The organism is Paenibacillus sp. P3E (assembly GCF_001909045.1).
In the GTDB taxonomy this organism is placed as follows: Bacteria; Bacillota; Bacilli; order Paenibacillales; family Paenibacillaceae; genus Paenibacillus_AQ; species Paenibacillus_AQ helianthi.
The window spans coordinates 1-51072 of sequence record NZ_LVWH01000181.1 but is presented as its reverse complement, the minus strand read 5'-3'; the positions used below and the strand labels follow the sequence as shown (position 1 = coordinate 51072).

50 protein-coding genes and 1 riboswitch are annotated in these 51072 nt (G+C 52.5%); of the genes, 34 read left to right on the top strand and 16 right to left on the bottom strand.

The window, feature by feature from the left end:
• The coding region (locus A3842_RS20450) for an alpha-mannosidase (protein WP_178382382.1) at positions 1–1866 on the top strand (1866 nt) is incomplete at its 5' end.
• On the opposite strand, the gene A3842_RS20445 is transcribed toward A3842_RS20450, so the two are convergent.
• The 6 genes from A3842_RS20445 to A3842_RS20415 all read right to left on the bottom strand — a co-directional run bounded on the left by A3842_RS20445 (position 1863) and on the right by A3842_RS20415 (position 9694).
• Positions 1863–2705 (bottom strand): sugar phosphate isomerase/epimerase family protein, encoded by an 843-nt coding sequence (locus A3842_RS20445; RefSeq protein ID WP_074102564.1) that lies wholly within the window; start codon positions 2703–2705, stop codon positions 1863–1865. The genes A3842_RS20450 and A3842_RS20445 overlap by 4 nt on opposite strands.
• A gap of 131 nt (positions 2706–2836) precedes the next feature.
• Positions 2837–3559: a rhamnogalacturonan acetylesterase gene (locus A3842_RS20440; protein ID WP_074085418.1), complete on the bottom strand. Its 723-nt coding sequence runs from the start codon at positions 3557–3559 to the stop codon at positions 2837–2839.
• A gap of 20 nt (positions 3560–3579) precedes the next feature.
• Positions 3580–4995, bottom strand: coding sequence for a glucuronate isomerase (gene uxaC, locus A3842_RS20435; RefSeq protein ID WP_074102563.1), 1416 nt, complete (start codon positions 4993–4995; stop codon positions 3580–3582).
• Between the two features lie 33 nt (positions 4996–5028).
• Positions 5029–6516, bottom strand: a complete 1488-nt coding sequence (locus tag A3842_RS20430) for a UxaA family hydrolase (RefSeq protein ID WP_074102562.1) — start codon at positions 6514–6516, stop codon at positions 5029–5031.
• 28 nt (positions 6517–6544) lie between these two features.
• Complete coding sequence (locus A3842_RS20425; protein ID WP_074102561.1) at positions 6545–7966, bottom strand: tagaturonate reductase; 1422 nt, start codon at positions 7964–7966, stop codon at positions 6545–6547.
• A 726-nt stretch (positions 7967–8692) separates the two neighbouring features.
• Positions 8693–9694, bottom strand: a complete 1002-nt coding sequence (locus tag A3842_RS20415) for a LacI family DNA-binding transcriptional regulator (RefSeq protein WP_083609670.1) — start codon at positions 9692–9694, stop codon at positions 8693–8695.
• Between the two features lie 368 nt (positions 9695–10062).
• Between A3842_RS20415 and A3842_RS20410 the strand changes: the two genes are divergently transcribed.
• Positions 10063–11034: a pectinesterase family protein gene (locus A3842_RS20410; RefSeq protein ID WP_074102558.1), complete on the top strand. Its 972-nt coding sequence runs from the start codon at positions 10063–10065 to the stop codon at positions 11032–11034.
• 228 nt (positions 11035–11262) lie between these two features.
• On the opposite strand, the gene A3842_RS20405 is transcribed toward A3842_RS20410, so the two are convergent.
• Both A3842_RS20405 and A3842_RS20400 read right to left on the bottom strand, forming a co-directional pair.
• Complete coding sequence (locus A3842_RS20405; RefSeq protein WP_074102557.1) at positions 11263–11460, bottom strand: hypothetical protein; 198 nt, start codon at positions 11458–11460, stop codon at positions 11263–11265.
• 215 nt (positions 11461–11675) lie between these two features.
• A complete protein-coding gene (locus A3842_RS20400) occupies positions 11676–11915 on the bottom strand; it encodes a hypothetical protein (protein WP_256701782.1) in 240 nt (79 codons plus the stop codon).
• 132 nt (positions 11916–12047) lie between these two features.
• Between A3842_RS20400 and A3842_RS20395 the strand changes: the two genes are divergently transcribed.
• From A3842_RS20395 to A3842_RS20375, 5 genes are all read left to right on the top strand, one after another.
• The gene (locus A3842_RS20395) at positions 12048–12401 is read left to right on the top strand and encodes a DUF3139 domain-containing protein (protein WP_074085400.1); all 354 of its coding nucleotides are present in this window, start codon (positions 12048–12050) and stop codon (positions 12399–12401) included.
• Between the two features lie 25 nt (positions 12402–12426).
• On the top strand, positions 12427–12960 hold the full coding sequence (locus A3842_RS20390; protein ID WP_074102555.1) for a hypothetical protein: 534 nt from the start codon (positions 12427–12429) through the stop codon (positions 12958–12960).
• A 44-nt stretch (positions 12961–13004) separates the two neighbouring features.
• Complete coding sequence (locus tag A3842_RS20385) at positions 13005–13712, top strand: hypothetical protein (protein WP_074102554.1); 708 nt, start codon at positions 13005–13007, stop codon at positions 13710–13712.
• Between the two features lie 159 nt (positions 13713–13871).
• Complete coding sequence (locus A3842_RS20380; protein ID WP_074102553.1) at positions 13872–14999, top strand: DNA alkylation repair protein; 1128 nt, start codon at positions 13872–13874, stop codon at positions 14997–14999.
• A gap of 31 nt (positions 15000–15030) precedes the next feature.
• A complete protein-coding gene (locus A3842_RS20375; protein ID WP_074102552.1) occupies positions 15031–15582 on the top strand; it encodes a hypothetical protein in 552 nt (183 codons plus the stop codon).
• Positions 15583–15659: 77 nt separating this feature from the next.
• Here A3842_RS20375 and A3842_RS20370 read toward each other — a convergent pair whose 3' ends face one another.
• Complete coding sequence (locus tag A3842_RS20370) at positions 15660–17009, bottom strand: metallophosphoesterase (protein ID WP_074102565.1); 1350 nt, start codon at positions 17007–17009, stop codon at positions 15660–15662.
• A gap of 87 nt (positions 17010–17096) precedes the next feature.
• Positions 17097–17657 (bottom strand): hypothetical protein, encoded by a 561-nt coding sequence (locus A3842_RS20365; protein WP_083606942.1) that lies wholly within the window; start codon positions 17655–17657, stop codon positions 17097–17099.
• Positions 17658–17814: 157 nt separating this feature from the next.
• Here A3842_RS20365 and A3842_RS20360 point away from each other — a divergent pair, with 157 nt between their 5' ends.
• The 4 genes from A3842_RS20360 to A3842_RS20345 all read left to right on the top strand — a co-directional run bounded on the left by A3842_RS20360 (position 17815) and on the right by A3842_RS20345 (position 20393).
• On the top strand, positions 17815–18390 hold the full coding sequence (locus A3842_RS20360) for a TetR/AcrR family transcriptional regulator (RefSeq protein ID WP_074102551.1): 576 nt from the start codon (positions 17815–17817) through the stop codon (positions 18388–18390).
• A 148-nt stretch (positions 18391–18538) separates the two neighbouring features.
• Positions 18539–19204, top strand: coding sequence for a ribonuclease H (gene rnhA, locus A3842_RS20355; RefSeq protein ID WP_074102550.1), 666 nt, complete (start codon positions 18539–18541; stop codon positions 19202–19204).
• Positions 19205–19282: 78 nt separating this feature from the next.
• Positions 19283–19951 (top strand): uracil-DNA glycosylase, encoded by a 669-nt coding sequence (gene ung, locus A3842_RS20350; RefSeq protein WP_074085392.1) that lies wholly within the window; start codon positions 19283–19285, stop codon positions 19949–19951.
• A gap of 37 nt (positions 19952–19988) precedes the next feature.
• Complete coding sequence (locus A3842_RS20345; protein ID WP_074102549.1) at positions 19989–20393, top strand: hypothetical protein; 405 nt, start codon at positions 19989–19991, stop codon at positions 20391–20393.
• A gap of 84 nt (positions 20394–20477) precedes the next feature.
• Here A3842_RS20345 and A3842_RS20340 read toward each other — a convergent pair whose 3' ends face one another.
• Positions 20478–21578, bottom strand: coding sequence for an AI-2E family transporter (locus A3842_RS20340; protein WP_074102548.1), 1101 nt, complete (start codon positions 21576–21578; stop codon positions 20478–20480).
• Between the two features lie 166 nt (positions 21579–21744).
• Between A3842_RS20340 and A3842_RS20335 the strand changes: the two genes are divergently transcribed.
• The gene (locus A3842_RS20335) at positions 21745–22218 is read left to right on the top strand and encodes a hypothetical protein (RefSeq protein ID WP_143186326.1); all 474 of its coding nucleotides are present in this window, start codon (positions 21745–21747) and stop codon (positions 22216–22218) included.
• 20 nt (positions 22219–22238) lie between these two features.
• On the opposite strand, the gene A3842_RS20330 is transcribed toward A3842_RS20335, so the two are convergent.
• On the bottom strand, positions 22239–22538 hold the full coding sequence (locus A3842_RS20330; RefSeq protein ID WP_074102546.1) for a hypothetical protein: 300 nt from the start codon (positions 22536–22538) through the stop codon (positions 22239–22241).
• A gap of 388 nt (positions 22539–22926) precedes the next feature.
• Here A3842_RS20330 and A3842_RS20325 point away from each other — a divergent pair, with 388 nt between their 5' ends.
• The 14 genes from A3842_RS20325 to A3842_RS20260 all read left to right on the top strand — a co-directional run bounded on the left by A3842_RS20325 (position 22927) and on the right by A3842_RS20260 (position 37068).
• Entirely contained in the window at positions 22927–23688 is a 762-nt protein-coding gene (locus A3842_RS20325; RefSeq protein ID WP_074102545.1) for a DeoR/GlpR family DNA-binding transcription regulator, read from the top strand.
• Positions 23689–23720: 32 nt separating this feature from the next.
• Complete coding sequence (pfkB, locus tag A3842_RS20320) at positions 23721–24632, top strand: 1-phosphofructokinase (RefSeq protein WP_074102544.1); 912 nt, start codon at positions 23721–23723, stop codon at positions 24630–24632.
• A 37-nt stretch (positions 24633–24669) separates the two neighbouring features.
• Positions 24670–26613, top strand: coding sequence for a PTS fructose transporter subunit IIABC (locus tag A3842_RS20315; RefSeq protein WP_074102543.1), 1944 nt, complete (start codon positions 24670–24672; stop codon positions 26611–26613).
• Between the two features lie 232 nt (positions 26614–26845).
• Positions 26846–27691: an STM4015 family protein gene (locus A3842_RS20310; RefSeq protein WP_074102542.1), complete on the top strand. Its 846-nt coding sequence runs from the start codon at positions 26846–26848 to the stop codon at positions 27689–27691.
• Positions 27691–28935 (top strand): STM4014 family protein, encoded by a 1245-nt coding sequence (locus A3842_RS20305; RefSeq protein ID WP_074102541.1) that lies wholly within the window; start codon positions 27691–27693, stop codon positions 28933–28935. Before A3842_RS20310 ends, A3842_RS20305 begins: the two co-directional genes overlap by 1 nt.
• The gene (locus A3842_RS20300; RefSeq protein ID WP_074102540.1) at positions 28932–29717 is read left to right on the top strand and encodes an STM4013/SEN3800 family hydrolase; all 786 of its coding nucleotides are present in this window, start codon (positions 28932–28934) and stop codon (positions 29715–29717) included. Before A3842_RS20305 ends, A3842_RS20300 begins: the two co-directional genes overlap by 4 nt.
• Positions 29718–29753: 36 nt before the next feature.
• Positions 29754–31139 carry an STM4012 family radical SAM protein gene (locus A3842_RS20295; RefSeq protein ID WP_074102539.1) on the top strand — a complete coding sequence of 462 codons (1386 nt, stop codon included), beginning with the start codon at positions 29754–29756 and terminating at the stop codon, positions 31137–31139.
• Entirely contained in the window at positions 31136–32008 is an 873-nt protein-coding gene (locus tag A3842_RS20290) for an STM4011 family radical SAM protein (protein ID WP_074102538.1), read from the top strand. Before A3842_RS20295 ends, A3842_RS20290 begins: the two co-directional genes overlap by 4 nt.
• Entirely contained in the window at positions 32005–32529 is a 525-nt protein-coding gene (gene cysC / locus A3842_RS20285) for an adenylyl-sulfate kinase (protein WP_074102537.1), read from the top strand. Before A3842_RS20290 ends, cysC begins: the two co-directional genes overlap by 4 nt.
• A 152-nt stretch (positions 32530–32681) precedes the next feature.
• On the top strand, positions 32682–33182 hold the full coding sequence (locus A3842_RS20280; RefSeq protein WP_074085378.1) for a Crp/Fnr family transcriptional regulator: 501 nt from the start codon (positions 32682–32684) through the stop codon (positions 33180–33182).
• A gap of 338 nt (positions 33183–33520) precedes the next feature.
• Positions 33521–34192 carry a YitT family protein gene (locus A3842_RS20275; RefSeq protein WP_074085377.1) on the top strand — a complete coding sequence of 224 codons (672 nt, stop codon included), beginning with the start codon at positions 33521–33523 and terminating at the stop codon, positions 34190–34192.
• 176 nt (positions 34193–34368) lie between these two features.
• Entirely contained in the window at positions 34369–35160 is a 792-nt protein-coding gene (locus A3842_RS20270; protein ID WP_074085376.1) for a TIGR00266 family protein, read from the top strand.
• A 233-nt stretch (positions 35161–35393) separates the two neighbouring features.
• The gene (locus A3842_RS20265; protein WP_074085375.1) at positions 35394–36092 is read left to right on the top strand and encodes a response regulator transcription factor; all 699 of its coding nucleotides are present in this window, start codon (positions 35394–35396) and stop codon (positions 36090–36092) included.
• Position 36093: 1 nt separating this feature from the next.
• Complete coding sequence (locus tag A3842_RS20260) at positions 36094–37068, top strand: sensor histidine kinase (protein ID WP_074102536.1); 975 nt, start codon at positions 36094–36096, stop codon at positions 37066–37068.
• A gap of 115 nt (positions 37069–37183) precedes the next feature.
• Here the strand turns inward: A3842_RS20260 and A3842_RS20255 are convergent, their stop codons facing one another.
• Complete coding sequence (locus A3842_RS20255; protein ID WP_074102535.1) at positions 37184–37618, bottom strand: MarR family winged helix-turn-helix transcriptional regulator; 435 nt, start codon at positions 37616–37618, stop codon at positions 37184–37186.
• Between the two features lie 119 nt (positions 37619–37737).
• Entirely contained in the window at positions 37738–38775 is a 1038-nt protein-coding gene (locus A3842_RS20250; protein WP_074102534.1) for an NADH:flavin oxidoreductase/NADH oxidase, read from the bottom strand.
• A gap of 187 nt (positions 38776–38962) precedes the next feature.
• Here A3842_RS20250 and A3842_RS20245 point away from each other — a divergent pair, with 187 nt between their 5' ends.
• The 6 genes from A3842_RS20245 to A3842_RS20220 all read left to right on the top strand — a co-directional run bounded on the left by A3842_RS20245 (position 38963) and on the right by A3842_RS20220 (position 47745).
• A complete protein-coding gene (locus A3842_RS20245; protein ID WP_074102533.1) occupies positions 38963–39733 on the top strand; it encodes an ABC transporter ATP-binding protein in 771 nt (256 codons plus the stop codon).
• Positions 39708–41657, top strand: coding sequence for an FtsX-like permease family protein (locus tag A3842_RS20240; protein WP_074102532.1), 1950 nt, complete (start codon positions 39708–39710; stop codon positions 41655–41657). The genes A3842_RS20245 and A3842_RS20240 overlap by 26 nt, the downstream gene beginning before the upstream one ends.
• A 14-nt stretch (positions 41658–41671) precedes the next feature.
• Entirely contained in the window at positions 41672–42295 is a 624-nt protein-coding gene (locus A3842_RS20235; RefSeq protein WP_074102531.1) for a DedA family protein, read from the top strand.
• Positions 42296–42450: 155 nt separating this feature from the next.
• Positions 42451–43311, top strand: a complete 861-nt coding sequence (locus A3842_RS20230) for an undecaprenyl-diphosphate phosphatase (RefSeq protein WP_074102530.1) — start codon at positions 42451–42453, stop codon at positions 43309–43311.
• Positions 43312–43512: 201 nt separating this feature from the next.
• Positions 43513–43727, top strand: a riboswitch (cobalamin riboswitch).
• Positions 43728–43872: 145 nt separating this feature from the next.
• Positions 43873–46161: a 5-methyltetrahydropteroyltriglutamate--homocysteine S-methyltransferase gene (metE, locus tag A3842_RS20225; protein WP_074102529.1), complete on the top strand. Its 2289-nt coding sequence runs from the start codon at positions 43873–43875 to the stop codon at positions 46159–46161.
• A 435-nt stretch (positions 46162–46596) separates the two neighbouring features.
• Positions 46597–47745: a DUF4349 domain-containing protein gene (locus A3842_RS20220; RefSeq protein WP_074102528.1), complete on the top strand. Its 1149-nt coding sequence runs from the start codon at positions 46597–46599 to the stop codon at positions 47743–47745.
• Positions 47746–47842: 97 nt separating this feature from the next.
• Here the strand turns inward: A3842_RS20220 and msrB are convergent, their stop codons facing one another.
• Both msrB and A3842_RS20210 read right to left on the bottom strand, forming a co-directional pair.
• The gene (msrB, locus tag A3842_RS20215) at positions 47843–48829 is read right to left on the bottom strand and encodes a peptide-methionine (R)-S-oxide reductase MsrB (RefSeq protein WP_074102527.1); all 987 of its coding nucleotides are present in this window, start codon (positions 48827–48829) and stop codon (positions 47843–47845) included.
• 122 nt (positions 48830–48951) lie between these two features.
• Complete coding sequence (locus A3842_RS20210) at positions 48952–49569, bottom strand: TVP38/TMEM64 family protein (RefSeq protein WP_074102526.1); 618 nt, start codon at positions 49567–49569, stop codon at positions 48952–48954.
• Positions 49570–49717: 148 nt separating this feature from the next.
• On the opposite strand from A3842_RS20210, the gene A3842_RS20205 reads away from it, so the two are divergent.
• Together A3842_RS20205 and A3842_RS20200 are read left to right on the top strand one after the other, a co-directional pair.
• Entirely contained in the window at positions 49718–50653 is a 936-nt protein-coding gene (locus A3842_RS20205; RefSeq protein ID WP_074102525.1) for a Gfo/Idh/MocA family protein, read from the top strand.
• A gap of 27 nt (positions 50654–50680) precedes the next feature.
• Complete coding sequence (locus A3842_RS20200; protein WP_074102524.1) at positions 50681–51004, top strand: hypothetical protein; 324 nt, start codon at positions 50681–50683, stop codon at positions 51002–51004.
• The last annotated feature ends 68 nt before the right edge of the window (positions 51005–51072 follow it).

Here is a 51072-nt window from a genome sequence, read left to right as displayed (position 1 = left end):
GGATACGGCGATGGGGGCGGGGGGGTTAACCGGGAAATGCTTGAAATGCGCCGTCGGCTTGATAAAATGCCGGGGATTCCCGCAGTCCAGACGGGCCGGGCAGAGGAGTATTTTGAGCGCCTGAATGAAACGGTCCGCAGTACCGACCAGTATGTTCATACCTGGGACGGGGAGCTGTATCTGGAATATCACCGGGGAACATATACGAGCCAGGCCTATAACAAACGGATGAACCGGAAGCTGGAGCTGCTGTACCGCGAAGCGGAGTGGCTGCAGGTGCTGCTTGCTGCAGAAAAGGGCAGCTTCGGCAGCTATCCTGCGAAGCCGCTGCTGGAAGGCTGGCATACCATCCTTCGCAATCAGTTCCACGATATTATTCCCGGCTCCTCCATCCATGAGGTGTATGAGGACTCCCGGCTGGAATATGCAGAAGCGGAGCGGATTGGCCGCGCGGCGGCTGATGCTGCAGCAGAAGGGCTGACCGGGTTATCCGATTCACGGCAGGCAGTGCAGTACACGGTATTTAATGGAGCCTTCTTCGAGCGGACTGAGCTGGCAGCTATTCCTTATGAAGCAGCAGCAGGGGATTTGGAGTGGAGCACTGCGGACGGCCAAAAGCTAACTTCCCAGCGTGCAGGGGATGAATGGCTGGTGGAGGTTCCGTCCGTTCCGATGCTGGGCAGTACGGTTATCACTTCCCGGTCCGTGGCAGACCCCGCTCAACTGCCGTATGCAGCAGATTCTGCTGATACTGCTGATACTGCTGGCGGAAACATTGGCGCTCCTGAAGTTCCAGCCTTAATGCCAGACCGTCCGGTTCCGTTCGAATGGGAGGATTTGCGGCTTACAACGCCGTTTTATGTGTTGGAGTGGAACGAAGCCGGGCAGCTGAGCCGGATCTATGACCGGCGGGAACAGCGGGAGGTGCTGGCTCCAGGTGAGAACGGCAATGTGCTTCAGGTCTTTGAGGATAAGCCAAAGATGTTCGATGCCTGGGATATTGACCTGTTTTATCAGGAGAAAATGCGCGTAATCACCGACCTCCGCTCCGTTGAACGGATAGAATGCGGCTTGATTGCCGCGGTGCTGGAATTCACCTGGAAGTATATGGACTCCACCATCATTCAGAGGGTTAAAGTGTACAGCAGAAGCGCACGGATAGATTTCGAGACCTGGGTTGACTGGCATGAGCAGCATCAGCTGCTGAAGACTGCTTTTCCGGTTGCGGTGCGGGCTACGGAAGCCACCTACGATATTCAGTTCGGCAACGTAAAGCGGCCTACACACTGGAATACAAGCTGGGATTATGCACGTTTTGAAAGTGTGGGCCATCAGTGGGCTGATTTGTCGGAGCGGGGTTATGGAGTCAGCTTGCTGAACGACTGCAAATACGGCTACGACATCAAGGATCATGTGATGCGGCTGTCGCTGATTAAGTCGGCAACCGAGCCCGACTGGCAGGCGGATCAGGGGGAGCACCGCTTCACGTATGCTCTGCTGCCGCATAAGGGGGACTGGGCAGCGGCAACCACAGTGCAGGAGGCCTGGTCACTGAACAATCCGCTGCATGTGGTTAAGGGCGGTTACTCTACCGGGGCTGGCAAATCGCTGATCAAGACAGACAGTTCTGGCATAGCCGTCGATGCCGTCAAAATGGCGGAGAATGGCGACGGCTTCATCGTCCGCTTGCATGAGTATACAGGCACTCGCAGCACCGTAACACTTAGCAGCGATTATCCGCTTCATTCCTGGCAGGAATGCGACTTGATGGAGCGGCCGCTCGGCGAAGCTAACATTGGGCAGGCGGTTACCCATGAAATGAAGCCTTATGAGATCAGTACTTTTATCGTCAGATTCTCCGGTTAGACTTCATCATACAGCTTCCGCAGAAAATCTGCGCTCTCCTGCACATACTCTTCGGGCGTACTCTCCAGAATGCCTTGAATATGCGGCCGCTTATATTTCATGTAATGGAGCAGTGGAGCAAAGTTCAGCAGGCCTTGGCCTACAGGAACAATCACGACCTGACCGTCTCTGATGGTGTAATCCTTCAGGTGTATGACGGCAATACGATCGCCTAGCAGCTCCAGCGCTTCCGCAATCACGGCATCCTGCTGCCGGTAATTGTCTACGGTCATCAGATTGGCGCAATCGAGAATGATCTGCAGATTATTGGAGGGAACCTGTGTGAGCAGACGCCGCGCCAGCTGTGCAGTATAGATCGGGTGATGAATCCCTGCTTCAATACCTACCGTTACGCCGAAGCGTTCGGCTTCTGCCACCATAGCCTGCACGGAAATGACTGCCTGCTGGAAAGCTTCCTCCGTAAAATTAGCGGTTGTGTATCCTTTGCCCACACTGCCTGTTTCCGTACCTACCAGGCTGGCACCGAAATCCCGGGCCAAACGGAGGTGGGTACTAAATGTATCCAGGGCCAATGTTCTTTGGGCGGGGTCAGAATCAACGATATTCACATAGCAGCCGAGCACAGCAATACGGATACCGGCCTGCCGGAAGGCATCACCGAAATGGGCAGCGGTACCGGGACTTAAACTGGATATCGCGGGGACACTCTCCGGAAAAGACTTATGTACAGCGAACTGAATGTGTGTGAAATGGTACCGGCAGAGCTTGGCGGTTAGCTCCGCCAGAGGGTTCTGGCCAAAATCATGGGCGCGTATCCCCAGGTGAAGCGGTGCAGTCATGATAGTCCCTCCTGTTTATTAATAAATAGAATCTATATTGAAGCACATAAGCCGCAAGCGGGTCTGCTTGCGGCTTATGGCCTATGGTTCCATGCGATCAGATCCATCCATTTCCCGGTCAGCGGCAAGACTTACGGCTTGGAGACGACCTCTGCTGCTCTAAGCCCTGACCGCCGCAAATATACACTCAAGGCAGTCAGCTCTGCAGACTGCCGGATCGCCCCGGCGACCAGGTCAGCCACGCGGGCAGCGCCTTCCTTGGAGAAGTGCGTATCATCCGTGATGCCCACCGGATAGTTGGGATGATCGTTCGCGGGCAGATGCATGAACAGCTGCCGCGAGCCTTCTTCTCCCAGCGCGCGATATAGCTGCTGGGATGAAGCAAAAATATCGAGCAGCGGCGTACCGGTCTGTGCTGCGACCTCGCGTACCGCTTCCGGGTACGGCCCGATAGCGAGCGGGTCAGGCTCGCCGCCTGAAGTAAACCGGCGGCGGCTGACCGAAGTCAGCAGAACAGGATATCCGCCGTAGTTGCGGGCGAAATCAATGAACGTGAGCAGATTTCGGCGGTACTCTGTAGCGGGATCGGTATAACGGGCAGGGTCCTCTACCTTCTGGTCATTGTGTCCGAACTGGATCAGCAGGTAGTCGCCTGACCGGAAATCCTTGGCGATATCCTCAAGCCGGCCTTCTGCCAGATAAGAGCGGGTACTGCGCCCGTTAACCGCCCGGTTGTCTACGGTAATCTCAGGGCCAAAATGCTCCTGAAAGAATTCACCCCAGCCTGTCATTGGCTTCTCGCCCCCGCCTTTCTGAGCGGCGGTAGAGTCACCGGCAATGTACAGTGTAGGCATAATCGGCTTCCTTTCCCGGTTCAAGAGTGTACAGCGCTGCGGGCTTCGAAGCCGAAGTATCCTGCGGCATTACTGTAGGATATTCCTTCCACCAGCTGTCCCAGCAGTGTCTGATCGTCCGGTGCTTCACCGCGCTCTGCCAGTTCACCCAGCAGCTCGCAGAGTACGCGGCGGAAATACTCGTGGCGCGTGTAGGATAGAAAGCTGCGGGAGTCGGTCAGCATGCCGACGAAATTACCCAAGAGGCTGTTATCAGCCAGTAAGGTCAATTGGCGGCGCATGCCGTCGCGGGTATCGTTGTACCACCAGCCGGAGCCAAGCTGAAGCTTGCCTGCGGTATCCTTTTGATAGCAGCCCATCAGAGCCAGCAGGGCAGGATAGTCTCCCGGGTTCAGCGAATAGAGGATGGTCTTCGGCAATCCCTTGCCGCATTCGGCCCGGTCCAGCAACTGCGAGAGTGCCTCAGCCAAAGACAGATCGTTAATTCCATCGTAACCCGTATCCGGCCCAAGGCGCTGGAACATCGGCGTATTATTATTGCGGAAGGCGTGCAGGTGCAGCTGCATGGTCCAATTGTGATCATGATACATTCCGATCAGCGCCGACAGCAGTTCTGTCCGATAGACAGTGATCTCTTCCGGTGTCAACATCGTACCTCCCAGCCTTTTGGCAAAAATCCGCTCCACCTGTGAGGCATCACCAGCCGCCTGATAACGCAGTACGTCGAGTGCATGGTCAGACAGCCGACAGCCGTTCGCGTGGAAAAATTCCACACGGCTCCGCAAGACTTCGACCAACGATTCATAATTGGCTACAGGTACTCCTGCTGCTTCCTCCAGCCGGGCCAGCCAAGCCGGGAATCCTTCGGCGTCGATATTCAGCGCTTTGTCGGGACGGAAAGTCGGGAAGACCTGAAAGTCATGCTCCGACTCCTTAAGCAGCCGGTGATATTCCAGCGAATCTGCCGGGTCATCTGTGGTGCAGATGATTTTGACATTCGAATTCCGGATCAGGCTTCGCCGGGTATAGGCCGGTTCAGCCAGCTTGCGGTTCACTTCCTCCCAGATGGCAGGAGCGGAAGTTTCGTTCAACAGTTCATGAATTCCGAAGAATCGGCGCAATTCCAGGTGGGTCCAGCTGTATAGTGGGTTGCCGATTGCCTTTGGAAGCGTACGGGCCCAGGTCAGGAACTTGTCATAATCGGAAGCATCACCGGTAATATGGGATTCAGGAACCCCGTTGGCCCGCATAAGCCGCCATTTGTAATGATCTCCGGCCAGCCAGGCTTCCGTCAGGTTGCAGAATGCCTTGTCTTCATAGATTTCCTTCGGGTCGAGATGGCAGTGATAATCGATAATCGGCATGGTTTTGGCATGATCATGGAAAAGCTTGCGCGCCGTTTCGCTGGTCAGCAGAAAATCGTCATTTAAAAACATCGTGATTCTCCCTTTACTTGGATTAGATAAGGATTAGAGCGTAACTCCGGTTTTGAAAATCGCCAGCTCGCGCACTTCATTCTGCTCGTTGCGCGTTTTTTGTCCGCTCGCTACATCGATGATGTAGGCGATGAATTCCTCCAGCACATCGGCCATCGGGCGTTCCAGCAGCGGTCCGGCATTGAAGTCCATCCAGTGGCCTTTTTTGGCAAAAAGATCATTGTTAGTCGCCACCTTGACCGTTGGCACAAAGCTGCCGAACGGTGTTCCCCGGCCGGTTGTAAAGAGCACGAGCTGGCAGTCCGATGCGGCAAGGGCGGAGGCCGCCACCAGATCATTGCCCGGGGCCTGCAGGAGACTTAAACCTTTGCGGCGCAGCTTCACGCCATAATCCAGCACATCCACAACAGGCGAGCTGCCAGCCTTCTGGGTGCAGCCTAGTGATTTGTCTTCCAGCGTACTGATCCCGCCAGCCTTGTTGCCGGGAGAGGGATTCTCATAGACCGGTTCCCCATAGGAGAGAAAATACTGCTTGAAATTATTTATCAGAGAGACGATGTCTTCATAGACCTCACGGCTCTCCGCACGTGCCATCAGCATTTTCTCGGCACCGAACATTTCAGGGACCTCTGTCAGCACAGAGGTTCCACCCTGGGAGATAATGAAATCCGAAAAGGCACCCAGCAGCGGATTGGCGGTAATGCCGGAGAATCCGTCGGAGCCGCCGCATTTCAGTCCGACGTTCAGCTCGCTGAGCGGAACCGGCTCGCGGGCATCATTTCTCGCTGCCTCGTATAGCTCTTCGAGCAGAGTGAGACCTGCCTCTACCTCGTTGCCTACCTCTTGGGCAACGAGGAATTTGACCCGGCTCTCGTCATAGTCACCCAGCATGCTGCGGAACTCGGAGACGATATTATTCTCGCACCCGAGACCGAAGACCAGCACGCCGCCGGCGTTCGGATGATTCACGGCATCCAGCAGAATGCTCCGGGTCATGCGGTGGTCATCGCCAAGCTGCGAGCAGCCGTAAGGATGCTTGAGTACGGTAAAGTTATCGAAGCCGCCCAGATCCGGGTGTTCTGCCTTGAATTCCTGCAGCATCTGCTCGGCAATGCCGTTCACACAGCCGACCGTGGGAATGATGAACAGATCGTTGCGGATACCCACCTTGCCGCTTGCGCGGCGGTAGCCCTGAAAGGTCAAATCACGTTGCGGATAAATGACCGGATGAAGCTCGGGAAGATATTCATATTCTTCTTCTCCTGCCAGATTGGTCTTGATGTTATGCGTATGGATCCAGTCACCTGCCCGGATCGCTTCGACCGCATGCCCGATGGGGTATCCGTATTTAGTAATAACGTCGTTCACGGCAAAGTCGGTTAATGCGATTTTGTGGCCCTGCGGGATATCCTGGGCAGCCTCCAGAGTGAGTCCCTCAAAAGTGATCTCTTCACCAGAAGCAATGGGGCGCAGCGCAACGGCTACCGTATCGCGGGGATTCATTTTCATTAATCGTTTCATGCTGTCCCTCCTAATAGGAAATGATGGATTAGGCTTCCGAACTAACTAGCTGTTGCAGCGCCGCACGGGTGCCGGAGCTTTGAAGCTGGCGCAACTGGGTGTTAACCGCTTCCGTAAGACCCGGCACCTTGGTCAGATCTTGACCCCACAGGCTAACTTCCTTCAGGATCGCTTCAGCGAATGTGGAGGGATTGCTCCACGCCTGATCGAAGACCGCCAGCACTTCAGCACTGTCCTGACGCTTCACGCGGTCTCCCCGGTAACTGAGCAGCAGTGCGGAGAAGGCCAGCGTAATCAGCGGCGGCAGCTGGCCGCGTTCCTGCTGATACCGGAGCAGCACAGGGAGGAGGCGGGTTTTGAATTTGGAGATGCTGTTCAGGGAAATCGAGGCCAGCTCATGGCGGATGAACGGGTTTTTGAACCGCTCAAGCACAGCGTCTGCGTAAGAGAGCAGCTCCTCCTCGGGAAGATCCAGCATCGGAATGAGCTCTTCATCCAAAAGCTCGCGCACATAGCGGTAGAATGTTTCATCGTTCATCACATCCTCCACCGTTTCGAGCCCTGCCATCATGGCTAGGGGAACCATGGCCGTATGCGGGCCGTTCAACAGATGAACCTTCCGCTCACGGTAGTGGGTCATGTCATCTGTAACGACTACGTTCAGCCCGGCTTTGGCCAGGGGCAGCCGTTCAGACAGCCAGGACGGGCCTTCAATGACCCAGAACAGAAACGGCTCTGCGGTTACCATCAGCTTGTCGAGGTAGCCCAGCTCGCTTTCCAGTTCAGCGGCCTTGTCACGCGGATATCCCGGAACGATCCGGTCAACCAGACTGCAGCAGAAGGTGTTCTCATCACTGAGCCACTGCAGGAAGGCTTCACCCAGATTCCACTCATTAGCGTACTGCCGCACAATTTCCTCCAGCTTCTCGCCATTGCGGTCAATCAGCTCACAGGGGATGATCACGAAGCCTTTTTTGCCCAGCTCAAACCGTCTGTGCAGTAGGGCGGTCAGCTTGGCAGGGAAGCTTGCAGGCGGCGCATCCTCCAGCTTGTCTCCGGGGTGATAGGCGATGCCTGCCTCTGTCGTATTGGAGGTGATGAACTCCAGTTCGTCATTCTCGGCCAGAGCCAGATAAGTCTCATAATCGCTGTAGGGATTGATCACCCGGCTAACGCTGGTGATGATCTCACGTGAATTGACAGGCTGCTGCTGCATGATGCCGTTCAACAGCACCGTGTAAAGATGATCCTGCTCGGCCATCAGTCCGCCGAGTCCCTGGCCGATAGGCACAACAACTGCAGCGCTTCCGTTAAACAGGCCTTGCCGGTTCATCTGCTGCAGCTGCCAGTCAACAAAAGCACGCATGAAATTCCCTTCCCCAAATTGGATCATCCGTTCCGGATATTGCGGCAGGCCGGGCTGAGTGGTTCTGGATAAACGCTGTGTCATAAGTGTTCAATAATCTCCTTTATAAAGTATTGTAATAATGCACACGTGAACATTTTATTTAAAAAAAGAGAGGCTCTTTTTTTAACCGGATGGAGCTGGATAATGACTGCTCTTCACAATTGCACATAACAGCCATTTGTGAAGTCAGATCATACTGATTCGCAAGTTTATGTGGAAATAGTAGAACTATTCCGCAGGAAAACACTCGATTGCAGAGTTTAGTGGGAATATTGCATCTAAATCGCTCAAAATCCTCATAAATGAGCAGATTTGACCGAAATATGTTTACTTTTTCCACTATTACATCTCGGACCCTCTGCCATAGCTGATTTTGTTCTACTTTTTCCACTTCAATAGAGTAACTTATACATTCAGAGTGGGGTCCGGGGAGGCTGCGTCCCGAACTGCGTCCCGAACTGCGTCCCGAGCTGAGTCCCGAACTGCGTCCCGAACTGCGTCCCGAACTGCGTCCCGAACTGCGTCCCGAACTGTGTCCCGAGCTGCGTCCCGAACTGCGTCCCAAACTGTTGCCCCGCTCCCCCAGCCCGTTCCTGATCTACACTGCGGATGGCTTCAGTTCCGCTCGCCAGCACTCCTTACCCGCTCGTGAGTCACTTTTTCTCCGCTCGCCAGCACTCTTTACTCACAAGTCAATCACTCTTGATCCGCTTTGGCGGCCGGCTGCACATAGAGTTCCGCTTGCTTCAGCCTCCGTATACCGGCTCATTACTTCTGTAGCCCGGCAACAGTCTGGCGGGTGACTAACGCAGTATTCACGAACAACTGCTGGGGCTTGCTCTCCGGCTGCTGAAGCAGCTGCACCAGCATTTTGGTGCCGAGCTCGCTGATCTCTGTAATGGGTTTGCGGACTGTGGTCAGGGCTGGATTCGTGTACCGGGCGAACATAATATCATCGAATCCAATGAGGGAAATCTGGCCCGGAACATCGGCCTTGTGGGCGTAGCAGGCGTTCATCGCGCCAATCGCCATATCGTCATTGGAGCAGAACACCGCTGTCGGCGGATCTTCCAGCAGGAGCAGGGCAGCCATTGCCGCGTATCCGCTCTCAATGCTGTAGTCTCCAGCCGCAAAGTAATCGGAGTTCAGCGGAAGACGATGGGCAATCAGGCTGTCCATGAAGCCCTGTTTGCGCTCGCTTGATGACTTGAAGCCAGGCTTGCCTTCGATAATAGCGAATTTCTGGTGTCCCTGCCGGACAGCATAATCAATGGCTGCCTTCACGCCTTCACGGTCATTTGCGACCACGTTCATAATGCCGGGATCTTCAAGCTGGCGGTTCAGCACTACCAGGGGAATCCCCATCTTCTTCACATGATAGATGAAGGCATTATCCTCGTCGCTCTGGCTCATGACCAGAATGCCGTCAAAACGCTGCGGCTGAATATTGCCGAAGTTGTGAACGCCGTCAATACCGTTGACCGTCAGGTTGAAGTTCTCATCCAAGATGTGGCTGATCCCTTTGATTGCATCGACCAGGAAGCTGGCCGAGGTCCCCTGTTCAATACTGGAGAAGAACAGACCGATGGTGAAGGATCTTTTGGTCACCAGGCTCTTGGCGCTGTAGTTGGGCACATAGTTCATTTCGGCGGCGATTTTTTCGATTTTGTCCCGGGTTACTTTCTTGATCAGCGGGCTGCCGTTCAGCGCTCGGGAAACGGTCGTATGGGAGACGCCGGCGACACGTGCAATGTCTTTGATGGTGATCATAATATCTCTCCGGGAAAATAGAATTGTTAACGATTTCAGTTTACGATTTCCACACGGTCAAGTCAAGGAAATGTTAAAATGCACACGTTAAAATTTTTGTGGCAGAATGCCATCTCTGGCGCTATAATTTATTTGCTTGCCTGAGATAAATGAGAGCCTCCTGAATCTGAATTAAACCTGCCAGGTAGCCGGTTTGGGTCGCCGGGCCCGTCGAGTAGGAAGTTTTACCTATTATATCAATGCACCCGTGATCACCAATGACCAAGAAGGCTTAGGCGCATTCCTGCAGGTCTGTGGAGAATACGAGAACAGGCCTACCTGATGCGCCAGGCCTGTACGTGAAGCCGATGGATGAGGAGGAAGAACAGATGCTGGTAGGAAAAGAAGCCTTCTGTGATTTTCATACCATACAGGAAGCAGTAAATGCGCTGGAATCTCAGCCGGAGGATGAAGAACGAACGCTGTATATTTTGTCAGGTGTATACGAGGAAACGGTAAGGATATACCGTTCCCATCTGCGGATTATCGGCATTGGCCACGTGGTAATTACCATGAACCGGTATGCCAGGGAACTGGACGCCGCAGGTGAAGAGATCACCACCTTTGCCACCCCGACGCTCTTCCTTGGGGGACACCGTTTGGTTGTGGAGAATCTGACGGTTGCCAATACGGCCGGACAGGGAACAGATATTGGGCAGGCCGTGGCGGTATATGCTCATTGTGACGAGACGGTCTTCCGCAACTGTACCTTCAAGGGATATCAGGATACCCTGTTAACGGGACCGCTGCCTCCTGCGACTAAGGAGGGCAAGCCCTTCGGCGGCATCCCGCTCAAAAAGCGGCATGACCGCTGCCGCCAGCTCTATACCCATTGTTATATTGAGGGAACAGTGGACTTTATTTTTGGAGGGGCAGCAGCCTATTTCGAACATTGTGAAATCCGCAGTCTGCTACATTACGGCCAGGGTGAGGGATACATAACGGCAGCGTCCACACCCGAGGGTCAGGAATACGGGTATATTTTCAGCGGGTGCTTCTTAACGGCTGATCCAGGCGTAACCGGGGTCTACCTGGGACGGCCATGGCGCAGTTACGCCCGGACCGAACTTGTGAATTGCCGCTACGGCAGACATATTGATCCCCGGGGCTGGGATCATTGGGATGATCCGCATAATGAACGGACCGTGAGATATTGCGAATACGGTGTGGCGGGTGATGATCCCTTGCGGGGACAGCGTGCCGCTTGGGCGCTTTTGCCTGATGTGTCTGAGGAGGCACCAGGCAAAGCACAGATTTTTGCCGGTACGGATTTCTGGAAGAGGGCGGGTACCCATAGCTAGACAGCAGAGACCATGCCCGACTTCGAGTACCTGATCATGGACGGCAGCATGCAGGAGAAGCATCCTTTTCAATACTGATGAAGCTGTACAAGGGGATGCGGCTGAATCTGCTGGTCTCCTTACGGTTCTATCTTCTCAATCATGCAATAACCCGGTTTGCCGCTGCCGTGGCAACCCCCAAAAAAGCGGACACCTGATCCTCTCAGGTGTCCGCTTTTTCATAAGATTTTATTTATCCTTGGCTTTATCCTTCTGGCCGGCATCCTTAGGAGAATCTCCTGTAAGAGTTTCCTGCACATTGTCCATAATGCCTCCGACGATATCATCCAGCTTGTCTGTAGATGCCGTCTGTCCAGGTCTGCTCGCATCGGGAATCTGATTAAAACCGGCGCTCCGTTTGTCTTTGAATTTCTCTTTGTCGCTCATACTCTCATTCCTTTCCATGCTGCCGAAGTTAGAATATGTCCAAAACGCCTATCTTATGTAACGAGTACACCATATGGACGGATCTGAACCAGTGTGCATGGGGAAGCAGCATTTGGCAAAGGCGAAAGCTATAGAGCTGGAGGTCCTTCGTGGAGGTCCTTCAATTGGAGAAAGCAGGAAATTCATGCTTAAAGCGGAATGTAATAATATGGAGGCTAAGCTTTGTTATGCTGAAATTTCGTGATTTCCCGGTCGTAGTGGGATATACTGCCGTCGAATCTTTTGAGACGCACATAGTCTTCGGCAAACTTTTCCACGATTCCGATCCCCACCTGGGAATACATTCCGTCAGGATCGAGCTGCAACGCGGACACAAAGGTCTGCGACAGTGCAGCGACAAAAAAATCAACATTTTTAACGAGTGTCTGCGGCATGGCTGATATTCCTCCGTTCATTCGCTTTAGCGCGTCTAGCTACAAAAGCTTTTTATCTATAATACGACAGCCTTTGCATTTTGAAAATAGGATTTAATTTGCAGGATTTGTGAAAATAACGCTTTGTGTTTCAAGTGGAGGAGGAAAAAATGCATGAGCGCTGCAAAAAAGACACTTGTTATTACGCTGGCGGTCCTCGGACTGCTCATCGTGCTGACTCCCATCGTCTATGCAAGGATTGGCACCATAGTCTATGCTCACAGGGTCAAAGTTTACCTGACTGAAGAAATGGGCTATGCCCGGGCGGAAATTGCTTCGGTAAAAGGGAAATGGACCATTAAGGCCCCACCGTTTGTTGTACATGTCAAGTTTAGAGACGAGCCGGAGGTGGAGTATACTTATTTTGCACACGCTGGAGTGATACAATTCAGCCACGAGATTTCCCGGAAAGGCTTGGACCAGGGGGTCACGGAGAAGAGCCTGAAGCATTACGTTCCTCTGGATTAAATATAAGATTAAGGCGGTCTGCAGCATGGAAAAAAATAACACAGAGCAAGCCAGGGAACTGTTCACCCGTTATCTGGGGAACCCCATACAGATGCACCGTGAAGGTGTGCTGCAGCAGTATAAGCAGTACGAGGTCGACAAAGAAACAGAAAAACAATGGGCAGAGGATATGATTGCGGGATATCTGAAGCAGTTGTCGATCCGCGACTGGGAAGCTGTGGACACGCTAGAGACGCTTTCCAGGCAATATCCGAATCCTGAAATGGCGGAAAAGATAGTATCGTTTGCTTCACGCAATCTCATGAGCACAGACAGCATCGTCAGACTGCGGTTCTCCGAAAACCTGGTGGGCATCATCCGCTCCCATAAAAAAGTATTGTCCCGTGAGCAGTTATTCACCGCCTGCCGGGCCGCCGCTGAGCTGCTGCAATCTGTCACCAGGCAGCCTCTTGTGGTCGATCCGGGTCATGAGCTGGAGCAGCTGGGCCTCAAAGACAAACGGGGGTTGAACAGCAGGGCCAAGAAGAGCATGGATGAAGTCGAAGCGTTGTTGAACTGAAGAAGGTTTGAACGCTAAAAAGTAAAATTTATGGAGGAATCCCGATGAGATTGCTGGTCTCCCAGCCGTACCACGAAGCTGGTTTGTTGAAGCTGCAAGAAGAGCTGCGGCAGTGGTCCAATTTATGCGATGCGGTACTCTATCCTGAAGGATATGTGACGGATCCGGGCAGTGTGCAGACCCTTCGCGGCCTTGCCAGGCAGCACCGAAAGCTGGTGATTACCAGCTATAGAGATGAGAACCACAAGGACCGGGCATTAATGATTGGGCCCGGCGGAGAAATTCTCCTTGAACGGGCGAAGTCTCCCATGCAAGGAGAGCTGTATGCTCCATCAGTGGCTGACGCCTTAGGTATGCAGATCGGTTATCTGCTGTGTGTGGAGATCTTACAGGGACTGAACGGGCTGGAGGGGCAAGCCGAATCTCTGGATTTCATAGCCCATCCGATTGGCGTGGGCATGTTCAGTGAAGAACAGTTTACTATGTGGACAGAGGAAGCTGCACAGATTGCTGTGAAGTATAAATGCCCTGTTATCGGAACCAGTCATGCTGACGGCTCCTACCGGAATTGCGGAGTGTCCATCCCCATCTCCTACTGTATAGATGCAAATGGTCAGCCGCTGTACATTTCCAAGGCCGACACAAGAAGCCGCATTGTGGATTTGAAGAGCGGCGGTGTTGTGGTTCCGGGACCGGATTGTGACCAAGAGACAGGAACAGGGCTGGCTGGAACTGTAAAAACACATGAATAGTAAGTGGATTCACACTATGAGTGAGTTGCAATGATTGATGCTCTGAAAAAGGTCTGCTCAGCGAAATATGACATAAAGCTGTCCGGTTAGTTATGCTACGATTTTCTGGCTACACTGAAACGGAATAATGAGACAGAGAACCGGCAGGAGGAGACAACAATGGCAGAACCGCTAAAAGCAATGTACAACGAGGAATTTCTGCGCGGCTTCGGCACGAAGGTGAAGGAAGTACACGGCAGTTTCGACCTTGAGGGTTTTGTCGCTGCAGCGATGCGTGACCCTTGGGAGGCGCTGGAGCTTAAAGGACGGATGCGGCGGATCACGGAGACGCTGGGAACCTTTTTGCCCCGGCGGTATGAGGATGCTCTGGAGATTCTGTTTGCGATAGATGAAGAATGTGTAGGCTTCCCTTATCTGTTCTTCCCCGATTTCGTCGAGGTGTATGGTACCAGCGATGAACACTTTGAGCTGTCTATGACAGCACTGGAGCGCTTCACGCCCAGATCATCGGCGGAATTCGCTGTCCGCCCCTTTCTGCTGCATGACCCGCAACGGATGATGGCACAGATGCTGCAATGGTCGAAGCATCCCAATGAGCATGTACGGCGGCTGTCCAGTGAAGGAAGCCGGCCCCGCTTGCCTTGGGGGCAGGCGTTGCCCATGTTCAAGCGTGACCCGTCGCCGGTGCTGCCGGTGCTGGAACAATTGAAGGCTGACCCTTCGCTGTACGTCCGCAAGAGTGTGGCGAACAATTTGAACGACATTGCCAAGGACCATCCCGAAGTTGTGATGGATACCGTACGGCGCTGGAAGGGTGTGAGTGCGCATACGGACTGGATTGTGCGCCATGGATGCCGCACACTGATCCGCAAAGCGGACCCTGAGATCATGGCCCTCTTTGGTTATGCTAGCCAGGAGAACGAGACACCTCTGGCCGTCAGTGCCGTCCTGTCTGTAGAGCCTGCGGAACTGCACATAGGCGACAGCTGTGAGCTAGCTTATGCCCTTTCCATTCGTGAGGGGGAAGCGGTCCGTATACGTGTAGAATACGGTATTGATTTTGTGAAAGCCGGGGGCAAGACCTCGCGCAAGCTGTTCCTGCTCTCGGACAAAACAGTTCCCGGCGGCGCCCGGTTGACCGGAAAACGGACTCACCGTTGGGCAGATCTGACCACCCGCCGCCACTATGCGGGAGAGCATACCCTCACGCTGCTGGTGAACGGGCGTGAAGCCGCATCTGCAGTGCTTGTGCTGAAGCCGCAGCACCTTGGAGACCTGAAGCTATGATTAAGTATATTTATATGTGAGGGGGCCGGGTATGAACGGAAGACTGGTATATCCGGTTATGCTGCTGTCCCTGCTGGTGCCTCTGCTTGCGGGTTGCGGAGACACAAGAAGCTCTGCTCCTGAAGAGTCGGCTGAGTCGCCTCCGGCAGCTGTCACCATGCCGGAGAAGAAGCCCGGGGACTTCGCTTTTTCTGTCCGTTATGGCATCACAGCCCGGAATGAGATTAATACCTTCAACGGTACGGTAACGAAGGATTTGATCTCCAACGGTACAGCGACAATAAATCTCCGACTGACAGACGCTGAAATGGATGATATTTATCAGCAGCTACGCGGGATGAATGCGCTGGGCGGCCTGGAGCTGGAGATTAAGGACAAGACCTGTGGGCGTGAACCCTACACCGAAGAACACTGGACGATTCAGGTGAATGGTCAGCAGGAAACACTTAATTGGAGTGAAGCGAATTGCGAAATCACAGCCGATGCCAAGAGACTCGAAGCATTGCGGATTAAGATCGTGAAGCTGGTCCAGAGCAGACCCGAGTACCAGGCGCTTCCTGAAGCGGTTGGGGGATATGATTAATCGGCTACACACATAAAAGCGGAACCCTTAGCAGCGGGGTTCCGCTTTTTTCGGCTGACAAAGTATTGCGGCTACCGCTATGGAAGCTTAATGTGAAGCTGATGGTTGTCTTTGGGAACCCGTCTAGCCATTCCAAGCACATAGCTTTTGAGTCCGCTTGAGGGTGCGTTCTGCCACAGCCGGAAGCCGTCTAACGCGATCAACCCCGGAAGGTCAGTCTTGGCTGTGCCGGCAAAATAAATTTCGTTGAGCCGTCCCACCAGATCCGCCATGACCTGAAGCTCAGCGTCTGAATACTTGTCATAAGCCTCATCCTCCGACAGCCGGGCATAACTTCGGGTTGAGGAACGCTTTCTGAAGTTCTGCTCGCTATAGGTGCCAAAGTTCAGCAGATTACTGTCCTTGCTGCCGGAAGAAGCTGCCCACAGCTCCATATTCAGCTTGGAGGTGCTGTAGTCAAGTGTGTGATCCGCAGAAGAGTACTTCAGCATTCCGTATTGATGAGGATACACGGATAAGGCGCTGTCCGCGATATCATAAATGCTGGTGCCATCCCCGCTATTTTCGCTGATGTCCTGAATATGGATATGGCCGCTGAGTGCAGTGGCAATTCCGTTCCGCTTCAAGGCGTCGACCACCTGTGCATTGTCATTAACTGTGAAGCCCTCTTGAATGAAGTCACTATGATCCAGCAGACTGTGATGCATGACCGCTATGATATGCGCTCCACTGCTTGAGGCCAGCTTTCCGCATTCATCGATCCACTGCAATGTGGAAGGAGGGACTCTTCCATCCAGCTGGGGGTGACCAAGTGCTGAATTGTTAGCGTATTGACTGGTGTCCAGCATGAGAAGCCAGAGATCCTCAGAGGGGGCTGCCAGATAACTCAGGGTATCTTTATCGTTAAGCAAGGCTTCGTCATACCCGAAGGCGTGGTAGAGGCTGCGGAATTCTTTTGGAGTGATATTGTCCGCCATATATTGCCGCTCGTCCTTGAATTCGCGCGCCCAGGGATTCAGAATATCGTGATTACCGGGAATAACATATACCCTTGTTCCGGTATTCTGTTCAATGATTTTTAGTCGCTTGGCCAGATCCTTATGGCTGCGCTTTTCCCCATTGTTGGTGAGATCCCCGCTGATGATGAGCGCATCCGGCTTTCGGATTTCGATATCATGGCCCAGTTTGCTAATGATTTCTTCACTGTACCCCAGTTGCTTACCGTCTCCGGCGGCGAGAAATTGATTGAAGGCCGGGCCGAAGTCAGTCAGGCTTTTGGACAGGTAGTGTGTGTCTGTCGTGGTCATGATCGTCAGATTATGACCGGATTGAATCCGGTACTGCTGCGGCGTAGTCTCTTGCCCGCTGCATGAAGCCACGGTGAGCAGGACCGGGATAAGCACGAGCCTGCGGAATGAAATATGCATGATAGCCTCTTTCTCCATAACCTGCAAAGAGGTGCTTCCCCGGGCAAATATGCCTTTAGAGAAACACCTTGTGCGGAAACCTATACATTATTTTTTAACTTCTGTTACACCCGTTACTTTTCCCTGGTCCGATGCACTGTAGGTGGCCTGGTACTTTTCATCGGAGAAATAGACATTGCCCTTGATGGTTGCATTCACAACATTGAAACCTTTCGCCTCCACATATACGTCACCTACAAAGGTGCCGCCCTGAATTCGGGCATTTTCACTTTTGATGGTGATTTTGGGTGCGGTCAGGGTAAAAGAGTTGGTGATGTTGTGATCTGCATCCTGCGTGTACAGCGCGATCTTGCGTGCCGGTTCATTCTTGTGGATGAATTGGCCGTCGACGACGAGATCCTCCGTGAAGGTCAGATCCTTAAGGGTAGCAGCAATCCAGGTACCGTCCTTGCTGATCGCTTTTTTGAAATCCTCTCCGTTGTCAACCACGGAAGCCGAGGTTACAGCGTCAGGTGCAGCAGTGGCATTGCTGGCGGTTCCGTTGCCCGCTGGCGTGTTGGTGCCTGCCGTATTATTGTTCGCAGAGTTTCCGCATCCGACAAGCAATGTCAGAACGAATACTGCTGCTAAGGCTGCTAGCTTCTTCATGTGAATATCCTCCTTGGGGTATGGGACTATGCGACATGCTTTAAATTTAATATAGAATGATTAGTGCGGAATTAATGTGAGATTACTCATAGGTTAGGGTATAATATTTACCGAACGTTCTATAAATGGTAAAATAGACGCAGAAAGGGGCTTGATTATGGCAAGAAGCAAAGAGTTTGATGTAGACAACGTGCTGGGCAAGGCGATGAACGTCTTTTGGCAGCAGGGCTATGAAAAAACTTCTATGCAGGATCTGGTTACCGGTATGGGTATTCATAAGCGGAGCATGTATGATACTTTTGGAGACAAGCACACCTTATATATAAAGGCTATGGAACGATTTGCAGAGATGACCGCCAGCAAGATGGAGGGTCGTGTGGAAGGTACGGACTCCGCCAAGGAAGCCATCCGGCTATTGTTTGATACAATCATCTACAAGCAGGAGTCAGAGCCAACAGGCTGTCTGCTGGTGAATACGGCGGTTGAACTGGCTAATCATGATCCGGCGGCAACCTCCAAGGTAAATGAGGCTTTTCTGCAAACGGAACAGCTCTTTGAACGATTAGTCGTACAAGGGCAGGCGAGCGGTGAAATCTCCAGCCGTCACCAGGCGGCTAATCTGGCTGTATTCCTGCATAATGCCCTGGTGGGTCTTCGGGTCATGGTCAAAACCACACCGGATAAGGACAAGCTGCAGACTATAGCCGATACCACACTTGCGATGCTGGATTAATGACCATGGGGATATTATGAACCCCCGGCTGGTATATTATCCAATAATATTGCCGAAAGTCCAACATTTGCTGGAGTCATGGCCAATTCCAAAATAAAATTATCACATGTTAGGGTAATAAAGTTACGGCAGAAAGGGGCTAGGTTCAATGGCCAAGCAGAAATATTACGTAGTATGGGAAGGCAAGAACCCGGGAGTATACGGGACATGGGCGGAATGCCAGGCGCAGACGGATCATTTTACAGGGGCAAAGTATAAATCCTACGAATCCAGAGCGGAGGCAGACGCCGCCTACAAGGCAGGGTGGAAGGGGAACTGGGGAACCGGAGCCGCAGCCTCGGGTGCAGGGAAGAGCAAATCTGCAAGCACGTATAAGCGCAGTACAACAACTGCTGAGTCTTCGGCGGAGATTGATTACGACAGCATTTCCGTAGACGTGGGGACCCGCGGCAACCCTGGACCTGTAGAATATAAGGGGGTCGATACGCAGACCGGGGATCTCATTTTTTCATGCGGACCGATCAAGAAAGGCACCAATAATCTAGGGGAGTTCCTGGCGATTGTCCACGCGCTGGCTCTGCTGAATAAAGAAGGAAGCAGCCGCACGATTTACAGTGATTCCGTGAATGCCATGAAATGGGTTAAGCAAAAGAAGGTTGCCACCACGCTGCCGCGTGATGCTTCAACCGAGGAAATCTGGACACTGATTGACCGCGCGGAACACTGGCTGCAGACGAATACATACAAGAACAAAGTACTCAAGTGGCAGACCAAAGAGTGGGGAGAGATCAAGGCTGATTACGGGCGGAAATAAACTGCCGGGAGCCAGCTATATTTTGGGTAATATCAGGTAAAGAATGAATAACACGCATGGGAGCGGGAGGAAACATAAATGTTCGGTAACGATTGGGATGAAATCCTGCAGGAAGAGACATTGAAGTCTTATTTTCAGGAGCTGCGTTATGGGCTGGCGCGGGAATACAAAGAGTACACGGTATATCCGCCCAAAGACGAATTATTCTCAGCGCTTAAGTTGACGCCGTACAGCAAGACAAGAGTAGTCATACTGGGGCAAGACCCCTATCATGGAGCGGGACAGGCACATGGACTCAGCTTCTCGGTCAAACCCGGGGTGCGGATCCCACCTTCCCTGCGAAATATCTACACAGAGCTGCACTCAGACATGGATGTGCCAGTTCCGAACCACGGCTCGCTGCTGCACTGGGCGGAGGAAGGGGTTCTGATGCTGAATGCTGTGCTGACGGTCCGGGAAGGACAACCTAATTCCCATAAAGGACTCGGCTGGGAGACTTTCACCGATGCGGTGATGGAGAAGCTGAACGAACGGCAGGAACCCATGGTCTTTATCCTCTGGGGCAGTTATGCCCAGCAAAAAGGAGCCTATATCGACCCCAGCCGCCACCTTGTGATGAAGTCCCCGCATCCGAGCCCATTCTCGGCGCACCGGGGTTTTCTGGGCAGCCGTCCCTTTTCCCAGGCGAACAAGTACTTGGAATCGAAAGGCTTACAGGGAATCAATTGGTCCATACCGAATATATAGATAACTTGGATTTGGATACAGCTAAGGGGGTGGAGCCATGAAGCATTGGGTAGGCAGACCAGTTATTATGTATTGTGGCGAAGAACCCTACACGGTCATGAAAGGTGTTTTGCGTAAATGGGACCCGGCAGCTTCCGTAGCTGTCATTGGTCATCAGGAAATTGCCGTGCCTTTTCGCGACATTGTGTACATCAAAGCTCTGGCCCCCAAAGAGAGATCCTTGGCCCCAACGCTGCATGTGGTCGGATATGTCATGAGAGAACGCCAGCAGTTCGACAATGCAATCTATTTCAAATCAGCGGTCACCGTCTGGAAAGGCGATCAGCTGATTGCTTACAATACAACAATTGTTTCCCATACCAAGGGCTCCGTCACGCTCAAGGATGGACAGAATCTGCCAAAAGGCAGCCATATTTTTGTAGTGCGTTCTCTTCGGGGCTGAACGGTTCGGACTAAAAAGGCGTAGGCTCCGTAACGAGAGCCTGCGCCTTTTGGTTGTTGCTGTAACCGAAGCTGACGCTCAGGGTCACAGCTGCTCTTCTTTGGTAACGACAACATCTTCGACCCGTTCGGCAATGATAATCTCGTAGATCCGCAGGAAAATGATTTTGAGGATCATATAGACCGGGAGTGCGATCAGCACACCGATGATGCCATAGAATTCGCCCCCTACCAGCACGAGAATTACGGTTGTCAACGGATGCACGTCCAGGGATTTGCCGTAAATTATCGGAGACAGCACATTATCCTGGATCTGCTGGGCAACTACAATGATCACCAGTGACCAGAGGGCCATCGTCGGAGATTCAATGAAGCCAACGATGACGACGGGTATTGCGGCCAGCAGTGAACCGACATACGGAATGAAGTTAAGTGGGATGGAAATGATGGCGAGCAGCAGGGAGTAAGGCAGGCCAATGATCAGGAACCCTACATAGAGCATGGCTCCCAGGACCACGTTCAGCAGCACTCGTGTAACGATGAACCCGCTCAGTGCGCTGTCAATATCGACCAGCATGTCCTGCCCTTCCTTACGGAACTTCCTGGGTACCAGACTAATCAGGATCGGTGAGAGCTTGTGCCCGTCCTTTAGCATGTAATAGAGAATAATGGGCAGGGTAGCGATCACCACAACGATGCTGGACACGACACTGATCAGATTGGTCATCGAATTGCTAACCCAGGTGATGGCATCGTTCAAGTATCCCGAGAGCTTTGCTGACAGATCAGCATCGCTTTTGAAGAAGCGGGAGAAGGTGGGGTCGTTCTGCAGCTTGGTGAACTGGTCCTGAAGTCCCTGCACCAGATAAGGTGTATTGTCGATGAAATTCTGGATCTGCTCACGAAGTGTCGGCCAGACCAGCACCCAGAAGAGCACAAACAGACCTAGGAATACGATATAGATGAGGAGAATGGAAAGCATACGGTTCAGCTTTTTACTCTCCAGAAGATTGACTAGCGGCCTTAGCAGATAATACATGAAGCCGGACAGCATCATCGGTACAAGCAGCAGATTGAAGATCGCTACCAGCGGTGAGATGAGAAAAGCGACTTTGGAGCCCAGATACAGAATCGTCAAGAATGCGATAATGGCCAGGCATGTTCTGAAATATTTGCTTTGCAGCACTGCAGCACCCCCTAATTCTATTGATTATAGCATTTATGTATCAATTCTATCTTTATAACCGAATTAAGAGGGATTGATTCAGTACGTTCAGATGCAAATCAGCATCTCTGGTTTAGGTACCGGAAGCAGCGGTTAATATCGCATTAAAACAGGAGGAGGGATGACAGTGACGAAACTGGTTCTGGGGATATTTGAACATCGGAGTGATGTCATCCTTGCGATAGAGGACGTGTGTGCGCACGGAATCAAGCCGAAACAGGTCTCGGCTGTAACGAAACAGAAGAATACGCTGGAGATCATCAGCCATGATACGGGGATTGGCCGGACAGAAGCCGGCGAAGGTAACGGAGGTTTGTTCGGAACCGCCAAAGGACTCGGTATAGGGCTGGATATGCTGCCTGATACTGCTGTAGCGGCCGGGCCGGCAGCCCACAAACTGGCGGGGGCGGATCTGGACAGGGACGGTCTTGACGTCAGTCTGATTGGCATCGGAATTCCCATGGAAGATGTAAAGCTCTATGCAAGACATGCCGACAAGGAACATATTATTGTCATCGTAGCTCTGAAGGAAGAGCAGAGCCAGCAGGAGGTGAGCTCCTTGTTCGGGCTGCATCATGCCATTCCGCTAGACGCTCCGTAAGGCCCTCAAAGTATAGATAATCAACGCGGTGAACGGTTTTTCCGTTTCGCCGCTTTTTTTTTCCTGGATTGCACGAACAGAATCGGATCTACGTTGACTTTACCACCAGTTTCTTTGGATACCTGTTTGGCTTTTACAAGAGATAAAAAGGCGAAAATTTCCCCTAGTGCCGTCAGGCCCGCCGCAATAATGGCATAGTCTTCCGCATCCAGCTCTTCACCTTCGACGGGGGTTGTATTATTGCCCTTAGCCGTATTGCCCTTAGCTGTATTGCCGCCATTCCCGTTATTCCCGTTTCCCAAGTAGTTATTATGAGCCATCGCCTGTTCACCTGCTTTTTCCCATATGTAATATAAAATATGTCAAAGTGTGCCGGGGTGAAATAGGCAATTGAGAGGATATTTCGAAGGCCTATTTCTCATGCGGATTACGTGCTCCAATTGTGCTTGATTGAGCAACGCGAAATGTTCAAATGTTATACTGGATCCCCTCTGTCAAACGGGTATATCTTTGCTGTCTGAAGAGGAAAATAAACCAAAGAAAAATTGCTTTACTACGAATGAAAACGCTGTTATAATCACAAGTGAGCAGAAACAATCACAAATAATCATCAACAATCATGATTTCTGCTCATTTCGACCGTAGTTCTCTAAAGTCCACGAAATGTAAGGTTTCATATTTTGCCGCTGTTCACAAGGAGTGAGCGCTATGTTTGAAGAGGAACGGAAAAGGAGCATTGTCCACTTTGTGGAGAAGCATACCCGGGCGTCAGTCCAGGAGCTCAGCCAGGAACTGGGAGTGTCAGAGTCCACGGTACGCCGTGATTTGAAGGAACTTGAAGAATCGCGGCTGCTGAAACGCACGCATGGCGGAGCAGTTTCACTGCAGAGTGTCAATTTTGAAGCGGCGATTCCCGATAAGGCGGACCGGTATCTGGATGAGAAGCAGCGAATCGCACACAAGGCTGTAGAAATGATTCAAGATGGTGACGCCATCCTGTTGGACGGCGGAACAACAACACTGCAAATCGCCAAGGCGCTGAGGGCATTCTCGAACCTTAAGGTAATCACCAATTCCATGATTGCCCTGAATGAGCTGAAGGATTGCCGTAATATCGAAGTTTCAATTACAGGAGGAATGCTCCGGCAGGATACCTTGGCTTTTGTAGGGCCAATGACGGAGCGTTCGCTGGAAATGGTGCGTGTGGATAAAGCATTTCTGGGTACCAACGGATTGGATTTACGCGAAGGCATCACCACTCCTAACATGCTTGAAGCTGCGACTAAGCGCAAAATGATTTCCGTGGCCAAACAGGTTATTCTGCTGGCCGACCATAGCAAAATCGGGCAGGTTTCCTTCTGTAAGGTGGCTGACCTGCGGGAGATGGATCACTGCATTCTGGATAGAGAGACACCTGAAGGCTTCATTCGCGGGCTGAAAGGCTTGGACCTCGACTACACCTTGGTGTGAGGACAAGAAAACCATAATAAAGAGGGATAACCATGATCTATACTGTGACGCTTAATCCTTCCATTGACTATATCGTGGAAGTTGAAGATTTGAAGCTTGGCAGTTTAAACCGGATGACACGCGACCTCAAGCTCCCTGGTGGCAAAGGCATTAACGTTTCCCGTGTACTGAACACGCTGGAGGTACCCAATACGGCCACCGGTTTTCTAGGGGGATTTACCGGGAGATACATCGAGCAGTGGCTGGGTGAAGAGAACATCTCCAGTGACTTCGTAACGGTAAATGATGACACCCGGATTAACATCAAGCTAAAGGCCGGGGAAGAGACGGAGATTAACGGAACCGGACCGGTGATCCGGGATATTGAAGCGGAAGCTCTGGTGCTTAAGCTGGAGGCACTACAGGCAGGCGATATCCTCGTTTTGTCGGGCAGTGTGCCACCTTCGCTGGGAGCAGCCTTCTATAGCAGACTGATTGACATATGCAAGCGTAAAGAGGCCGAATTTGTCATCGATACCACAGGCCAGGCACTGAAAGATGCGCTTGCGCTGGAACCGCTTCTTGTGAAGCCCAACCATCATGAACTGGCAGAACTGTTCGGGGTCAGAATTAACACAAGAGATGAAATTATCACTTACGGCCGCAGATTGATGGAATTGGGAGCACGTTACGTTCTGGTTTCCATGGCTGGTGAGGGAGCACTCTTCATCTCAGATCAAGGCGTATATTATGCCAATGCGCCGAAGGGCAAGGTGAAGAACTCCGTAGGAGCAGGAGATTCGATGATCGCCGGATTTGTGGGTACGCTATCTATGACTGGTGATGTACTGGAGGCTTTCCGGACAGGCGTGGCTTCTGGCAGTGCGACAGCATTCTCAGATGACCTTGCAGAGATAGCACTAATCGGGCAGCTGCGGACACAGATTGAAATTGAACAGATTTAACCAAGCAGTACACATGTGATTAAGGGAGTGGATTGTAATGAAAATTACAGATCTGATGATAAAAGAAACAATGATCATGAACCTTCAGGCGGTGTCTAAGGAAGCGGCGATTGATGAATTGATCGCCAGCCTGACGGCCAGCGGACGGATTAATGATCCCGTATTGTTCAAGGAAAAGATTCTGGCGCGCGAAGCGCAGTCCAGCACGGGAATTGGCGGGGGAATCGCCATGCCGCATGCCAAGACCAAAGCGGTCAATGAAGCTACAGTAGTGTTTGCCAAAAGCGCTGCGGGAGTAGATTATGCCTCTTTGGATGATGAGCCTGCGAAGCTGTTTTTCATGATAGCTGCTCCAGAGGGAGCTGGAAATATGCACCTTCGCACACTGGCTGCATTGTCCAGGTTGCTCATTGAAAGCGAATTCATTGAAGCATTGATGAATGCCCGGACACCTGATGAAGTGACTGCGCTATTTGATGCCAAACAAGCCGAAGCAGAAGCTGAAGCAGAAGCTGAAGCAAAGGCGAATGAAGCAGCCGGCACTGGTGGAACCAAACCGAAGGCGCCCGAACGTGTAATTGTGGGCAACCCGGATTCGCAAAGCTTTGTCGTTGCTGTAACTGCTTGTCCAACAGGGATTGCCCATACCTATATGGCGGAAGACGCACTGAAGAAAAAAGCCAAGGAAATGGGCGTAAATATCCGCGTGGAGACAAATGGGTCAGAAGGGGCTCAGAATGTACTGACTGCGGACGAAATCGCCCGGGCCAGCGGTGTCATTATTGCCGCCGACAAAAAAGTTGAGATGGCACGTTTCGCCGGCAAGCCGGTGCTGCAAAGACCGGTAAGTGACGGTATTCGTAAGCCTGAAGAGCTGATCACCAAAGCTATTAAGGGAGAGGCTCCAATCTACCGGAGTGAGGGACGAGACGGAGATGAGGCTCCGGCAGAGAAATCCGGCAGCGTTGGAAGCAGAATTTACAAGGATCTGATGAACGGCATCTCTCATATGCTGCCGTTCGTGGTCGGCGGCGGGATTCTGCTGGCTATCTCGTTCCTGTTCGAGCAGGTGGCGAGTGTTGATAATCCGATCGTCAAGCTGCTGCAGACGATTGGCGGCGGTGATGGTGCCTTCCATTTCCTGATTCCAATCCTGGCCGGCTTCATCGCGCTCAGCATCGGTGACCGTCCTGCCTTGATGCCGGGTATGGTCGGCGGGTATATGGCCCTTAATTCCAATGCCGGTTTCCTTGGTGGTCTGGCCGCCGGTTTCCTGGCAGGTTATGTGGTCATTATGCTCCGCAAAGCGTTTGCGGGCCTGCCCAAGACACTTGATGGATTGAAGCCGATTCTGCTCTACCCGGTGTTCAGCCTGCTGATTACCGGCGGGATTATGTTCTACCTGTTCGATCCGGTATTCAGCTGGCTAAATGAAGGCCTGATCAGCGGACTTAACAATCTGGGAACAGGCAATGCAGTTCTGCTCGGTCTGGTTCTCGGGGGCATGATGGCGATTGATATGGGTGGACCGTTCAACAAAGCGGCTTACACGTTTGCCATTGGCGTATTTACCTCCAGCGGCAACACGAACGGATTAATGATGGCGGCCGTTATGGCCGGAGGGATGGTTCCTCCACTGGCTATTGCCCTTGCCACAACCTTCTTCAAACATAAATTTACCGAAACAGAACGTAAATCCGGTCTCACGAACTATGTGCTGGGTCTATCATTCATTACGGAAGGCGCTATTCCCTTTGCTGCAGCCGATCCGATGCGTGTACTCACCTCCTGTATCGCAGGTTCAGCTGTTGCCGGTGGTCTGACCCAGTTATGGAAAATCAACGTCCCTGCACCGCATGGCGGTATCTTCGTAGCCGCACTGTCCAGCAATGCCTTGCTGTTCATCCTGGCCGTCCTGATCGGTTCTGTGATCTCCGGATTAACGCTTGGCCTGTGGAAAAAGCCGCTGAGAAACGGCTGAGCATAGCATAATCCAATGAGGTTGTCCCGAAGTCATTCGTTGACGGGGCAACCTCTTTGTTATGGTAAGGAGAAGAAAGTCCCGCTGCTCAGGCACACTGGCTCATAGAAGAATTTGCTAATTGGCCCAGTACCTTTTACTTTTACCTGAAGCCTCTGGACGGATTTGACCTACCCTCCTGCAAGATGTTAGGGTAATTTGAAGAGCCAAAATTTGCCGGGAGGGATTATTCATGTCGGAAGTAAAGCTTGTGATTGGATATGATGAATTTGAAGATGGCCAACGGATAGCGGATGCGATTGAACGCTTAAGTATGAGTCCTGAAGCAGCTTCGCTGAGCAGCCTTATTATCGGAGACTGGGGCCAGGCCTATGAGAACAGCTCGGAGGAGGTTGTCGGGGAGCTCGTGAAGTACAGTGCAAGCTTCCCGGCGCTGCGTAAGCTGTTCATCGGCGAGATGGGTTATGAGGAATGTGAGATCTCGTGGATTACCCAAAGTGATCTTTCTCCGCTCTTGCCGGCTTTCCCGGAGCTTCAATCGCTCACGATTCAGGGCGGGAACGAATTGAGCCTGAAGAACCTGCAGCATGACAAGCTGGAAGAACTGATTATTATTACCGGCGGCCTGGGGAAAGACGTTCTGGCTGAGATCGCGGCTTCTAAGCTGCCGAATCTGCGCAAGCTGGAGCTGTATCTTGGAGTAGATAATTATGGCTTTGACGGGAGTCTTGCGGATCTGACTCCGCTTATTGAGCCAGGCAAGTTCCCCAAGCTTACTTACCTCGGCCTGAAAAACAGCGAAATTCAGGATGAAATCGCCAAAGCAGTTGCTGATGCCCCTATCCTGGACCAGCTTGATACCCTTGACCTTTCGCTTGGCACTCTTAGTGATGAAGGAGCGGAAGCTCTTCTGGCCAGCCAGCGGATAAAGGGCTTGAAGGCGCTGAACCTCAGCCATCACTACATGTCAGAAGAGATGGTGGCACGCTGGCAGAAGAGCGGTCTGCCTGTTGATGTCAGCGACCGGCAGACCAGCGATGATGACGAAGACTGGCGGTATCCTTCCATTACCGAGTGATGAAGGAGACGCGGCCGCTGGTCGTCATCGGCATTCCCGGTGACAGACGGACTGGCGGAATTCAGCAGGCAAGAAGCCGTCTCGGACTGCCTCCGGCGATCATCTTGCCATATACCGGACTGCTTGCAGGTCAAACGCTGGCCGGACTGCTCGAAGCGGAGGGAATCCTAGATATGCAGAACAGGTTAACCTCCGGCATGTGCGCTCCGCTGCTCCGGCTGGATTCGCCAGGGGGCAGCTTTGAGGTGGAACGGGCCCTGATTGCGCTGGGAGCGCCCGATGCCGGGGATTACAATGATGCTCTGCATCCCTTCGGGCAGGAGCAGGATCTGTTCCCGCTGAGCTTCAAAACGGCCGGCAAACTTCGGGAAATGCCTGGTGTTCTGCACCATCCTTCCCAGTGGTTTCGCGGGTATTGCCGCCTGCTGGCCAGGCTGCGGGAAGAGGCGTCTCTCGTTCTGCCGGAGTCCCGGTGGTTGAATGATCCGCAGGATATTGCGGCGATGACCGACAAACGGTGCACCCAGCAGCTTCTGGCGTCTGCTGGTGTCAGGATTCCCCGGCCGCTTGGTGAAGAGGGGACACGGGTAGATTACGCCTCTATCCGTGAACAGATGCACCGGCAGCGGATGCACCGGGTTTTTATTAAGCTTGCCTGCGGGTCCGCTGCCTCCGGTGTTATCGCCTACCAGATGAACCCGTCTACAGGCGCGGAGATTGCTGTGACCACTGTGGGGGTAGAACATTATATTACCCGTCCCCCTATCTATTATAATTCCGGCAAGCTGCGGCGTTATACCGACAGCCGCATGATTGCCGGATTGATCAACTGGCTCTGCCGCCACGGCGTATATGCCGAGCAGTGGATTCCAAAATCAGGTGCAGGTGGAGCTTCGCTCGACATCCGTCAGCTGGTGGTGCTGGGCGGGGCCTGCCACTCCATTGCCCGGGTAAGCTCTACGCCTATCACGAATCTTCATCTGCGCAGCCGGCGGATGACTCCGGCAGAGGCCGGTCTTTCCGGGGAGGTTCAGGAGGAAGTGCGGGATACAGCGGTACGGGCGCTGGCGGCTTTTCCTCGATCTGCTGTCGCAGGAATAGACGTCCTGGTATCCGCCGGTTCAGGGAAGACATATGCTGCCGATGTGAATCCTTTTGGTGACTTGCTCTATGACGTAGAATATCAGGGCTTTGGCACCTATGAGTGGGAGCTGAAGCAGTTAATAAAGGAAGGACACTTATGATAGACATGAATGCCACTGTCGGCACCCACGATCTGCTGATGATCACTCTCGATACCCTTCGCTATGATGCGGCGGTTCTGGAAGAAGCGAACTGCCCCAATCTGTGCGGCAGCGGTTCCTGGGAGAAAAGACATACGCCGGGGAGCTTCACCTATGCGGCTCATCATGCTTTTTTTGGCGGATTTCTGCCTACCCCGGCTACTACGGATAAGTCTCAGCATGTAAGGCTGTTCCATTCGCGGAATACCGGAATGAAGACCCATCCGGACACCTGGCTGTTTGATACACCGGATGTGGTGTCTGGACTTGCCGCCGAAGGCTACCGGACCGTTTGTATCGGGGGAGTCATTTTTTTCAGCAAAAAAGTGCCGCTCGCCCGTGTCCTGCCCGGCTATTTCCAGCACAGCTACTGGCGGATGACGTTCGGCGTTACGAATCCCCGCTCCACAGAGCACCAGGTGAACCATGCTCTTAAGCTGCTGAAGGATACTCCGCTGGATCAAAGGCTGTTTATGTTTCTCAATGTTTCGGCGATCCACGGTCCGAGTCATTTCTTTGTGCCAGGTGCCCGGAAGGATTCCGTCGACACCCAGCGCGCTGCACTACGATATGTAGACGGAGAGCTAGGCCGGTTGTTCGATGCATTTCGTGAACGCGGCAACCCGGTGTTCTGCCTGGCTTTTTCAGATCATGGCGAGGCTTTCGGCGAAGAGGGCTACCATGGGCACCGGCTGGCGCATGAGACCGTATGGAATGTTCCGTACCGGGAGTTTTTTCTCTAGCCAATAACCGAATGTACCTGAAAGGATGGAGAAAGTATGACGTCGACACAGCATCCCCTGCACCTCCGCCATGACGGAAGACCCCCATTCCCTTCGGAGGAGGTCACGCAGTGGAAAGAACACATTACCGCTTATCCTTACCGTAATTATCTCTATTCTTATCCGCACAAAACCGCTTACCGCGACCTGGAGCCGCCAGTTCCGCTGGAGCCACTCTGGCAGGAGGAGCCTGCGGAGACTTTTTTCCTGTACATGCATATTCCGTTCTGCGGCGCACGCTGCGGCTTCTGCAACCTGTTCACTCTGCCTGACAAGCGGGCGGAGGTGCACACGGTGTATGTGGACGCATTGGAACGCCAGGCACGGCAGTGGGCAGCATTCACCGGCGGCAAGCCGTTCGCCAGATTCGCCATCGGGGGCGGGACTCCCAGCCTGCTTGAGCCTGTTCAGCTGCGCCGGCTGTTCCGTATTGCTGAGGATATCATGGGTCTGGACTTTAGCACGGCTTCCCTCTCGGTAGAAACCTCTCCCGAGACGCTCTCAGAGGAGAAACTGGATATTCTGAAGGAACATAAGGTAGACCGGGTCAGTATGGGCATCCAGAGTTTTGTTGCCGCCGAGTCAGCCGCCATATTCCGTCCGCAGAATCCGGATACGGTATACCGTGCACTGGAGCTGCTGAAGCAGTATGATTTTCCGATCCTGAATCTGGATCTGATCTATGGGCTTCCAGGCCAAACGGTGGAATCCTGGCTGTTCTCCCTGCAGCAGGCGGTGCAGCATGAGCCGGAGGAAATTTTCATTTATCCGCTGTATACGCGTCATCATACGATTGTGAAGCCGGAGGATATGCGGCGCCAGACGGACATCCGCCTTGAGTGCTATAAGGCGGCTCAAAGCGTCCTGGCAGAGTATGGCTACACGCAATACTCCATGCGGCGCTTTGCCAAGGATACAGCCAGATCAGGCAAAACCATCCTGGACTACAGCTGTCAGGAGGAAGGAATGGTCGGACTGGGCTGCGGAGCCAGATCCTATACCCGGAATGTACACTATGCTTCCCGTTACGGAGTCAGCCGTAAGGCTACAGAGAGCATCATCGCGGATTATGTCGCGGCTGAGCGCTATGATACCGCAGATTACGGCATTGTGCTGAGTCTTGAAGAGCAGAAGCGGCGGTACATTCTGAAGGCGGTGCTGCACAGTGAGGGACTGAAGCTTGCCGATTATAGCGGACGCTTTACGTCTTCCTTGTGGAGCGATCATCCTGAGCTGAACCTTCTGCTGCAGAGCGGCCTTGCCCTGAATGAAGAGGGCGTATTACGCTTGACCCCGGAAGGACTGGGCTACTCGGATTCTATCGGCGACTGGTTTATTTCGGGCAACATCCGGGAGCAGATGGAAAGGTTTGTTTTGCCATGAAGGCTGTTCTTTACTATCGTGGCTCTCTCACCTCCTGCAACTATGATTGCCCGTACTGTCCGTTTGGTAAGACCAGAGACAGTAGAGCGCGCCTCGCCAAGGACCGTGAGGAGCTGGAGACCTTTGTCCATTGGGCAACCGCACAGGGAGCTGAAGGCCACCGGCTGTCCATCTTCTTCAATCCTTATGGAGAGGCCCTGATCCACCGCTGGTATAAAGAGGCTATGGTCACACTCTCCAATCTGGAGCACGTAGACAAGGTGGCTATTCAGACCAATCTGTCGGCCGGGCTGGATTTTACTGCCGGGCTGAACCTGCATAAGTCAGCTTTCTGGGCGACCTATCATCCGGGACAGGTGGAGGAGCAGCGGTTTCTGGCCCAATGTATGGCTGTATATGAGCAAGGCATACCTTTTAGTGTGGGGAGCGTCGGGTTGCATAGTGCCTTTGAGGCGATAGCTTCACTGCGAGAAGCCCTGCCGGAGGATGTCTATTTGTGGGTAAATGCTTATAAGGATAAACCTGACTATTATACACTGGAGGATATCGCATTTCTTACCGGCATTGATCCGCATTTCGTGCTTAATACGAGAGACTACGAAAGCTTGGGCAAAGCCTGTAATGCAGGAAGCAGTGTGTTCTATGTACAAGGTTCCGGCCAGGTCAAACGGTGTTATAAGGACAGAGGGGTGATTGGCAGCCTCTACAGGGATGGTCTTGAAGGTCTGTCGGCGGAACGAAGCTGTAGGATGAAAGCTTGTGACTGCTATATCGGCTATATCCATATGCCCGAGCTGCAGCTGCAGCAGATATACGGTTCCGGACTGCTGGAACGAATTCCTTATAGAGTGCCGGAGGGAAGAGCATGAGTGTGCAACCAGGAACAACCCTATGGCTAACAGGGCTGTCCGGGGCAGGCAAATCAACGATTGCCGCGCTGATCACGGACAGGCTGCGGGCTGAGGGACAGGCGGTGGAATGGCTGGACGGAGATGAGCTGCGGCGCAGCATCGGCCACGGGCTGGGATTCAGCCGGGAGGACCGCTTCGAGAACACCCGCCGGGCAGCCTATGTATCAGGATTGCTGAACCGGCACGGTGTGATGACGGTCATCTCGCTGATCAGCCCTTATGCGGAGATGCGGAGCTATGCCCGTGATATGCTTCCGGATTTTGTGGAAGTCTATGTGGCATGTCCCCTGGAGATCTGCGAAGCGCGGGATGTCAAGGGTTTATATGCCAAAGCCCGCCGTGGCGAGATTCCCTCCTTCACCGGGATCACCGATCCTTACGAGGTCCCTGTCAGTCCTGAAGTGAAGCTCTGCACGGCGGAGCATACACCGGAGGAATGTGCAATCGAGCTGCTGACATGGCTGAAGAAGCGGCAGTAAAGCGCAGTCTGTCCCGTGTGATCTAGGGTAAGCGATGGCTGATTCCCTAGTCATTTTGATAAAACCGTGCCCTACCTGCGATTTCGGACAGGGTTTCTTTTCAATTTGTAGAATAGAGTCATACATACTGAGAATATAAAGGAGAGAGCGGGATGATTTTGCACAAAGGAGAGGTCTTGTTCCGCCAAGGGGATGCCTGCCAGAATCTGTTTCAGGTGAAGAGCGGACTCTTCAAGGTAACCCGGCTGCATGAGAACGGGAACATCGTACTGTTCAATCTCTTGTACCCCGGGGAAACCGTCCCCCATCATTCACTTATTTCACCGAAGGAGGCGCATGGAACAGCTGTTGCCATGATGAAAAGCGAAGTGGAGCTGATTCCGGCAGCAGAATGGTACCGCGAGCTGCGTGAGGACCCGGATAAAGTCATGGAAATCGCCCTGCTGCTTCAAGAGAAGGTGCGTTTCATGCAGACCCGCCTGGATCACCTTACGGTGGGCACTCCGGGAGAACGGCTTGCGCTGCTGTCACGCTGGCTTCTCGAGTATTCACATGGCGCAGAGCTGACGGATTTATTGACACAGGAAGAGATCGGCCAACTGATCGGAGTGAGGCGTGAGACGGTCAACCGCCTGCTGCGGAGTCCGGGCTGACAGAGATTTTACAAAATGCTGTATGCTTTTTAATGGAAATGTGTTTAGAGAAGCACCCAAGCGTGGTATAATCTATTCAGAACACATCAAATTAGAGAAAGGATCAGGATACCATGTGTCCCCGAAGGACGATTCCCCAAAGGACGATTTGGAAACGTTATGATCTGTCTTATACTTAGCTTCCCTGTAGAAAGTGCGCGTACCGTTGTTATTTGACGAAACCGCCTCTGCGAGGGAAGGGAGTATTGTATGCGAAGGAGCAACACATCCTCCGGTCAGACCCGTCGTAGAGGCTTGGAATACGTCTAAGCCGCCATCTACAATAAGGGGAGACCTGTATGAGGAAACAAGACAGTGGCATGCGATTGCCGCTTCGACTAACTATTATTTTGTCCGGAACATTTCTGCTTGCATTTACTTATTATCACATCAATTATCAGAATCATTTGACCGAGGGTGGTTTCGTAGGTTTGTCGCTGCTCGGCAAATATGTACTAGGTATTTCGCCATCTTTGTCTATTCTAGTCTTAGACATACCAGTACTTCTAATCGCAATGATTTTCAAGGGAAAAGCGTTCGTGTGCAATACCTTCATCTCTGTAGGAGCCTTCACCATATTCTACAGCCTGATGGAACGTTATTCCGGATGGGTGATCAACTTGCAGGATAACTTGCCGCTTGCGGCGCTGTTGTCCGGTGTACTGACAGGTCTAGGAGCAGGAATGGTCCTCCGCGGCGGCGGGGCGAGTGGCGGGGATGATATTTTGTCACTGCTGATCAGTGAATGGAAGGGAATTAAGGTAGGAACCGTATTTATCCTGATGGATGTTATCGTTCTGGCATTATCACTTTTCTATATGCCTCTCAAGGAAACGCTGTACACCGTAATGGCAGTAGTCGTTGCAGGCTACGTTATTACGTTTACAACCTCACTTGGCAGACCTAAGCTGAGCAAAGCACCCAAAATTCAACCTGCACTAAGCAAACCGCATGATGGTACAGTAATGTGAAGAGTTCTAAATTACCCCCTGTTATGGGGATAAGCGAAAGGTCAGCCAGATTGACACCCGGGCTGGCCTTCTTTGTTGTATAGAGACAGTGAAACCAGTAAAGCACGTGCAGCGTATATATCACAGCTGTACTAACATAGGATTACATAATAAACGTAACTACTGGAGGAATAACAATGAGTGCTCATGAGATTGACTACGTGATTATGGGTGGGGAAATACAGTGTGTCGAAGTCCAGCTTGATCCAGGCGAAAGTGTGGTTGCGGAGGCCGGGAGCTTCATGATGATGGACCCGGAGATCTCGATGGAGACGATTTTCGGTGACGGTACCGGATCACGCGGAGGCGGGCTGATGGGCAAACTGATGGGCGCAGGCAAACGTCTGCTGACCGGTGAGAGCCTGTTCATGACAGTTTTCACACACAGTGGGGCCTACGGCCGCAAAGGGGTTACCTTTGCCGCGCCTTACCCTGGCAAAATCATCCCTCTGGATCTTCAGCAGCATGGGGGAAAGATCATCTGCCAGAAGGATTCCTTCCTATGTGCAGCCAAAGGCGTATCGATCGGCATTGAATTCCAACGCAAGCTGGGTGCAGGCTTCTTCGGCGGTGAGGGCTTCATTATGCAAAAGCTCGAAGGAGACGGTCTTTCTTTCGTTCACTCCGGGGGCTATGTCATGGAGCGGACGCTGCAGCCAGGTGAGACGATTAAGCTGGATACCGGCTGTCTCGTGGCCATGACCTCCTCAGTAGATTATAATATCGAGATGGTCAAAGGGGTGAAGACTGCGCTCTTCGGCGGCGAGGGTCTGTTCTTTGCCACCCTGCGCGGACCGGGCAAGGTGTGGGTACAATCGCTGCCGTTCAGCCGGATGGCGGACCGTATACTCTCTGCTGCCGGTCCTACAGGACGCAAGGAAGAAGGCAGCATTCTCGGCGGCCTGGGCAATCTGCTGGACGGTAGATAGACGGTACAGACAACGGGCAGTTGCCTTTACTCCTTAACAATGAAACAGCCGTCTGCCGGAGTACTCCGGCAGACGGCTGTTTTTACGCGGGTTCAGGGGCGCAACATTTGCCAAGCGGGTTTCCATCATGGGATACTCAGGAACTTCACCTCATATTTGACTACTATGCAGGGACTGTATATATTATGGGGCAACCCCCTTAGCGGGCTTATACAGCAGACCGGAGGCCTGATATGTTCAAAATTTTCATTATCGAAGATGACCGTGGACTGGTGACGCTGCTCCAGGATTATTTACATAAGTTTGGCTATGAGACGCAGGCTGTGCGTGATTTTGAAGCAGTCCGTACAGAGTTCGAGCAGTATGCTCCTCATCTGGTGCTGCTGGATGTGAATCTGCCGAAGTTCGACGGTTACTACTGGTGCCGCCAAATCCGGGGAATCTCCACCTGCCCGATCCTGTTTATCTCCGCCCGCGAAGGCAAAATGGATCAGGTGATGGCGCTCGAAAACGGAGCCGATGATTATATCACCAAGCCGTTCGATTATGAGATTGCCCTCGCCAAAATTAAAAGCCATCTCCGCCGGGCTTATGGCTCCTATGCCGGAGGCGGAAGTGACCGCAGCTTGACCGTGTCGGGGCTGATGCTCGATGTGGAGCGTCTGGTCCTGTCGCGGGGCAGTGCCAAGATTGATCTCAGCCACACCGAAGCCAAAATTCTCGATGAGCTGATGCAAAAGGCGGGCACCCTCGTATCCCGCGACCGGCTCCTGGAGAAAATCTGGGATGACCAGGCTTTTGTCGATGACAATACCTTGAATGTGTACGTGACCCGGGTGCGTAAAAAACTGTCGGCGCTGGATATAGCGGACGGCCTCCAGACGGTGCGCGGTCAAGGCTACAGGCTGTGTGAGAACTGGGAGGAGGCGTAACATGAAGCTGTTTTTGCGGGAACAGATGCCACTTATTATTATTTATCTGGCCCAGCTTTCGATGATCACTCTGGTCTACCGGCTGGACGGGGGCAGCGGAGTGAATGTATGCCTGTATGCGGGCTTGCTTAGCACCTGTCTGCTGCTGGCATACCTCGCATACCGCTATTTCTCCAACCGCTCCTTCTACGAACGTCTGCTGAATCTGCCGTCATCGCTGGATGACTCCGGCGGGCCTGCTCAGAATACTCCGCTGGCAGAGAGCCTGCGCGGCCTGCTGGCTCACCAGTTCCGCCTGTATCAGAATGACCTGCATAGCTACCGCCACAAGCTGGAGGAGCATATTCACTTCATTAACCAGTGGGTGCATGGTATGAAGACCCCGCTGTCGGTCATCCACCTCATTATTCAAGACAAAGACGGCCCGCCTTTTACGTCGATTGGCGATGAGCTGGACCGGCTCAAAAAAGGGCTGGATACCGTACTCTATACCGCCCGTCTGGACACGTTCGAGCATGATTTCTATGTGGAGCGGCTGGAGCTTTCGGCTATTGTGCGGGGCGTAACCTCTGAACAGAAACGGCTGTTTATCCGCAAACGTGTTTTTCCGGCCATTTCAGTCGATCATGACCTATTCATTACCTCGGACGAGAAATGGCTGTCCTTTGTACTGACCCAGCTGATCACCAATGCACTACGGTATACGGTGGAGGAGGGACGGTTTGTGTATTTTCACGGGTATGCAGGGGATCAAGGCAGACCCGTGCTTGAGGTGCGGGATGAGGGTGTAGGTATTCCATCAGGAGATATGCCGCGTGTATTCGATGCCTATTTTACCGGTGTCAACGGGCGCAGCTTCCAGGAGTCTACCGGGATGGGCCTATATTTGGTGAAGCAGATTTGCAGCAAGCTGGGGCATCAGGTGGAAATATCCTCCGAGGTGGGAAAGGGGACGACGGTCCGGATTATATTCTGAGTGAACAGAATCAAGTAAAGGAATGAACTGCAACCATAAAAAACCTGCGGTCCCAATATGAGACAGCAGGTTTTTAAGAAAATATATGAATTTTGGGGTAAGCCCGGCTTGGGCGCTATTGCTGCGGGAGGTCCAGCATTTGCTCCAGCAGCAGCTTGATCTCCGCGCGGGGGAACACTTCATGAAGCACTTCATTCACCGTCACTTGCGCGCGGTCCACCTTTTCCTGGCCGATAGGGGTCAGAGAGGTATAAATGCTTCTGCGGTCGTCGTCACAGACCGTCCGTTGCAGTACGCCGCAGCCTCTGGCTTCGAAGCGGCTGACCAGTCTGGAGACGGCACTCTGGCTGAGTCCAACCATAGATTCCAGCTGCTGCAGGCGCAGCTTCTTCTCCGGTGCTTCGGACAGGAAGTACATCAGATAGAATTCATTTAGAGACCACCCAAAGCTCTCCTGCAATTTGGCTTCAAGTTCACCTGCAACCTTCATTTGTATATGAGTTAAGCTTAACCAGCCTGTGATTACGCCACCCTCAAGGGAATTTTTCATCCACACCATTCCTCTCCCGGATGTATGCCATATGATGATATTTTTGTACATTATAACATTCCATGCCCCGGTTTGTATAAGGAACGGCGAGGGATAGCACCCTGGTTTCTGGGAAGAGGTTATCTCCGGGAACGGGGGAAGCCCAGCTCGTATTGCTTCGGCAGACCGGCATCTTTACCGAGCTGAACACCGGCTTCCAGGGTCCAGTACGGATTTCTCAGCATGCCCCGTCCCACGGCGACAAGATCGGCCTCATCATTGCCGATGACTGCGTTAGCCAGGACAGCCTCATCCAGGCGCCCTACTGCAATGACAGGAACATTCAGCTCCTGCTTGAATGCACGGGCAAGCGGAACCTGATAGGCAGCGTGGGTTCCCGGCTTGCCATCAGCAGCAATGGCACCTTCACCACCCGCACTGATATGAAAAATATCCGCCCCTGCTTCCTTATAGACTTTGCCAATCTCGATGCTCTCACGTATGCCATAGCCGCCTTCAACATATTCCTGCGCGGATATCCGCATAATCAAAGGCATGCCCTCAGGCATTTCCTTTTTAGCTGCCTGAATGACCTCTTTGCCGAACAGTGTCAGGTCCTGTCCGTATTTATCAGACCGCTTGTTGGTCAGCGGGGAATGGAACTGGTGGATCAGGTAGCCGTGTGCGCCGTGGAGCTCAATCACATCGAAGCCCGCCTGAATGGCCCGCTTAACGCCTGCCTGGAATTTCTGAACCATCGTTTGTACTTCTTCGGTGGTCAGCTCACGCGGAGTCTTGAATTCGGCATTAAAAGGAATCGCAGAGGGAGCCACCGGCCGAGGAGCATCCTCTGCTTTGCGTCCGGCGTGGGCAATCTGGATGCCTACCTTGGCGCCGTAAGCGTGGCAAGCCTCAACAATTCTCGCCAGTGCGGGGATTTGCTCATCTGACCAGAGCCCCAGATCATAATCGGTTATCCGGCCATCCGGATCGACATCGGTCATTTCAATGATAATAAGTCCGGCACCGCCGACCGCCCGGCTTACATAATGATTGTAGTGCCAGTCTGTGGCGATACCATCCTTGTCCGTAACGGAATATTGGCACATCGGCGGCATCACCACACGGTTCTTCAGCTTCAAATCCTGCAGCTCATAGGGGGTAAATAAGTCCTTCATTTCAATCTCTCCTCACAAATTAATAAATGCATGCTCATGCATATAAATATACTCCCTTTGCAAATAAATGTCAATCGTCTTTCGTGGCTTACAATACTGTAAGGTAGTTGTAAGTTTCAGAAATAGCAGCTGCTGTTTACACTTTATATAATGAAGGCAAACCAGGGGAACGAAGGAGCGTAAGCATTTGCCCATTTTAGATGTCCATAATCTATCCAAAATATACGAGGGCAAAGTGTCGATTCACGCCCTGAATCATATCCGGTTTGCTGTGGAGAAAGGCGAGTTCGTGGGAATCATGGGACCATCGGGCAGCGGCAAAACTACATTGCTAAATGTGATTGCTACCATCGACGAACCCACCTCAGGAGAAGTAAGGATCAATGGCCGGGACCCTAAAAACCTGGGGCGCAAGGACAAAGCACTGTTCCGCCGCAAAGAGCTGGGGTTTGTCTTTCAGCACTTCAATCTCCTTGACACGCTGACTGTGGAAGAGAATATTGTGCTGCCCTTAACGCTTGCTGGAGTTTCCGTGAAAGAGATGGAACACAGACTCATAGAGGTGTCGGATAGACTGGGCATCAGCACACTTTTGCACAAACGGACTTATGAGATCTCCGGCGGACAGATACAGCGGGTGGCCATCGCCCGGGCAATGATCCACCGGCCAGCGCTGATTCTGGCAGATGAACCGACGGGCAGCCTGGATTCTAAAGCCGCAAACGAGGTTATGAATCTGCTGGTGGAGGTGAATGAGGCGGAGGGAGCCACGGTGCTGATGGTCACACATGATGCGGTAGCAGCGAGCTTTTGCCACCGGGTCATCTTTATCAAAGACGGGCGCTTCCACAGCGAAATGTACCGGGGCACCAGCCGGGCCGCCTTCTTCCAGAACATCATCGACATGCTGTCGCTGCTGGGAGGAGCGGGCCATGACCTTCCGGCAGTTCGCTTATAGGAATGTAACACGGAATAAGCGGAAATATGCCGCGTATTTTGTCAGCAGCGCGTTCTCGGTCATGGTCTTCTTTCTGTGTGCACTGTTCATTTATCATCCGGCGATTTCGCAGGATATGATCCTGGGGACAGCTGCAAATACGATGATGGTGGCCGAAGGAATCATTTATGTCTTTTGTTCCCTGTTCGTACTCGTGTCAGTAGGTTCATTCCTGCAATCACGTAATCTGGAGTTCGGAATTCTGTTGATGCACGGGATGACCAAACAGCAGCTGAACCTGATGGTATTTCTGGAAAATATGATGATTGGCGGATCTGCTATCCTCACCGGCACACTGCTGGGGCTGCTGCTGGGCAAGCTCTTCCTGATGATCGGGTCCGGGTTTCTGGGCATCCCCCCACTTACATTTCACCTGCCCTGGCAGGCGCCGGTGCTTACCATCTGCAGCTTTGTTCTGCTGTTCATGCTGATCTCGCTGTCTACCTTTGTTTTTATAGGAAATGAAGCACCACGCGGACTGTTCCAGGGCGGACACAGAGGGAATGCGGAGCCAAAGGTATCCAAGGAGCTGGCGCTGATCTCAGGTCTGTTGCTCCTCGCCGGGTATGGTCTGGCGGCTGCCACGACGGCCACAACTGTAGAGATCATGATGGTTCCAGTGGTGCTGATTACTGTATGCGGCACGTATCTTTTCTACACTCAACTCAGTCTGTATATTGTGGGGATGCTGCGGAAGCTGCGCCGCTTCTATTGGAAGCATACGCATATTCTCACGTTCTCGGGATTATCGTACCGGTGGAAGGCCAATGGGCGGATGTTTTTTATGGTCACTATTGTATCGGCAGTTTCTTTCACCTCGGTGGGGGTCTTCGCATCGATCCACACGCTGTCACGGGAGCTGAAGCTGGATTATCCGGCGGCTGTCGGCTATGTAGCCAAGGGTGGGGGGCATACTTCCTCGGAAGAGAAGGACCTGAGAGGGATTACTGCAGAGCTGGAGCAGCTGGGTCTGACTTACGAAACCCTGCGGATTCCACTCAAAGTCGCAGCGGTCGTTTCGCAGACAGGTCCCGACCATACACTTCAGCTGCCTCTGATGTCCTACAGGAATTACAAGCTTGCTCTGGAACATGCGGGCTTCAGCTCGAATGAACCGCCGCTGGAAGGCAATGAAAGCCTGGTGATGATCGGTTCCCAGCGCGACCGCAGTCTGACCGCAGAGCGCTTCAAAGCAACATATACACTCCAGCAAGGAATCCAGATTGAAGAGACCGGCTATACGCAGCATGTGCCGGTTGCCGAATATCTGCTGCCGGAGCTGGACGGCAGGGGAGGCGGCGATTTCAGCGGGCTGGTGATCAGCGACAGTCTGTACAACCTGGTTATCCCTGTGCAGCAGGATTGGTATACCGGCTTCTATGTGGATGATTTTACCCGGACGGTGGGGGTGGCTTCAGAACTCGCTGCCAAAGGGAAGGTTCCCTATGAAGAAAAGTCTGCTTATGCCGTTGTGATCAGCGGAACCTTATTTGAGATTCAGCGCACGCTGTACAGCACCATGCTGTTCGCTTCGCTGCTTGTCGGGACCGTCTTCTTCATTGCTGCCGGCAGCTTCCTCTACTTCCGTCTCTATATGGATCTGGATCATGACCGCCTGCAGTATTCCACCCTGTCCAAAATGGGCCTGACTGACCAGGAACTGGACCGCATTGTGACACTGCAGCTGGCACTCATGTTCTTCATCCCGGTCCTGCTGGCGGTTCTGCACAGTCTGTTTGCTTTTATTGCGCTGCAGCGGCTGTTCTATCTGTCCATTGCTGCGGAGACCGGGGCTGTGCTGACCAGTTATCTGGCTGCCCAGACGCTATACTTCTTCTTCATCCGCAGCCGCTATTTGCGCAACCTCAAGAAAAATCTCATCTAGACGGAGGGAACCGAATGAAAAACTGGATTACAGATATTATGGAGCAGTTCGGATATGCCGGTATTTTTCTGATGCTGGCGCTGGAAAATGTCTTTCCCCCCATTCCTTCAGAGGTCATCCTGCCCTTTGGCGGATTTATGACTACAACCTCCGGACTCACGATACCGGGTGTGCTTATTGCCTCTACGGCGGGTTCTTTGCTGGGTGCAGCCATTCTGTATTGGATCGGCCGGATGCTGGATGTCAGCCGAATGGAGCGTATTGTGGACCGCTACGGCAAATGGATACGGATTAAGAAAAGTGATATCCGCAAAGCGGATGCCTGGTTTGATAAATACGGCTACTGGACGGTGCTGTTCTGCCGGATGGTGCCGCTGGTGCGCAGTCTGATCTCGATTCCGGCAGGAATGTCGGGAATGAAGTTCGGACTTTTTATGCTGTTTACGACGATCGGTACACTGGGCTGGAATACACTGCTGATCCTGCTGGGTGCTGCGTTAGGAGAGTCCTGGGAGGACATTGGAGGGTATATAGAGGCTTATTCCAGCGTGGTCTACGCCCTGATTGCCGGAGGAATTCTCGTGCTGGGACTGTTGTATTTGCGTAAACGCCGTACCGCCGGCAAAGCCCGCGGGTAACAACACCAACAAATTCTATGCTTTGGAAGCGAGTTTTGAACGAAGCAATTTCATAGATGTGATGCTCACAAAACTAAGTTTATGCTTTCGTAGCGAGTTTTGTACGAAGTGATTTCATAGATGCAATGCTCACAAAACTTTTAGGAGGAGATTCCATGGAGCTTTTGACTATAATTAAAGCAATCATCTTGGGTATTGTTGAAGGTTTGACTGAATTTGCTCCGGTGTCCTCCACAGGCCATATGATTATTGTTGATGATATGTGGCTGAAATCGCAGGAATTTCTCGGAAAATACACAGCGAATACGTTCAAGGTAGTGATTCAGCTGGGCTCGATCCTGGCCGTGGTGGTGATTTTCCGCAACCGGTTCATCGATCTCCTGGGTCTGAAGCGGTTCAGCCGCAAAGAGCTGACAGCGGTGCCGGAAGGACAGCCAGCAGTGGAAACGGCGGGACGGTTGAAGCTGGCACAGGTGCTTGTGGGTCTTATCCCTGCCGGGGTGCTCGGCTTTCTGTTCGAGGATTATATTGATGAGCATTTGTTTTCGACCTCAACGGTGCTGATTGGTCTGGTCGTAGGTGCAATACTGATGATCTGTGCAGACCTGTTTGCCCCCAAAAAGATCAAAACGGAGAGTGTCGATCAAATTACATATAGGCAGGCGCTATCGGTCGGTCTGATCCAGTGTTTCTCGCTGTGGCCGGGCTTCTCCCGTTCCGGTTCCACGATCTCCGGTGGCGTTCTGCTCGGTATGAGCCATCGTGCCGCGGCCGACTTCACCTTCATTATGGCGGTGCCGATTATGGCTGGAGCCAGCCTGATTTCACTGCTGAAGAACTGGCAGTACTTCACTCTCGATGCGCTGCCGTTCTTTATTGCCGGGTTTATCAGCGCCTTTTTGTTCGCGCTGCTGTCCATGCGTTTCTTCCTGAAGCTGATCAACCGCATTAAGCTTCTGCCGTTTGCGATCTATCGGATTGTTCTTGCTGTAGTGGTATATCTGGTATGGTTCTAGAATAGAAAAAATAATGCAGGCGGTGCCTTCCTTGGAGGGTATCGCCTTTTTATCATGAGCACTGATCAAGATTCAAGTGCCAAATCGGGCAAAAAGCTGATTTGCTATAGCGAATGTGTATAGCTGAAATCGCCGGAATCTGTTGCGAATGGCAAAAAAGGTACAGTATGATGGCATCAGATTAAAGGATGAAGTTTTGAAAAGCGAATATAGGAGACAGGTGCCGGATGGAGCGAATGTAGCTTTTGTCCAGCTTAATAGGGAAGTTCGGCTCGAAACCGACGCGGTCCCGCCACTGTAACGGAAGAGTTCCAGCTTAATGTGTCACTGGCAGACAGGTAGATCCAGCCGGGGAAGACTTGCTGAAGAACGATGACTCCGCTAGCCAGGAGACCTGCCTGACTCAGAAGCACTGCAGTACCTACGGTAGATAGGGAGGTGTTCAGACGTTATTCCATTTAGAAGATCAATGGGCGTCTTTCCCTGTGGCTTATTTTTCGGGAGAGGCGTCTTTTTATAAGGACATACAACAAATAGCGAACAGATGAGGAGCAGATCTCAATGACAACAAAATTGATCACCAGCAATCTGGGGTACCCGAGAATCGGCAAAAACCGTGAATGGAAAAAAACACTGGAGGCTTACTGGTCCGGTAAAATTGGCGAGCAGGAGTTCCGTGCTGAAATGGCGGACATTCAGCTTCAGCACCTGCAGTCGCAGCAACAGGCCGGTATTGACCTGATCCCGGTGAATGATTTCACCTTCTACGATCATGTGCTGGACACAGCCGTCATGTTCGGCATTGTGCCGCCACGTTATGATTATGACGGCGGGGCTGTCCCGCTTGATCTATATTTCGCCATGGCCCGCGGCAATGCGGCCGCCCCGGCCTGCGAGATGACCAAATGGTTCAATACGAATTACCATTATATCGTGCCGGAGATCGGCAGCCTTACACCCCGGCTGACTGAGAACAAACCGCTGGCCGCCTACCGCTTCGCCAAAGCGCAGGCGGGTATTGAAGGCAAGCCAGTCATTGTGGGACTGTATACCTTCCTCAAGCTGTCCAAGGGATTTCCGGCTGCGGACATCAGCGAGGTTGCCGCCCGCTTCCTGCCGGCTTATATTCAGCTGCTGCAGGAGCTTCAGCAGGAAGGTGTAGCCTGGGTGCAGATCGACGAACCAGCCATCGTTATAGGATTGAACGCGGAAGACATTGCCTTGCTGAAGACCATTTATAGCGGGATTTCCGCTGCAGTCCCCGGCTTGAATCTGATTCTGCAGACTTATTTTGAAGCGGCTGAACCCTTGGAAGCATTGCTTGAATTGCCGGTACAGGCCATTGGCCTTGACTTCGTCCATGATGGCGGTGCGAATCTGGAGGCGATCGGACGACTTGGCTGGCCGGAAGATAAATGGCTGGGTGCAGGCATAATTGATGGACGCAGCATCTGGCGTGCCGACCCTGATACCAAGCTTGGACTGATTGAGAAGCTGGCTCTTCATGTGCCGCTGGACCGGCTGATTCTTCAGCCATCCTCCAGCCTGCTCCATGTACCGGTTACGGTGCAGAGCGAAGGGAAGCTGAAGCCTGCTGTGAAGCAGGCGCTGGCCTTCGCTGACGAAAAGCTGACAGAGCTTCGGCTGCTCGCCGCAGCCGCAGGTGGTGACAACGGAACGGCCGAGGCGGAGCTTGCGGAGAGCCGGGAAGCGCTGGCTGTCTTCCGCGCACTTCCTGAACGCGGCCGCCGGGATGTGGCGGAGCAGGTCCGCCGTCTGGACGAACTTCCGGACAGCCGGAGCCTGCCGTTCGCAGAGCGTGTGAAGCTGCAGCAGGATAAATGGCGTTTGCCCCTGCTGCCGACTACAACTATCGGCAGCTTCCCGCAGACGGCTGAGGTCCGCCAGGCGCGTCTCAAATGGCGCAAAGGGGTGTGGAATGAGGAGCGCTATGATACGTTCGTCCGCCGTCAAATCGCCGAGGCGATTACACTTCAGGAGGAGCTTGGTCTGGATGTGCTGGTACATGGTGAATTTGAGCGGACGGATATGGTCGAGTTCTTCGGCGAGAAGCTGGGCGGCTATCTGTTCACCCAGAATGGCTGGGTGCAATCCTATGGCTCGCGCTGCGTGAAGCCTCCGGTGATTTACGCGGATGTCGCTTTTATCCAGCCAATGACCGTCAAAGAAAGCGTCTATGCCCAGTCCTTGACGAAGCTGCCGGTAAAAGGCATGCTGACCGGACCGGTAACCATCCTGAACTGGTCCTTCGTACGCGATGATCTCAGCCGAGAAGAGGTAGCGAAGCAAATTGCCCTTGCTCTCCGTCACGAGGTTCAAGCGCTGGAGGATGCCGGAATCGAGATGATTCAGGTGGATGAGCCGGCCATCCGCGAAGGGCTGCCGCTGAAGGCGGAAGACCATGAGAATTATTTGAATTGGGCTGTACGGTCCTTCCGGGTGGCCACAACCCATGTGAAGGATACCACGCAGGTTCATACGCATATGTGCTACAGCGAATTTAACGACATGATCGGGGCGATCTCGGCTATGGATGCGGATGTGATCTCCATTGAGACTTCCCGCAGCCATGGGGAGCTGATTTCGGCTTTTGAAGAGCATGATTATGATAAAGGCATTGGTCTGGGTGTCTATGATATCCATAGTCCCCGTGTTCCGGAAGTAGAGGAGATGACGCAGAATATTGAGCGCGCACTGCGTGTACTGGATGCCGGACAATTCTGGATCAATCCAGACTGCGGGCTGAAGACACGCGGCTGGGAAGAGACGGAGGCGGCACTTCGCAACATGGTTCTGGCCGCAGGTAATGTGCGGAAGAAAAACGCTTGATAATCATTCTCAATCTTGCTAGAATGAGAAAAAGAATAGAAGGAACCTGGACCAGGCTTCCTTCTTATCCTTGAATGGTACGTCTTTTCGCAGGAGGGTTTCACCTCCCCTTGCTGGAATCGACGCCATCTATACAGCAACGAACTGAACGGCAAGGTGGAGCTTGTCCGAGCAGAACCTAACCCTTATTCCTTGTGAATATAGGGTTTTTGGTGTTTTTTCTTTTCGCGAATCTTATATCCCCAAATAACGAAAGCACCTTTAGATGGGCAAATCAGCCACTGGATTGGAAAATCTACCGAATTCCTGCAACCTTCCAGCTTTTGGAACGTCAAAGACTTTAACGCGAAAGATGCCTACAGACAAAAAGCTCTTCGCTGGCAGCAATCTGTACAAAAGAAGCGGAAATTCCACTACACTTTTGGAGGAATGGGCATGCAAAAAAGGGGTCTGCATTATCTGTATTATGTATTGGGACTAATAGTGTTTGCTATCGTTTTGGCAGGGTGCGGGGCTGGAAGCAATAATGATTCTGCAAGCCGGTCGGAGATGAAGGCAGACAATTCCAGCACGGCAGAAGGCTTCGACGGCGCAGCAGACCAGAACACTTCAGCGAATGCTGCACCGAAGGATCAAGCAGTGTCGGCTGCAGCTGAAGCTCCTGCGGCTGAGGGAGACAAGGGTGGCGGAGGAAGCTCAGCAGTGAGCAACACGGATGCAGCGCGTGCAGCTGAAGGAACGGCCGGTTTTACGGGAAATGACGTTGTGGCAGGATTGAACAAAAAGCTGATCTATCACGCCAGCCTAACGATGGAAGTGACGGACTATGCTAAGGCGCAGACAGAAGTACGCAATATGGTGACGCTCGCAGAAGGTTATATTGTTGAATTTTCGGAGAATACCTCCGAATATGAGCATGGCGGAGCCTTTATTCTGAAGGTGCCTGCTTCGGGATTTTCTTCTTTTCTGGACCATTTGGAAAAGATCAAAAACGTGAAGCTTCAGCAAAAAATCCAGGGTCAGGACGTTTCAGAGGAATATGTGGATCTGGGGTCGCGCCTCAAGGCCAAGCAGTTGATGGAGGGCCAATATATCGAGTTTATGAAAAAGGCAACCAAATCCGCTGACCTCGTGGCGTTTGCCAACCAGCTTGGTGCCATTCAGGAGGAAATAGAGACGATCAAGGGCAGAATGCGATATATTGACCAGAATGTATCTTTTTCTACGGTTGAGCTTCGACTGTACCAGACTGAAGAGAGCGTGGATATTGCCAAGACCAAAGAACAAGGGCCGTTAATGGACCGGGCTTCGGATGCGCTTCGGAGCAGTCTGCATGCACTGTCCGTGATGTTTCAATGGCTCTTTATATTTCTGGCTGCTGCGCTTCCGGTATTGATTGTAGCTGCTGTTGTTGTGGTGATTGTGCTCTGGGTCCGCAAAAGAAACAAGTCACGGGATCATGGGACGGTAATGCGTATCCGTCAGGTGAGCCGGGAGCAGAACCAGCCGCTGCAGGAACAGACCACCGGGAATGCGGCGCCTGTTCCTGATGCTGATGAGCGGGACGAAAAAAAACCGGAATAATATGATTTTACAGAAGAAAAAAGCCTCCAACACCGCTGCTTGCGGGTTGGAGGCTTTGTGACGCGGATGTGCAACTGAGCGGAATAACCGCTGTTAGTTAAGCATGCTGGAACAGTACGCGGTATTCGCTGTAGCCTTCCTTTTCCAAATCCTCTTTCGGAACAAAGCGGAGTGCTGCCGAGTTAATGCAGTAGCGCAGGCCGTTTGGACCGGGACCATCGTTAAATACATGTCCAAGATGAGAATCTGCTGCTTTGCTGCGGACCTCAGTGCGGACCATCAGATGGCTGAGATCCGTCTTCTCCTTGACCGAATAGTCGCGGATCGGACGGGTGAAGCTGGGCCAGCCGCAGCCGGAGTCGAATTTATCGCTGGAGCTGAACAGCGGCTCACCGGATACGATATCGACATAGATGCCATCCCCGTGATGATCCCAGAACTCATTGCGGAAAGGGGATTCGGTTGCATTGTTCTGAGTAACTTCATATTGCAGCGGCGTCAGACGTTCCTTGAGGCTCTGCTTCTCCTCCTTGTGCTTCCAGTGGTCCTCGATAAAAGCGTCCCGCCCGGAGCCTTTGCGGTAACGTTTATAGTGACCGGGATTCTTGTGGTGATACCCCTGATGGTACTCTTCTGCACGGTAAAAGGGCTTGGCTGGAAGGATCGGCGTCACGATAGGGGCGGAGAAACGTCCGCTGGCCTGCAAGTCCGCCTTGGAGGCTTCAGCCTGCTCCCGCTGCTCTTCGGAGTGGGTGAAAATGGCAGTCCCGTATGAAGTGCCGCGGTCATAGAACTGCCCTCCGGCATCGGTAGGGTCAATCTGCTGCCAGAACAGCTCCAGAAGCTTGGGGTATGGGAAAATATCAGGTTGAAAGGTGATCTGCACCGCTTCCACATGTCCTGTGGTTTCCGAGCAAACCTCTTCATAAGTCGGGTTAACGGTATGTCCGCCCGTATACCCGGATATAATCTCAACGATTCCTGGAAGTTCTTCAAATGGTGATACCATACACCAGAAACAGCCCCCGGCAAACGTGGCCTTTTCTGTTTTGCTGCTTATATTGTCAGATTGAACATCACTCATGAATATCCCTCCATTCATAGATTGCAATTAAATAGATCACAATGTAATTATAAAACAAAAAAGCGCCGCCTGCCAGTTAGCGGCGTTTTGTGCAAAAATAAGAATTCATGTGCTTACTGGCATCAATCTTTCTTGGAGCTGAAGGATCGTGGACGTAGCGATAATATGGCCAGAGCCAGTACTGCCACATATACCAGGATAGCCATCCACGCGCTTCGCGGATGCTGGAACAGCTGGCCGCCGAGAAAGGCATATAAAGCAATCGCAGGAATTTTGCCCAGTCCGGATGCCACAAGATAACTCCAAAAGGGCAACCCGGCGGCGCCTGCATAGATATTCACTCCCATCTGCGGAACGACCGGTGCAAGCCGGGCTAGCACTACCGCTGCAAATGGCCTCCGCTGCACGGCAGATGTGAATTTATCCAGCGCGGGTACTGATGCCAAATAAGTACGGGCTTTTTCCTGGAACATGTGTTGAACAATACCATAGATCATCGCCCCGGCAAGGGTAGACGCACTCCAGCAAATCACCGCAGCCGCCAGACTTCCATAGGCATACCCGTAAATCCCGATTATCAGTTTATAAGGCACCGGCGGGAACATCGCCAGCAAAGTAGCGGCACCAAAGCCCAAAAACAGATTATGATCCTGCCGCAGCCAGGCCAGGATATCATACCTGTAGATAAACGTGAGGAATATTCCCGAAACATACAGTAATATAGTCAGCCATTTTCTCATTCTACTATGCCCTTTCTTTCGTTCATTCATTTCATCATACTGAAAAAAAAGAATTTAATGAAGCAAAGATCATTTGTTGCTGCGACTTGTCACGGTATAATACGTCTAAAAGGAAATGGAAATACTCACAGCCAAGGGAGATACGCTTATGAAAAGTACAGAACGTAAAAGGGTGGCTCTGGTTGGCCTCGGCGACATCGCCCGGAAAGTCTATCTCCCACTGCTGTCCAGGCATGATCAGGCCGAAGTGGTGGGAGTGCTCAGCCATTCGCCGGCAACCGTACAGGACGCGGTTCATTCCTACCGTTTCCCGAGAGGCACTACGGATCTGAATGAGCTCCTGTCGTGGAAGCCTGATGCAGTATTTGTGCATAGCCCAACCCCCACGCATTATGATATTGTTATGAAATGCTTAAATCACGGAGTTTCGGTATATGTGGACAAGCCGCTGTCCTATGATCTGGAAGAATCCCGGCGGATGGCCGGATTCGCTGAAGAGAAGGGACTGCTGCTGGGCGTAGGGTTCAACCGCCGCTATGCGCCGATGTATACGGCTGCCAAAGCCTGGCTGGAGAAAGCAGGCAGCATCAGCGCCTGTCACGCGTTCAAGCACCGGACCAAGCTGCAATCCGGCAGCAGCCGTGAAACGGTCCATGATGATCTGATCCATATGCTGGACCTGCTGCTATGGTTGTGCGGAGGAGATGCTGAGCTGCTGCACAACAGCCTGAAATCCGACGATGCGGGACGGCTGCTGCAATCTTCCGGCAATCTGGGCTGGAAGAATGGTGCGACCGGTATGTTCAGCATGGTGCGGGACGCCGGGGCAGATCTGGAGAAGCTGGAGCTGCACGGTAACGGCAGATCTGTGGAAGTTGTGGACATGGAACGGGCAACCTTGTATGAGAAGGGCACACTGCCGCGCACGCAGAATTTCGGAAGCTGGGATACGGTGTTGGAGCGCAGAGGATTCAGCGGTGTGGTGAACCATTTTTTAAGCAGCCTGGACATACCGGGGCAATGCGGAATAGCTGCTTCAGCGGTCCTGCCCAGCCATGTGCTGGCAGCGAAGCTTGCTGATTAACATTGGAGCGGAAAGGAGGGAGACCACATGGAGGATTACCTCAAATCAACGGAAGAGCAGATTATCGAGAGCTATAAGCGGGATGAAGAGATGATGATCCTGGTATTTGCTCAATGGTGTGTGAACAACAAGCTGGACCCGCACGCGTTGTATCTTCAGGCTTATCCGCAGCAAGAGGGAAATGCGGCGTTAAGCCATGCGCTTTCGCTGACTGTACCCCTTGACGAATCGGGGTTCATCTCCGACGATACGGTGCTGGGAGTCCTGTCTTTATATAGCAATGATGACCTTGCATATGTAGTGACGGAGGCTATAGCCAATAGGGAATCCCGGCAAGACAGAGGCGTTTGAACTTTTTTTTGCCAAACGATGTTCATTGTGCTATAAATGTGTTAAAATTATATATACTAACTTAATGT

What these genes read in the sequence shown, in the direction of transcription:
- A3842_RS20445 (WP_074102564.1), bottom strand. Translation starts at nt 2,705, where the DNA reads ATGACTGCACCGCTTCACCTGGGGATACGCGCCCATGATTTTGGCCAG.
- A3842_RS20440 (WP_074085418.1), bottom strand. Translation starts at nt 3,559, where the DNA reads ATGCCTACACTGTACATTGCCGGTGACTCTACCGCCGCTCAGAAAGGC.
- uxaC (WP_074102563.1), bottom strand. Translation starts at nt 4,995, where the DNA reads ATGTTTTTAAATGACGATTTTCTGCTGACCAGCGAAACGGCGCGCAAG.
- A3842_RS20430 (WP_074102562.1), bottom strand. Translation starts at nt 6,516, where the DNA reads ATGAAACGATTAATGAAAATGAATCCCCGCGATACGGTAGCCGTTGCG.
- A3842_RS20425 (WP_074102561.1), bottom strand. Translation starts at nt 7,966, where the DNA reads ATGACACAGCGTTTATCCAGAACCACTCAGCCCGGCCTGCCGCAATAT.
- A3842_RS20415 (WP_083609670.1), bottom strand. Translation starts at nt 9,694, where the DNA reads ATGATCACCATCAAAGACATTGCACGTGTCGCCGGCGTCTCCCATACG.
- A3842_RS20410 (WP_074102558.1), top strand. Translation starts at nt 10,063, where the DNA reads ATGCTGGTAGGAAAAGAAGCCTTCTGTGATTTTCATACCATACAGGAA.
- A3842_RS20405 (WP_074102557.1), bottom strand. Translation starts at nt 11,460, where the DNA reads ATGAGCGACAAAGAGAAATTCAAAGACAAACGGAGCGCCGGTTTTAAT.
- A3842_RS20400 (WP_256701782.1), bottom strand. Translation starts at nt 11,915, where the DNA reads ATGAACGGAGGAATATCAGCCATGCCGCAGACACTCGTTAAAAATGTT.
- A3842_RS20395 (WP_074085400.1), top strand. Translation starts at nt 12,048, where the DNA reads ATGAGCGCTGCAAAAAAGACACTTGTTATTACGCTGGCGGTCCTCGGA.
- A3842_RS20390 (WP_074102555.1), top strand. Translation starts at nt 12,427, where the DNA reads ATGGAAAAAAATAACACAGAGCAAGCCAGGGAACTGTTCACCCGTTAT.
- A3842_RS20385 (WP_074102554.1), top strand. Translation starts at nt 13,005, where the DNA reads ATGAGATTGCTGGTCTCCCAGCCGTACCACGAAGCTGGTTTGTTGAAG.
- A3842_RS20380 (WP_074102553.1), top strand. Translation starts at nt 13,872, where the DNA reads ATGGCAGAACCGCTAAAAGCAATGTACAACGAGGAATTTCTGCGCGGC.
- A3842_RS20375 (WP_074102552.1), top strand. Translation starts at nt 15,031, where the DNA reads ATGAACGGAAGACTGGTATATCCGGTTATGCTGCTGTCCCTGCTGGTG.
- A3842_RS20370 (WP_074102565.1), bottom strand. Translation starts at nt 17,009, where the DNA reads ATGCATATTTCATTCCGCAGGCTCGTGCTTATCCCGGTCCTGCTCACC.
- A3842_RS20365 (WP_083606942.1), bottom strand. Translation starts at nt 17,657, where the DNA reads ATGAAGAAGCTAGCAGCCTTAGCAGCAGTATTCGTTCTGACATTGCTT.
- A3842_RS20360 (WP_074102551.1), top strand. Translation starts at nt 17,815, where the DNA reads ATGGCAAGAAGCAAAGAGTTTGATGTAGACAACGTGCTGGGCAAGGCG.
- rnhA (WP_074102550.1), top strand. Translation starts at nt 18,539, where the DNA reads ATGGCCAAGCAGAAATATTACGTAGTATGGGAAGGCAAGAACCCGGGA.
- ung (WP_074085392.1), top strand. Translation starts at nt 19,283, where the DNA reads ATGTTCGGTAACGATTGGGATGAAATCCTGCAGGAAGAGACATTGAAG.
- A3842_RS20345 (WP_074102549.1), top strand. Translation starts at nt 19,989, where the DNA reads ATGAAGCATTGGGTAGGCAGACCAGTTATTATGTATTGTGGCGAAGAA.
- A3842_RS20330 (WP_074102546.1), bottom strand. Translation starts at nt 22,538, where the DNA reads ATGGCTCATAATAACTACTTGGGAAACGGGAATAACGGGAATGGCGGC.
- A3842_RS20325 (WP_074102545.1), top strand. Translation starts at nt 22,927, where the DNA reads ATGTTTGAAGAGGAACGGAAAAGGAGCATTGTCCACTTTGTGGAGAAG.
- pfkB (WP_074102544.1), top strand. Translation starts at nt 23,721, where the DNA reads ATGATCTATACTGTGACGCTTAATCCTTCCATTGACTATATCGTGGAA.
- A3842_RS20315 (WP_074102543.1), top strand. Translation starts at nt 24,670, where the DNA reads ATGAAAATTACAGATCTGATGATAAAAGAAACAATGATCATGAACCTT.
- A3842_RS20310 (WP_074102542.1), top strand. Translation starts at nt 26,846, where the DNA reads ATGTCGGAAGTAAAGCTTGTGATTGGATATGATGAATTTGAAGATGGC.
- A3842_RS20305 (WP_074102541.1), top strand. Translation starts at nt 27,691, where the DNA reads ATGAAGGAGACGCGGCCGCTGGTCGTCATCGGCATTCCCGGTGACAGA.
- A3842_RS20300 (WP_074102540.1), top strand. Translation starts at nt 28,932, where the DNA reads ATGATAGACATGAATGCCACTGTCGGCACCCACGATCTGCTGATGATC.
- A3842_RS20295 (WP_074102539.1), top strand. Translation starts at nt 29,754, where the DNA reads ATGACGTCGACACAGCATCCCCTGCACCTCCGCCATGACGGAAGACCC.
- A3842_RS20290 (WP_074102538.1), top strand. Translation starts at nt 31,136, where the DNA reads ATGAAGGCTGTTCTTTACTATCGTGGCTCTCTCACCTCCTGCAACTAT.
- cysC (WP_074102537.1), top strand. Translation starts at nt 32,005, where the DNA reads ATGAGTGTGCAACCAGGAACAACCCTATGGCTAACAGGGCTGTCCGGG.
- A3842_RS20280 (WP_074085378.1), top strand. Translation starts at nt 32,682, where the DNA reads ATGATTTTGCACAAAGGAGAGGTCTTGTTCCGCCAAGGGGATGCCTGC.
- A3842_RS20275 (WP_074085377.1), top strand. Translation starts at nt 33,521, where the DNA reads ATGAGGAAACAAGACAGTGGCATGCGATTGCCGCTTCGACTAACTATT.
- A3842_RS20270 (WP_074085376.1), top strand. Translation starts at nt 34,369, where the DNA reads ATGAGTGCTCATGAGATTGACTACGTGATTATGGGTGGGGAAATACAG.
- A3842_RS20265 (WP_074085375.1), top strand. Translation starts at nt 35,394, where the DNA reads ATGTTCAAAATTTTCATTATCGAAGATGACCGTGGACTGGTGACGCTG.
- A3842_RS20260 (WP_074102536.1), top strand. Translation starts at nt 36,094, where the DNA reads ATGAAGCTGTTTTTGCGGGAACAGATGCCACTTATTATTATTTATCTG.
- A3842_RS20255 (WP_074102535.1), bottom strand. Translation starts at nt 37,618, where the DNA reads ATGAAAAATTCCCTTGAGGGTGGCGTAATCACAGGCTGGTTAAGCTTA.
- A3842_RS20250 (WP_074102534.1), bottom strand. Translation starts at nt 38,775, where the DNA reads ATGAAGGACTTATTTACCCCCTATGAGCTGCAGGATTTGAAGCTGAAG.
- A3842_RS20240 (WP_074102532.1), top strand. Translation starts at nt 39,708, where the DNA reads ATGACCTTCCGGCAGTTCGCTTATAGGAATGTAACACGGAATAAGCGG.
- A3842_RS20235 (WP_074102531.1), top strand. Translation starts at nt 41,672, where the DNA reads ATGAAAAACTGGATTACAGATATTATGGAGCAGTTCGGATATGCCGGT.
- A3842_RS20230 (WP_074102530.1), top strand. Translation starts at nt 42,451, where the DNA reads ATGGAGCTTTTGACTATAATTAAAGCAATCATCTTGGGTATTGTTGAA.
- metE (WP_074102529.1), top strand. Translation starts at nt 43,873, where the DNA reads ATGACAACAAAATTGATCACCAGCAATCTGGGGTACCCGAGAATCGGC.
- A3842_RS20220 (WP_074102528.1), top strand. Translation starts at nt 46,597, where the DNA reads ATGCAAAAAAGGGGTCTGCATTATCTGTATTATGTATTGGGACTAATA.
- msrB (WP_074102527.1), bottom strand. Translation starts at nt 48,829, where the DNA reads ATGAGTGATGTTCAATCTGACAATATAAGCAGCAAAACAGAAAAGGCC.
- A3842_RS20210 (WP_074102526.1), bottom strand. Translation starts at nt 49,569, where the DNA reads ATGAGAAAATGGCTGACTATATTACTGTATGTTTCGGGAATATTCCTC.
- A3842_RS20205 (WP_074102525.1), top strand. Translation starts at nt 49,718, where the DNA reads ATGAAAAGTACAGAACGTAAAAGGGTGGCTCTGGTTGGCCTCGGCGAC.
- A3842_RS20200 (WP_074102524.1), top strand. Translation starts at nt 50,681, where the DNA reads ATGGAGGATTACCTCAAATCAACGGAAGAGCAGATTATCGAGAGCTAT.